Below are 53,343 nucleotides of genomic sequence, written 5' to 3'. Positions count from 1 at the left end.
TCCAGGGCACGCTGCTGGCTCTCGGGGCGGGCGCTCTCGTCATGGCTGCGCACGACCGTCTGTGCCACTGGGAGAGCCGGGTCGCACCAATGGGCGCGCGAGATCGCGTGCGCGCCGGGTTGTTGAGCGACGTCTGGCGCATGGGCGCCATCGGCTTGTTCGGCCCGCTGGTCCTGGCCCTGATGCTGGCCTGGCGGGGCGACGGCTGGGAGCCGGTGTTCAGTGCGTTGGCGGTGCCAGCCACCTGCCTGTGTGGCGGCCTGGTCGCGGCACTGAGCTGGCATGGCCGCGCCCCGCGCCTGCTGCTGGTGCCTGCGCTGGCCGTGCTGGTTGCGCTGCTTGGCCTGCCGGGCGAGGGAACCTTGGACAGCGCCTGGCAGCTGATGGCCGCCGCCGCGGTTGCTGCGCTGCTGTGGCGCTGGCTCGTGTCGCGCCGTGCGCTGGCCGTGCTGGCGCCGCCGCTGCCGCGACCTCGGCCCTTCGCCTGGCTGCGCCGAACGGCGGCCTACCAGAACTGGCGCGTGACCAGTGGCCTCGAACCGACGGCGCCGATCCGCCGTAGCAGCGACCGCTACCGTTCCGTGGGCGTACTGCTGCCGCTGATATGGCTACCGCAGCTGGTTGGCCAGGGTGACCGGCTGCGCTGGCTCAGCTGGGGGCAGGCCTATCAAGGCGCCTATGACGGCGTGATCTACGGCGGCTGCATGCTGCTGGTCACCCTCATCGCCGCCAGTTGCTACGTGGCGCCACCGCTGCATTGGCGCTTGCGCCTCGCGCCTGGTGGTATGAGCCCGCAGCGCTGGGCGGTGCGCATGGTGCTGGGATCCATGAGCGCTGCCGCGGCGCTGTTCACGGTCGCGCTGGGCCTTGTCATGCTGTTCAAGGCGAGCGGTAGCCAGTACCTCAATGCCGGCACCTGGCTCTCGCTGATGGGCGACGTGCTGGTGGGAAGCAGCCTCGTGCACTGGCTGCAGGGCCGGCGCCTGCGGGGTTGGAAGGTCGTGCTCATGATGGCGGCCATTGCTGCAGCGCCCGCCCTGCTGTTGTACGGCTTGCTATGGCTCGGCATGGCGCCGCAGCGGGGCGGCGTGTGGCTGGCAGTCCAGCTGGCGCTGGCCTTGCCGCTGACGCTGGCCGCGATACGCGCCTGGAGCCGTCGTGACCTCAACGAGGTGAGCTGAGTTCATACTGGCACCGTTCGCCCCGGGGAAGTTCACCGATGTCATTGACCACAGAGATCGACGCGGCCGCTCTGGCACTTCAAGACCAGGTCATCGCCTGGCGACGCGACCTGCATGCCCACCCCGAGCTCGGCAACCGCGAGTTCCGCACCGCCGGCATCGTCGCCGAGCACCTGCGTTCGCTGGGCTTTGACGACGTCAAGACCGGCGTGGCCCACACCGGCGTCGTCGGCCTGCTCAAGGGCGGCAAGCCCGGTGGCGTGGTCGCGCTGCGCGCCGACATGGACGGCCTTCCGGTCACCGAGGAAGTCGAGCTGCCCTTCGCCTCCAAGGCCCGCGCGGTCTGGAACGGCGAGGAGGTGGGCGTCATGCACGCCTGCGGGCACGACTGCCATGTCGCCATCCTGCTGGGCGTGGCCACCATCCTGGCCGGCCTTCGCGCCGACATCCCGGGCAGCGTGAAGTTCATCTTCCAGCCCGCCGAGGAGATGCCGCCCGTGGGAGAGGAGGGCGGCGCGGCGCTGATGATCAAGGAGGGCGCGCTGGAGAACCCGACGCCGGGTGCCATCTTCGGCCTGCATGTCACGTCGCGGCAGCACGCCGGCGTCATCGGCTACCGGCCGGGGCCGACCATGGCCAGCAGCGACTACTTCAAGATCACCGTGCTGGGCAAGCAGACGCATGGCGCCGCACCCTGGCTGGGCATCGACCCCATCGTCACATCGGCGCAGATCGTGCTGGGCCTGCAGACCATCGTCAGCCGCACGCTGGACCTGAACCGCGAGCCGGCTGTCGTCACCATCGGCGCCATCAAGGGCGGCGTGCGCGAGAACATCATTCCGGACTCGGTCGAGATGCGCGGCACCATCCGCAGCTTCGACGAAGGCATGCGCGACGCCATCCACGAGCGCATCACGACGTTGGCAGAGGGCATCTCGGCCGCGTCGCGTGCGACCTGCAAGGTCTGCATCACCAAGAACTATCCGGTCACGCGCAACGACCCGGTGCTGACCGAGCAGATGGTGCCGACGCTGACCCGCGTGGCCAGTACGGGTCCGCGCCCCGTGGGCATCGAGGTGGTGCCCAAGGCGACCGGCGCGGAAGACTTTTCCTTCTTCCAGCGCATCATCCCTGGCCTGTTCTTCTTCGTCGGCGTGACGCCGCCGGAGATCGAGCCGAGCAAGGCCTACTCCAACCACTCGCCGCGCTTCATCGTCGACGAGCGCGGCCTGGAGGTGGGCGTGCGGGCGCTGGCCCACCTGGCTGTGGACTACCTCGCCAGCAAGGCCGGCTGATCAGCTCGGCGCGATGTTCAGGAAGAAGCGCGAAAGCCAGCCCACCGAGTGAGCATCGGCCGTGGCGCCGCGGCCGCGTTGCTCGATGCGCACGTTGGCCACCGATGTGGACGGCACCGCATTGCCCTGGGCAATCATGCGCGGATCGACCTGGCCGGAGAAGCGCAGCACGTCGACGTTGCGGTTGACGCCGATCTGCTTCTCGCCGCTGATCATCAGGTGGCCGTTGGGCAGCACGCCGGTGACCACGGCGGTGATGGCGCCGGTGAACTCGTTGGTGTTCTGGTTGCTGCCCTTGCCCTTGTTGTCGTTGGCCGAGCCGGCCGCGGCCGTGGCGCGGCTGAAGGCCTTGGGCGAAATGCCGGGAACGGCGCTGACTTCGGCAGAAAGGCTGCCGGTCTTGCTCAGCTCGCTGGTGCTGGTCTGCGAGGCCGACACGCGCTCGGTGATGTTCACGGTCAGCGTGTCGCCCACGAGGCGAGCGCGGTGGTCCTCGAACAGCGGACGGTAGCTGGCGGCCTGGTAGATGGAGCCGTTGGTGGCGGCGTAAGGCTGCACCGGCGGCAGGTTGACGACGGGCGTGTGCGCCAGCTCCACCTGGGGCTGGGGGTAGGGCGCGGCGCAGCCGGCGAGCAGGGCGGCGGTGGCAAGGAAAGCAAGGAACTTCATGGCGGACTGCCTTAGATCTGAGCGAGCTTCTGCAGCATCTGGTCCGACGTCTGCACGGCCTTGGAATTCAGCTCGTAGGCGCGCTGGGTCTGGATCATCTGCACCAGCTCCTCAACCACGTTGACGTTGGACGTTTCCACGAAGCCCTGCTGCAGTGCGCCTATGCCGTTGTTGTTGGGCGCGCCGGTGTTGGGCGTGCCGCTGGCGGCGGTCTCGGCGAAGAGGTTCTGGCCCTTGGGGTCCAGACCGGCCGGGTTCACGAAGGTGGCGAGCTGCAGCTGGCCGACCGTCTGCGCCGTGGCCTGGCCCGGCAGCGTGACGCTGACGGTGCCGTCGTTGCCGATGGTCAGGCTCTGCGCGTTGGCGGGAATGGTGACGCCGGGCAGCAGCGTGTAGCCGTTGTTCGTCACCATCTGGCCGTTGGCATTCAGCTGGAAGCTGCCGTCCCGCGTGTACGAGGTTGTGCCGTCGGGCATCTGGATCTGGAAGAAGCCGTCGCCCTTGATGGCCAGGTCCAGGTTGTTGCTGGTCTGCTGCAGGTTGCCCTGCGTGTAGATGCGGGCCGTGGCCACCGGGCGCACGCCCAGGCCCACCTGCAGGCCGGTGGGCAGAGTCGTTTGCTCGGTGCTGTTGGCGCCGGCCTGGCGCATGTTCTGGTAGATCAGATCCTCGAAGACGGCATGCGAGCGCTTGTAGCCGTTGGTGGCCACGTTGGCGAGGTTGTGCGAGATGCTGTCCAGCTGGGTCTGCTGGGCTTCCATGCCGGTCTTGGCAATCCAGAGCGAGCGCATCATGGTCAGGTACTCCCTAAAAGTTTGGCGGACTGCTGACCTTGGGTCTGGGCGATCTGCATGAGCTTCATCTGCTGCTCGAATTGACGGCCGGCGGCGATCATGGCGACCATGGTCTCGACCGGGCTGACGTTGGAGCCTTCCAGTGCGCCGTCCTGCAGCCGGGCCGTGGCGTCGGCGGGCAGGTCGCCATCGGCGGCGCGGAAGAGGCCGTCGTCGCCGCGCGTCAGTGGCGTTTCGGACGTGACCAGCTTGAGCCGGCCCACCGTCGTCGGTTTCTGGTTGGGCGACTTGGCGCTGATGGTGCCGTCGCTGCCGATCTCCACCGCGCTGTTGGGCGGGATGTTGATGGGCCCGCCGTCCCCCAGCACCGGCATGCCGTTGCGCATGACGAGCAGGCCTTCGGCGTTCACGTCCAGCGAGCCGGCGCGTGTGTAGGCCTCGGTGCCGTCGTTGCTCTGCACGGCCAGCCAGGCCTTGCCCTGCATGGCGACGTCGAGGTTGCGGCCGGTCGGCGTGAGCGGCCCCTGCGCGTCGTTGTAGCCGATGGTGGTTTCCAGCGCGAAGGCGCGCGTCGAGGCGCCGTCGCCGCGCACCGGCACGGCGCGGAAAGCCTGCAGCTCGGCGCGAAAGCCGTTGGTCGTGACGTTGGCGAGGTTGTGCGAGAGCACGTCCTGCCGCTGCATGGCCGCTTTCGCGCCGGCCATCGAGAGGTAGATCATGCGGTCCATCGCGCGTCCTCAGCCGTGGTGGTGTTCAGCGCAGGTTGACGATGGTCTGCAGGACCTGATCCTGCGTCTTGATCGTCTGCGCATTGGCCTGGTAGGCACGCTGTGCGGTCACCATGTTGACCAGCTCGGCGGTCAGGTCGACGTTGCTCTCCTCCAGCGCGCCGGACTGAAGCGCGCCCATGTTGCCGTCGCCCGGCACGCCGACGACCGCGTCGCCCGAGTTCACCGTGCGGATCCAGACGTTGCCGCCCATGGTCTGCAGGCCCTGCGGGTTGCGGAAGTTGGCCAGCTCGACCTGGCCGGCCGGCTTGCTCTGGCCGTTGGAGTAGCGCGCCTGGATGATGCCGTTGTTGGCCACCGTGATGCCGGTCAGCTGGCCCGGGGCGTAGCCGTCCTGGGACAGGTTGGTCACGGCGAAGCTGCTGCCGTTCTCGGTGGCGCCTGTCATGTCCAGCTGGATGTTGGGAATGGCCAGCGTCGTGTAGCCGCGCGCGCTGGTGCCGGCCGGCACGCTCATGCTGATGGGCGTGGTCGGGATCGTCGGCGAGCCGCCGGTGGACGGGAAGGTCAGGGTGGTGAAGGGCGCCGTCGGGTTGCCAAAGGCGTCCAGCGCGATCGCCCCGCCGGCGGAATCGGTGTCGAAGGGCGTGCCGTTCGCGGTGGCGTAGACGTTCCAGGTGTCGCTGCCGTCGGCGGCGGGCGCGGCCTTCTGGAAGTAGAAGGTCACGGCCACGTCCTGGCCCTTGGCGTCGTAGACGGTCATGGACGTGGCGTTGTTGTAGGTCGTGCTGTCCGACAGGTCCATGCCCGTGCCGGTGCCGCCGCCCGGCGCGGTGGCGACCAGGCGCGAGTCGAGGTTGAACTCCATCTTCACCTCGGAAGAGACCGCCGGCGGGATGCCGCCCGTGGGCAGCTGCAGCGGCTGAGCCGTGCCCGGCTGGATGACGCCGGCACCGTTGGCCGGGTAACCCATCAGCTTGAGCTGGTCGTTGTTGACGATGAAGCCGTCCTTGCTGATCTTGAACTGGCCGTTGCGGGTGTAGCGCGTCGGGTTGGCGCCGTCGCTGACCTGGAAGAAGCCGCCGCCGTTGATGGCGAGGTCCATCGGGTTCTCGGTCGTCGAGATGTTGCCCTGCGTGAACTGCTGGGCAACGGCCTGCAGGCTGGTGCCGATGCCGACCTGGTTGGAACCGGCGCCGTTCAGCGCGGCGGCGTAGACGTCGGAGAACTCGGCCCGCGACCCCTTGGAACCGAAGGTGCCCGAGTTGGCGATGTTGTTGCCGATGACGTCCAGGTTCTTGGAAGCGGCGTTGAGCCCGGAAAGGCCTTGCTGGAAGCTCATGGAGGAGTCCTTGCTGTCGTGCGGGTAGGAGTTCAGTTGACGGCCGAGACGGACGTGTAGTCCACGGGGCCGAGGCGTTCGAGATTCAGCTTGAGGCTGCCGCCCTCGCTGTAGACGGCGTTGACCTTGTCGTAGGCGTAGGTCGTCGACGCCACAGGGGCGGTGCCGTTGGTGGCGGTGATGCGGTACTTGACCTCGGCCCCTTCGGCGGCGAGCGTGCCGGCCTTCCAGGTGAAGGTCTGGCGGCCCGAGCCCTGGGCGCCGAGCTGCTGGGTGTCGATGACGTTGCCGGCCGGGCCGAGGATCTCGAGCTTGACGTTCTTGGCCGCGCCGTCCAGCTCGTAGCTGCCCTCGGCCACGAGGCTGTCTCCGGTCTCGCCCTTGACAACCTCGATCTTGTCGCTCGGCACGCTGACCTCGCGGCCCACCAGCGAGATCGACTGCAGCGCCTGCATCTGGCCGAGCTGGCCGCCCAGGCTCTTGATGCTGGTGTCCAGCGTGGACAGGCTCGTCACCTGCTGGATCTGCGCCATCTGGCTCGTCACCTGGGCGTTGTCCATGGGGTTGAGCGGGTCCTGGTTGTTCATCTGTGCGACGAGCAGCTTCAGGAAACGGTCCTGGGTCTCGGCGGCGTTCTTGGCCGAAACGGTGGGCGTGCTCGTCGAGCTGCCGTTGAGTGCGGTGATGTCCATCAGCTTTGGCCCAGTTGCAGCGTCTTGAGCAGCAGGTTCTTGGCCGTGCCCATGACTTCGATGTTGTTCTGATAGGAGCGCGAGGCGGAGATCATGTTGACCATCTCCTCCACCGGGTTCACGTTGGAATAGGTCACATAGCCCTCGGCATCGGCCTGCGGGTGCTTGGGGTCGTGGATGCGGCGGCCAGGCGTCTGGTCCTCGCTGATGTTGGACACGCGCACGCCCGCGTTGCCGCTGTCGTTGCCCGCGCCCAGCAACTGGGTCTGGAAGACGACCTGGCGCGCCTTGTAGGCCTGGCCGTCCGGGCCGGCCACCGTGTCGGCGTTGGCCAGGTTGCTGGCCACCACGTTGAGGCGCTGGCTCTGCGCGCTGACCGCGCTGCCCGACACATGAAAGATCTGGAACATCGACATGGCTTACCCCTTCAACCCTGGTTGTGCGACTTCATCGCATCCAGCGTCGTGCGCACCGAGCCGCTGATGAAGCGCAGCGTCGCCTCGTACTTCACCGCGTTGTCGGCAAAGCTCGCACGTTCGCGGTCCATGTCGACGCCGTTGCCGTCCAGGCTGGTCTGCGACTGAAGCGCGTACTGCTTGCCGCTCTCGCCGCGAGCGCCGGCCAGCGGGGCCAGGTGTGCGCGCTGCGTGGTGGCCATGGCGCCGGCCGTGCCGACCTCGCCGGTGGCCTCCTTCAGCGCCTGGGCGAAATTGATGTCACGGGCCTGGTAGCCCGGTGTGTCGGCGTTGGCGATGTTGCTGGCGAGCAGGCGCTGGCGCTCCGACCGCAGCGTCAGGGCCTGGGTCTGGAAGTTCAGCGTGTCGGTGAGTCGGTTCAACATCTGGGGCCTCTTTCGAGGAGCGAAGCGGGAAGAGCTCCTTGCACAAATTGTCTGGAGCAGCGCCGAAAACATGAGCGGGATTAGCGGCAGCAAAGCAGCTCAATTCCGACCTAGAGAGCGCCACCCCCATCTCTAGAGTTGCGGCCATGCTGCGTCGAATTGCGTTCCTGTTGTGCTGGGCCCTGGCCGGGCTGCCCGCCCACGCCCAGACCGTCCTGGACCCCGCACTGATCGAGCGCGTGCGCCAGCTCGCCGAGGCCGCCGCCCGCGCCACCGCACCGCCCGGCACGCGCGTCGCCGTCGAGATCGGCGCGCTCGATGCCCGCCTGCGCCTGGCGCCGTGCCAGCAGGTGCAACCCTATCTGCCGCCTGGCGTGTCGGCCTGGGGCAGGAGCCGCATCGGCCTGCGCTGCACCGACGGCGTCGCCCGCTGGAATGTCACGCTGCCCGTGCGCGTGGCGGTCTTCGGCCGTGTCGTCGTCGTGAACGCACCGCTGCCGGCCGGCGTCAATTTGTCTCAAGACCAGCTGGCAATGGCCGATATCGACATCGCAGCCGAATCCGGCGCCGTCTTCACCGACCCGGCCCTGCTGATCGGGCGCACCCTGGCCCGGCCGCTTGCCGCGTCCGATGCCGTGCGCGCGCCGGCGCTGAAGTCCCGCCAGTGGTTTGCCGCCGGCGAGACCGTGCAGGTGCTGGCCGTAGGCCCTGGCTTTTCCGTCGCGTCGGAAGCCCAAGCCATGAGCGCCGGCATCGAGGGCCAGGAGGTCCGAGTGCGTTTCGAGAGCGGACGCGTCGCCAGCGGCCGCGCGGTGGGCGAGCGCAGAGTGGAGCTTCTGCTGTGAGCAAACCACCACGAATCGGGGGAACTGGCGGGAAAAACCCGCCAATTCCCGCTCAAGTTCCTAGGCCGGGGGCCGATACAAGGGGAAACTCCCCCTGCAATGCCCCAGCGGGGTCCGCCCCGCACCCTGGAGAAGCACATGAAGATCGGTAACAGCCCCAGCCCTGAAGGCACCGCCAGCCCGCCCAAGGCCGAGCAGCGCCCCGCCGCGCGCAAGCCCGAGGCCTCGGGCGAAACCGCCCGCGCCGCCGCGCCCGCTCCGGCGCCCAGTGCCCAGGTCGCCATCTCCGATGCCGCCAAGCTGGCCGCCAGCAGCGGGTCCGACGACGGCAGCTTCGACACCGCCAAGGTCCAGCGCATCTCGCAGGCCATCTCCGAGGGCAAGTTCACGATCAATGCCAACGCAATCGCGGACAAGCTGGTCGCGAATGCGCAAGAATTGCTGAGCGCGCGCGCCAACAAGCACTAATCCATGACAGCCATCGCATCGTCCACTCCGCTGAGCCCCGAACTTGAACAGCCCCTGCTGGCCGTCGAGGCGGCGCTGAACCAGCTCGGCGACGCGCTGGCCCGCCGCGATGCGGCCGCCATCGAGCAGCATTCGGCCGAGTTGCACCAGCATCTGGCCCGCGCCGTGCAGAGCTTCACCGAAGCCGCCCGCACCGGCAGCGTGCCCGCCGCGCTGCGCAACCGCCTCGTGCGCGCCGGTGGCCTGCTCGCCGCGCAACGTGAGACGCTGGCGCGCGGCAACGCCTCGCTGGACCGCGCGCTGGACGTGCTCATCCCCAGCGAACCTACTGGCTTGTACGGCGCCGGCGGCAAGGCGGAGCGCCGCAGCGTTGGGGGCGGCAGCTACACGGCCTGAACAAGCCCGCTCATTGAAAAGCCACCTCGCGAGGTGGCTTTTTTGCGTCCGGTCGCCTGACGAGCGGACAAAAAAAAGCGGCCCATCAGGGCCGCCTGTCGTTGCGTGGAACGCTGTTTACCTGGCGGCCAGGGCGGTGGCGCGGCGAGCGACCGGAGCCGGGAAGTCACCCAGCTCGCGGGCAGCGTTCTCGCCGTGGTCGGCAGTCAGCGCGGCAGTCTGCTCGACCTGCAGCTCGGTCGCCTTGACCGTCAGGATGGCTTGGCGGGGCAGCTTGGCGGTCACGATGGCGTTGGAGGCCTTGGCGGCGGCCGGCGTCGTCACTTCGACACCCTTCTCGCCCTGGATGACGGCCAGTTCGCCGCTGTTGCGCGCGGCCACCAGGTCGGCGATGACGGCTTCGCGGGTAGTTTGGGCCGAGGCGGCATCGGCAGCGATCAGCAGGGCGGCGGCGGCAATGGTGTTCAGGGCGGTGGACAGCTTGCTCATGATGAATTCCTTCAAGTTCCTTGGGCGGAGCGTTCCGCCCGGTTTGCTTGGGCATCGCGACCGCGGTGTCCATGGGCCGAACTCTAGGCAAGGGGTCTCAGTAGAAACACCAGGGGCAGAGCAATGCGTCGTTTGTGAAACGGGAACAATTAAGACTTAGGGATTTCCGTTGTGCCGATAAAAGGCGCAATCGTCGGTGCTGTACCGATCCGCCTCGGGGCTGTGCGGTCAGCGAGTCGCTGCCTGTCGCACCTTGTCCAAGTAGGCGTGGCCGTCCGGCGGCAGGCCGCTGCGCTGCGAGGCCCAGATCATTTCGCCCAGAGCCTCCATCGCCGTGTGATGCGCTTCATGGCGCGAATTGCGGCGGGCGCTCAGCAGGTCGACGGCCTGGCGTATGCCCGAGGGCTGGTCGATCGCGTGCTGCTCGGTGATCGTCAGGTGCATGGACAGGTGCAGGAAGGGGTTGGTGCGGCCTTCCTCCACCGTGTAGACCTTCTCCAGCGCGCCGGCCTCGTCCGCCAGGTCGGCGTGGTACTCCGGGTGCTCGGCGATCCAGTCGGCCGCGATGGCCTCCATCGGGATCAGCGGCGCGCCATCGCGCCATTTGCGATAGGTGGCGCAGAAGAAGCGCCGGACTTCGAGCTGGGACGGGGCGAACATGGCCGCAATTGTCGCCGTGGGACCGGAACGGCAAGCCCGTCGCAAGCAACAGCCCCGCGCCCGGCTCGGGCACAGGCCGCCCGCCTGCTCACGCTCACTTGAGGAAGTAGTCGACGAAGACGCCCGTGGCTCGCACACCTGCCGCGTCGGCGGCTGCGGTGATCTTTTCATTGACATCGGAGATCACGACACGTTGCTGTGCGCTCTTGCTCAGTGCCTTGAAGAGCGCCGGCGCAGGCATCTCCCAGCCCTTGCTGCCCTGGTTCTGCGCGGTTGCCTTGTCGAGCGCGATGAAGGCGGTGAGCTTGTCACTCGTCATCAGCGCCAGGCCGCCGACGTCGAGCGTGGCGTTGTGGCTGCAGTGGTGGCCGACCTTGTAGAAGACGGTGCGGCGCAGCAGGTCGTGCGCGGGCAGGGGGCTGCCGTTGCCGGGCAGCTTGAATGAGAGGTCGGCCCACGACAACCAGCTGCCCACCTGGGCGTCGGCCACGAAGAGCAGGACTTCCTCGGTGGCGGTGAACTCGAAGGCCAGCACGAGGCTGGTGTTGTTGGTGTCGTTGTCCAGGTCCAGGCCGAGCTGCCCGAAGGCGCCCAGCCAGTCCTCGTCAACGCAGCGCCAGGCGGCCTGCGGGTCATCGTAGGCAGTGGCCGCGCCGCCCATGAAGGTGTTGAAGAGCGGGTTGGCGGCTGACTGCGCCCCGGCGGTCGCGGGCAGGCGGCGCGGAATGCAGTGCTCATCAGCGAAGGGCCGGCATTTGCGGGCGGCATCGTCGTTGCTGTTGGCAAAGGCAGCGGCCAGGGTTTCCAGGCCCAGGTCTCCGGTCGCGCCGAGGTGGAAGATGGTGTGGTCGCGCTTCATTTTCTCGGTCACCGCGCTGGTCTTGAGCATCAGCGGGTCCAGCGGCGGGCCGAGCACGTAGACGCGCACGCCTTCAACGCCGTCCAGCTCGAAGGGCGCGCCGCCAGGCTTCAGGAAGCGCAGGTCGCCGGCGTCCTTGCCGCGCTGCTTGAGGTAGTCCATGGCCTGGGCCACGGTGCGGTCGCCGACGGAATCGTCATCGGCGCCGAAGGCGAGCAGCTCGTTGAGTCCGGTCAGCGCCGCGGGGCAGGCTGCTGGGTTCGCACCCATGACCTGCAGCAGCGTGTTGCGGGCCTTCTTGCGGGTTTCCTTGATCTTGCGGATGGCGGGCTCCGAGAGGTTCTCGGTCCAGGCCAGCCAGACGGCGCCGAAGTCGAAACCGTCGTTGAAGACCGCGCGTGCCTGGTTGAAGCCGCTGATGTGATCCTTGTGCTCGTGCGTGCCCACCACCACGTCCAGCATGGCCTTGCCGTTGGCGGGCCGGCGCCTGGCCGCCGAGTGGAGGACGCTGCCGCGGATGTGCTCGACGACACGGGTCATGGAGGCCTGGTCGCGCGCCAGCGCGCCGCAGTCGATCAGCATGTTGAAGGGCGCGGCCCCGTTGCGCGGCAGCGTGAGCAGAAAGCAGTCGCCCAGGCCGTGGCGGTACATGCGCACGCGGGCGCGGTAGACCTTGGGGCTGCGGGGAGCGACGAAGGTTGATGCGGCGGCGGCCGTGACCTTGCCCGCCACCTTCTTTGCGGGCGCCTTCTTGGCCGCTACGGGTTTGGTTGCTTTGGGCATGGTGCTTCTCCCGTCAGGCGCCGTGGCAGTGCAGGGCGGCAAAGGGCTCGTCCGCAGCGCCGTAGTAGGTTGCCGCCAGCGACTGGCCCCGCAGCTGCGCTTCGCGGAAGGCCACGATCCGTGCGATCCGCTTCTCGTCGCCAAGGCCTTTGCGGATGGCATATCGGACGACGCCGTCGTCCAGGTCGATCACCAGCGTGCTGCCGCAGTGGATGGGGTGCTGGCGCCCGTCCTCGCCGTCCGCCAGCTCGGTCTGCAGGATGGTGAGGAAGGCCTGGTTGAGCACCTGCCCGTCCTCGGTCTGGCGGCGCGCTTCGCGCAGCGAGTGGACGAAGAACATCGGCGCTGCCCGGCGGTTCTTGCGCACGCTGGGCGGGGTGCTCCCGGGCGACAGGGCCAGGCCGGTGAGCACTTCCAGCAGCCGCGCCTTGGCCATGTAGCCGCGGATGATGCCGTGCAGGCAGCGGCAGGCGGCACGGCTTTCCTGCCAGAGCTCGAAGCGGGTGCGGCAGTGGCGCAGCTTGTCCACGAGGGCCAGCAGATCGGTGTTCCTCATGAAGTCGGCAAAGGCCATCGTGGCCTCCTTGGCGTCCCCCGTCGGGTTCTCGTTGGGGGCCGCCCAGCGCAGGCTGTCCTGCGATAGGGTACGGATGTCCTGCGGATAGATGCCCCGGCGGCGGAACGCCTCGATGAAGGCGACGCGGTAGCCGTGCCGGTCCTCGGGCATCAGGTCGATGTCGGCGGTGATCAGCGCGCGCAGGAACTCGCCGAAGGTGAGGTCCACCGGTGGGCAATAGTCCAGCGCGCGAATGCACATGGTGAGGACATGGCTGGCGGCTTTGCCGGCCTCCTGCGCCAGGCGGTCGACAAGGTCGCCCTGCAGCTCACCCTGGCGCAGCACGCCGCTGCCCTCGCTCGCCAGGCGCATCAGGTCGCTGGTGCGTGATCGGTAGATGGACAGGAAGGCGTCGAACACGGCGGCCACCAGGATGGCGCCGCGCGCATGGACCTCGGTCGCCTCGTCCAGGTCCGTGGGGTCGGGGTCGTGCTTGACCCACTTCTTCAACTCGGGGCTGTAGCGGCCGATTGCATCGCGCAGGGCGCCGTGCAGGCCCTGGGCCTGGCCGAATTGGGTGGCCAACTGGCCCAGCAGGTTCTGTTCGCTCAGATCGCCTCGCGTCTTGGCGATCTGGTGGCGCAACACCTCCGGGAATGTGAAGTGCCTGAACAGCGCCACGATGTCGGCGAAGGCTTCGTGGAAGGCCAGCACATCCGGGTTGGTCGCTTCCATGAATTCGTCGTGGAAGCCGTCGAGCAGCGCATGTGCGGTCTCGTGCGCCACCACGTCGTGGGACAGGCAGGTGAACACCATGCCGCCGGGGAACTGGCCCGACGAGCGCTCCTCGGTGGCCGGAAAGTAGCCGAACAGCAGGGCGCCGCGGTTGCGGCTGTAGTAGGCATTGGCCATGCGCAGGGCATGCGGGTAGATGCGCAGCCGCTGCACGAAGCGCTGCTCGTCCGGGAGCGTCTCGCCTTCGGCCGGCTTGCGCTCGGCCCACAGGGCCTTGCGCCCGAGTGCGCGCTCGAAATGGTGGATCGTGGTCATCGCCGCCGCGTAGACCATCTGCTGGTGGAACTGCGGGTTGCCCTCGGAAGGCGCCAGGCCGTTCTGGGCCAGGATGTGCGGGTGGTCCAGGTGGACGGGCGCGTAGAAGCAGCCACTGGCCGGGTCCACGTCGATCACCTCGACATACTCGCCGCGCGGGCCGGCCTCCAGCGGCTCCCAGGGAACCCGGTAGCGGACCTCGCTGACCAGCGCCGTTTCCAGCCGCGTGGCGAGGCTGGGATCAAAGGCATAGCCGCGCAGCAGCCGGTGCGTGGGCCTGGCAGGCTGCGATGCCGCGTGAATCGGCGCGGGCGCCAGCGTCGGGGCGGGGCGAGTCGGCGTTGTCGATCTTGGCATGCGCCCTCCCAGGGGTTGCGTTCGACGCCGCACGTCGGCAGCGTGCCGCACGATAGTTGCGGCGATGGCCGCCGTCATCATCTGGCCGGCGGATCAGGGCGAGGCTCAGGGGGCCGAGCAGCCGGGCAGTCCGGCCTCCCCGGCCAGTGCACGCGCCGATGCGGCGTCGCTGGCGCAACGGCGGGCGATCAGCGCGGCCAGCGGCTGCTTGAGGAAAGCGGCGCGCAGGCCGGTGCTGCCGCGCAGCAGCTGCAGGGCCAGGGCTTCGTCCTGCGGCGCGTTGACCAGGCTGGCGCGCTGCAACAACTGGCGGGCGTGGTCGCTGGCGATGTAGGGCCGGGCATGGGTGACGTGGTTCAGCGCCCGGTTGACGGCGTCCAGCGCCTCGCCGCGCCGGCCGCCTGACGCCAGCAGCTCGCTCAAGGCCAGCCAGGTCGCGGCGTGGCCGCTGTCGTCGGGCGCGTCCGCGGCATAGCGAGCCAGGGCCTCGCGCAGCAGCGTTTCACGTTCGGCGGCATCGGCGCCCTCTCGTTGGCGCAGGTCGTGGCGAGCCAGCCACCATTCGGCGCGCAGCAGGCCGCGCGCCGGCAGCGCCTTGTCCATCTCCGCCAGCAGCGCGGCGGCGGCGGGCAGATCGGCCTCGGCCAGCAGCGGCCACACCAGGCCCATGCCGGCGTACTGGGTGCGCTCGTGGCTCAGGCCCAGGCGTGCCTTCAGCAGCGCGTAGCGGCGCTCGCTCAGGGCACGGCTGCGCTTGGCCTCGCCCAGATAATCGTGCAGCGTCGCCGTGATGCGCAGCAGTTCGTCGGCCGTGTCGGGGTCGGTGGGCAGCGTGGCCTCGATGCGGGCCATGCGCTCGGCCAGCAGGCGGCGCAGCGCGGCCTCGGGCTGGGCGGCATCGGGCGCGCGGCGGTCCAGGGTCTTGAAGAGATCCAGCAGATAGGCGTTGGCCGCTTCGGCGCGGCGGGCCTCGCGGCGCGCGCTGTCGGCCTGCCAAAGCGCGGCGGCGGTGCCGACCAGCAGCGCTGTCGCGCCCAGCAGCGGCCAGCGCTGGCGGCGCAGGAAGCAGGCGAGGCGGTAGCCGCGCGCCTGTGGCAAGGCGGCCACGGGGCGGTGGTCCAGCAGGCGGTGGATGTCGCTGGCCAGCGCGTCAACGTCGGCATAGCGGTCGGCGGGCTGATGGGCCTGGGCGCGGGCGATGACGGCGGCCAGCGCGCGGTTGCGCTCGGGCAGCGGCACCAACGCGTCCAGCACGCCGCCCAGGCCGTAGACGTCCGCGGCAACGGTCAGCGCCTCGCCGCGCTGCTGCTCGGGCGCGGCCAGGCCGGGCGTGAAGGCGCGCGGGCCGGGCGTGTGCAGCAGGCGGGCGATGCCGAAGTCCAGCAGCTTCACGCGGCCGTCGTCGCCAACGAGGATGTTGCCGGGCTTGAGGTCGGCATGCAGCACGAGGCGGGCATGGGCGTGGCGAACCGCGTCCAGCACCTGCAGGAAGACGATGAGGCGGGTGCGCAGCGGTTTGTGGGCGAGCGCATCGGTGATGGGCTCACCGGCCACCCACTCCAGCGCCAGCCACGGCTGGGCTGCCTCGCCACCCGCGTCGTAGAGCCGCGCGATGTGCGGGTGCTCCAGGCCGATGAGCAGGGCGCGCTCTTCGCCCAGTCGCTCGCTCAGCCGCTGGCCCGGGCGCGGCAGCTTGAGTGCGACGCGGCGGCCGGCCATGGGCCCGTCGACCTGCTCCGCGCCCCAGACCTCGGCCATGCCGCCTTCGCCGATGCGCTCGATCAGGCGGTAAGGACCGATGTGCTGGCCGGGTGCGGCAAGGGCCGTCGCCGCGTCCAGCGCCGGCAGGTCGGCGTCGCTGTCATGCGCCCGCAGCAGCGCGCGCAGCGGCGTTGACAACTCCTCGGGTTGCGTGGCCAGCCAGGCCTCGCGGTCGGCCGCGCCCAGTTTCACCGCCTCATCGAATGCCGCCGACACCTGCGGCCACAGCGAGGCTGGGATGGAATCAGCCATTCAACTGCATCAGCAGGAAGGCGCGCGCTTTCGTCCAGTGGCGGCGCACGGTGCGGTCGCTCAGGCCGAGCGCTTCGGCCGTCTCGACCTCGGTGTAGCCGCCGAAGAAGCGCAGCTCCACGACCTGGGCCAGGGCCGGCTCCAACGCCGTCAGCGCGTCGAGGGCGGCGTCCAGCGCCAGCAGGCGGTCCGCGTCGGCCTCGGGCGCGGCGGCGTCCACCATGGCCGTGTCCCAGCTCAGCGCCTGCCAGTCCCCGCCATGCCGCTGGGCCTGGCGGCGGCGCAGGTGGTCGATGACGATGTGGCGCATCGCCTTGCTGGCCAATGCGTAGAAGTGGTGGCGGTCGGCCAGCGGCGAGGCGGGTGCCTGGGCCAGGCGCAGAAAGCCATCGTGCAGCAGGTCCTCGGTGGCCAGGCTGGGCGCGGCCGGCCCGCGCAGCCGCGCACGGGCGATGCGGCGCAGTTCGGGGTAGACCAGCGGCCAGGCGGCCTGCGCGGCGGCGGCGTCGCCCCGGCGGGCGGCGTCCAGCAACTCGGTCAGCGGCAGGCTCATCCCGGTTTGACGTCCGCAGCGTCCGTGGCCTCGTGCCGGTCCCAGCCGCCGCGCTGGGCGCGGCGTTGCGCCTCCTCGGCTTCGCGCTCCGCAGCCAGCAGCTGCTCGAACTGCTGGCGGCCGAGCTTGGCGGCGGCGATCAGCGCGCCCTCGTCACCCTGCAGCGGCACCATGCGGTCCAGCACCTCGATGTTGTGGCGCCGGAAGCGCATGGCCTGGCGGCGCGCGGCATGCGGCTCCATGCCGTTGAGCTCCAGCACGCTGCGGGCGCTCATCAGCGCGGAGTCGAAGGTCTCGCGCTCGATGTGGCGCACGCCGGCCTCGTGCAGCTGGTAGTAGTGCTGCACATTGCGCGCGCGGGCGACGACGGTGAGCTGCGGGAAATGCTCGCGCGCCAGCTCGGCAATCTCCACGCTCTGGCCGATGTCGTCGATGGCGATGACGAGGATGCGTGCCGTCTGCGCGCCGGCGGTCTTGAGCATGTCCAGCCGCGTGGCGTCGCCGTAGTGCACCGTCCAGCCGAAGCGGCGCAGCGTCTCGATGGCCTCGGCGTCGTGGTCCAGCACGGTGGCTTCGAGGCCGTTGGCGCGCAGCATGCGGGCGACGACCTGGCCGTAGCGGCCGCTGCCGGCAATGATGATGGGCGCGGGCGGCGGCGGGGGCGCCTCGCCGCGTTTCTTGGCACCGCGTCGCGCGAGCTTCTGCGACATCAGCCGGTCGCCGCCGGTCAGCAGCAGCGGCGTCAGCGCCAGCGACAGCGCGACGGAGGCGACCAGCGCGGAGTTCTGCGCCGCATCGATCATGCCGTTGCCCTGCGCGAGCTGGAAGACGACGAAGCCGAACTCACCGCCCTGGGCCAGCAGGATGACGAAGGCCGGTCGCTCGACGAGCGGGATCTTCATCGCCTTCGCCATCACGGCCAGCACGAGGATCTTGCAGCCGAGCAGGGCCGCGACGAGCGCCAGCACGAAGCCCGGCTGGGCGGCCACGGCCTTCAGGTCCAGCCCCATGCCGACGGCGATGAAGAACAGGCCCAGCAGCAGGCCCTTGAAGGGCTCCAGGTCGGTCTCCAGCTCGCGGCGGTATTCGCTTTCAGCCAGCAGCACGCCGGCGAGGAAGGCGCCCAGCGCCATCGACAGGCCGACGACCTGCATCAGCGCCGCCGTGCCGAGCACCAGCAGCAGCGCGGCGGCGGTGAAGATCTCGGGCGTCTTGCTCTGCGCGATCCAGCGCAGTGCCGGCCGCAGCAGCAGCCGGCCGCCGAAGATGATGACGACGATGGCGCCGATGGCCTTGGCCGCCGCCAGCCAGGTCTTGCCATCGCCGTCGTCATGCGCGCCGCTGAGCGCCAGGATGGGCACCAGGGCCAGCACCGGGATGGCGGCAATGTCCTGCAGCAGCGCGACGGACAGGATGCTTTCGCCCGCCGTCGTGCGGCCCAGGTTGCGCTCGGCCATCACCGCCAGTGCGACGGCCGTGGACGACATTGCCAGGCCCAGGCTGACGACGACGGTCAGCCGCCACGGATAGCCGAGCGCCAGGCCCACGGCCGCCAGCACCGCCGCGCAGCCCAGCAACTGCACGCTGCCCCAGCCGAAGATGGGCCGGCGCATGGCCCACAGCCGCTTGGGCTCCAGTTCGAGGCCGACGAGGAAAAGCATCAGCACGACGCCCAGCTCGGCCACCTCGGGGATGGCGGTGGATTCGGGCACGAGGCCGAGCATCGCCGGGCCGATCAGCAGGCCGGCGACAAGATAGCCAAGGATGGAGCCGAGCCGCAGGTAGCGGGCGAGCGGCACCGCCAGCACGGCGGCGGCGAGGAACACCAATGGCAGTTGCAGCCACGCACCATGGCTCATACGGTGCTCCCGTCGATCGCCGAAAACAGCGGCGGTCGCTCATCCAGTTCGACGTCGTCCTCATCGCCCACCGGCGGCTCGGCCAGGTGCTCGCACCACTCGGGGTAGTGCACCAGCCGCTTCACGAACAGCTCGGCATGGGCGTTGATCTCGGCATCCGTCGCGCGGTGGGCGCCGTGCAGGATTTGCGGCGGCAGGTAGTTCATGCCGCAGGTGCGCGCCGACTGGAGGTAGGGCAGCAGGAACTCGCCGATGGCATGGTGGTTGTGGCCGCCCGGTGCATAGGCATCGGCACCGCCGCCGGTGGAAGTGACCAGCCAGAAATCCTTGCCATGCAGGGCCGTGCCGCCCGGGCCGTAGGCCCAGCCCAGATGAGCCACCTCGTCCAGCCAGAGTTTTTGCAGAGCCGGCATGCTGTACCAGTAGATGGGGTGCAGCATGACGACGAGCTTTGCTGCCTCCAGCGCGCGCTGCTCGGCGTCGACGTGGATGTGAAAGTCGGGATAGAGACGGTAGAGGTCGCGCAGCTCCACGCGGCTGGCCACCGGCGAGGCGCGCAGCGCGTCTATCAGCGTGCGGGTGGCATGGGAGCGGCCCAGGTCGGGGTGGGCGGCGAGAACGAGGATGTCGCGGACGGTACTTTCAGGCATAGGGCGCTAGGGTAACTTCGGGGCGCGACCAACCCTTTCCTCGTCAGCCCGAATGCGCATCTTCGAGACCCTCGCCGAACTGCAAGCCCTGATCGGCCAACCCCTGGGTCACAGTGACTGGATCACCGTTGACCAGGCCCGTGTGAACGCCTTCGCCGAGGCGACGGAAGACCGGCAGTGGATCCACGTCGACCCCGAGCGCGCCAAGGCAGGGCCCTTCGGCGGGCCGATTGCCCATGGTTTTCTCACCCTGTCGCTGATCCCTTACTTCTTCGAGACCGGCTTTTCGGTGCGTGAGTCGCGCATGGTCATCAACTACGGCCTCAACAAGGTGCGCTTCACGAAGCCGGTGCCGGTGGGCAGCCGCCTGCGCGGCGCGTTCAAGCTGCTGGCGATGGACAGCGTGGCCGGCGGCGCCGTGCAGCTGACCGTGGAAGTGGCCGTCGAGGCCGAGGGCGCCGCCAAGCCGGTGTGCGTGGCGGAGAGCCTGGCCCGTCACTACCGGTGAAATAGCGGGATAGCATCGCGGCCGTTCCCAACGACCGCACCGCACCATGGCCTCCAGCCTGTTCGTTCTGCTCGACGACATCGCCACCATCCTCGACGACGTGGCGGTGATGACCAAGGTGGCCGCCAAGAAGACGGCCGGCGTGCTGGGCGACGACCTGGCGCTCAACGCGCAGCAGGTCACCGGCGTCAACGCCGACCGGGAACTGCCCGTCGTCTTTGCGGTGGCCAAGGGCTCGCTGATCAACAAGGCCATCCTCGTGCCGGCTGCGCTGGCCATCGCCACGTTCGCGCCCTGGGCCATCACGCCGCTGCTGATGATCGGCGGTGCCTTCCTGTGCTTCGAGGGCTTCGAGAAGCTGGCGCACAAGTACATGCACAGCAAGGACGAGGAGGACGCCCATCATCAGGAACTGGTGCAGGCCGTGGCCGATCCGCAGGTGGACATGGTCAAGTTCGAGCAGGACAAGATCAAGGGCGCCGTGCGCACCGACTTCATCCTCTCGGCGGAAATCATCGTCATCTCGCTGGGCACCGTGGCCACGGTGTCCTTCCAGAGCCAACTGGCCGTGCTGGTGGCCATTTCGCTGGTGATGACGGTGGGCGTCTACGGCCTGGTGGCCGGCATCGTGAAGCTGGACGACGCGGGCCTCTGGCTGTCGCGCAGCGCCAGCGCCGCGTCGCGGGGCGTGGGCCGTGGCCTGCTGGCGATGGCGCCATGGCTGATGAAGACCTTGTCGGTGGTCGGCACGGCGGCGATGTTCCTGGTGGGCGGCGGCATCCTCGTGCATGGCATCCCGGCACTGCATCACATCGTCGAGGGTTGGGTTGCGGGCCAGTCGTGGGGCGTCGCGGCGCTGATCGAGAACGCGGCCAATGGTGTGGCGGGCATAGTCGCCGGCGCCGTGGTGCTGGCCGTGTGGACCGGCATCCAGAAGCTGCGCGGCAAGTAGGCCGGCGGCCGGCTCAGACCGGCGTGTAGGCCAGCCTGACGTAGATCGGCGCGAACGCCTCGGCCTGCGTGATCTCCAGCAGGCATTCCTTGGCCAGTTCCAGCAGCGCGATGAAGGTGACCACCAGCACGGCCTGGCCGCGGGTCACGTCGAACAGCTGCTCGAACTCGACGAAGCGCTGGCCCTGCAGGCGGCGCAGCACGATGCTCATGTGCTCGCGCACCGACAGCTGCTCGCGGCTGATGCGGTGGTGCTGGTTGAGCTTGGCACGCTTGAGGATGTCCAGCCAGGCGTCACGCAGGTCGTTGCTGTTGACGTCGGGAAAGTGCGGCGTCAGTGACTGCTCGATGTGGATCTGGGCGCGCTGGAAGTCCCGGCCCAGCACCGGTAGGCGGTCCAGCCGGGCGGCGGCGAGCTTCATCTGCTCGTACTCCAGCAGCCGGCGCACCAGCTCCGCGCGCGGGTCCTCGACCTCCTTGCCGTCCTCGCTCTTCTTGGGCGGCAGCAGCATGCGCGACTTGATCTCGATCAGCATCGCGGCCATCAGCAGGTATTCGCTGGCCAGCTCCAGGTTGTGGCGGCGGATCTGCTCGACATAGCTCAGGTACTGGCGCGTCACGTCGGCCAGCGGGATGTCGAGGATGTTGAAGTTCTGCTTGCGGATCAGGTAGAGCAGCAGGTCCAGCGGGCCCTGAAAGGCTTCCAGGAAGACCTCCAGCGCATCCGGCGGGATGTAGAGGTCCAGCGGCATCTGGAACAGCGGCTCGCCGTACAGGCGCGCCACTGCGACCGCATCCACCACCTCGGGCATGTCCGAAGCTGCGGCCACCGCCTGGCTGGCTTCGTCAGCCACGGCCATCGTCAGGGCTTACTTGTCGGACGTCTGATAGACGTAGGGCTGCTGCGCGACCTTGGCGTCATCAAAGGCGGCCTGGGCGGCGCGGTCCTGGGGCTTGTCCCACAGGAGTGCGCGGCCGGCGCGTTGTTCGGCTTCGAGCGTGGGGCGCTGGGCCTTCAGTTGCTCGATGAAAGACGTGACTTCGGATTTGTAGGGCTTCCAGAACAGCGGCATGGCGGGTCTCTCAATCGAATCGCGGCATTTTATCGGGCTATCTGGCGCGAAGCCGGCCAAGGTCGTCCAAGGCTGGCACGGCGCCGAGGAGCATCAGAAACAAGGCCAGTGGCAGCGTGGCCGTGTAACCCACCGCCTGAAAGGTCAGTGCCCCGAGAAAGCCGCCGATGGCGAAGGCGAGCAGCAGGCCGCTGAGCAGGCGCAGCTTGGTGGCGCTGGCCTTGGCGCCCGACAGCGCGCGGCCGAGTTCGATGCCCAGGTCGGTGACGATGCCGGTGACATGGGTGGTGCGGATCTCGGCGCGCGAGATCTTGGTGATCAGCGCGTTCTGCAGGCCCATCGTGAAGCACAGTACCGCGACCGCCGCCGGGATGAAGACGGCCTGCACGCCGGTCAGCCAGGCACCCATCAGGCCGAACAGCACAAGGCAGGCGGCCTCCAGGAGCAGCGGCAGCGCGAAGACGCTGTGCGCCTGTCGCTGGCGGCCGAAGTTGACGAGCAGCGAGGTGCTGGCCGCACCGGCCGTGAAGCTCAGCAGGGCACCGACGGCCGTGACCAGGGCCTGCGTCGTGCCCATCGCCAGACCGTCGGCGGCGGCGGAGACCATGCCCGTCATGTGCGAGGTGTATTGCTGCACGGCCAGGAAGCCACCCGCGTTGATGGCGCCGGCGACGAAGGCCAGCATCCAGCCCAGGTGGGCGTTGCCTTGCGGGGTGCGTTGCTCGGCCAGGAGTTGGCGGGCGTAGGCGAACGGGACGGCGGTTGGCATGGCGGGCGGCTCGGCGATGAACTGCGACGCCCCGATTCTGAGGGCGCCGCCCGGCCGGGCCACTACTCGTGCGACGTTCAGCGAACGCGCATGCCGGGTTGGGCACCGGGGTAGGGCTCCAGCACGAAGATGCCCGGCGTGGCCTTTTCGTCAGCGTGGCTGGCGGCCAGCACCATGCCCTCGCTGATGCCGAACTTCATCTTGCGCGGCGCGAGGTTGGCAACCAGCACGGTCAGCTTGCCTTCCAGATCTTCGGGCTTGTAGGCCGACTTGATGCCGCTGAAGACGTTGCGCATGCGGCCCTCGCCGGCGTCCAGCGTCAGGCGCAGCAGCTTGTCTGAGCCTTCGACATGCTCGGCCTTGACGATCCTGGCGATGCGCAGGTCGACCTTGGCGAAGTCGTCGATCTTGATCTCGGCGGCAATGTCTTCGCCGCCCGGCGGGCCGACCGCGATGTCCGACGCCTCCAGGGGCAGGGTGGCGATGTGACCGCCCGCCGCGGGCGGGGCCTCGAACAGCTGCTCGACCTTGGCGAGGTCGACGCGCTGCATCAGGTGCTGGTAGGCGCCGATCTGGTGGGCGCCGAGCGCGCGGGCGCTGTCGCCCCACTGCAGCGGCTCGACCTTCAGGAAGGCCTCGACTTGCAGGCTGAGCGCCGGCAGCACGGGCTTGAGGTAGATCGTCAATAGGCGGAAGGCCTCGATGCAGACGCTGCAGACGTCATGCAGCGCGGCGTCCGCGCCGTCCTTCTTGGCCAACTCCCAGGGCTTGTTCTGGTCGACGAACTCGTTGACCTTGTCGGCCAGCGCCATGATCTCGCGCAGCGCCTTGCCGAATTCACGGGTCTCGTAGAGCTCGGCGATGGCGTCGCTCTGGGCCATGAGGGCTTGCAGCAGCGCCGTGCCTTCCGCGCCGGTGGCTGCACTCAGCTTGCCCTCGAAGCGCTTGGTCAGGAAGCCCGCCGCACGCGAGGCGATGTTGATGAACTTGCCGACCAGGTCGCTGTTGACGCGAGCAGCGAAGTCCTCGGGGTTGAAGTCGATGTCCTCGACCTTGGCGTTGAGCTTGGCGGCGATGTAGTAGCGCAGCCATTCGGCGTTCAGGCCCAGGCCGAGGTACTTGAGCGGGTCCAGGCCGGTGCCGCGGCTCTTGCTCATTTTCTCGCCGCCGTTGACGGTCATGAAGCCGTGCACGTAGACGTGGTTGGGCGTCTTGCGGCCGCTGAAGTGCAGCATGGCCGGCCAGAACAACGTGTGGAAGTAGGTGATGTCCTTGCCGATGAAGTGGATCTGCTCCACGTTGTCGTCGGCCATGAACGAATCAAAGTCCTTGCCCAGCTTGCCGAAGTAGTTCTTCAGCGAGGCGAGGTAGCCGACGGGCGCGTCCAGCCAGACATAGAAATACTTGCCCGGCGCGTCCGGGATCTCGATGCCGAAGTAGGGCGCGTCGCGGCTGATGTCCCAGTCGCTGAGGCGGTTCTTGCCTTCCTCGTCGGGCTCGAACCACTCGCGGATCTTGTTCAGCACCTCGGACTGCAGGCGGCCGGGCTCCTGCGTCCATTGCGTCAGGAAGTCGACGCAGCGCGGGTCGCTGAGTTTGAAGAAATAGTGTTCGCTGGTCTTCAGCACCGGCGTGGCGCCGGACAGCACCGAGTAGGGGTTGACCAGCTCGGTCGGCGCGTAGACAGCGCTGCAGACCTCGCAGGAATCGCCGTACTGGTCCTTCGCACCGCACTTGGGGCACTCGCCCTTGATGAAGCGGTCCGGCAGGAACATCGACTTCTCGGGGTCGAAGAACTGCTCGATGGTCTTGGACGTGATCAGCTCGTTGCGGCGCAGCGCGAGGTAGACGGCCTTGGACAGCTCATGGTTCTCCGGCCCGTCCGTCGAGTGCCAGTTGTCGAAGCTGATGTGGAAGCCGTCGAGGTATTGCTGGCGACCGGCCGCGATGCCGGCGACGAAGTCCTGCGGTGTCTTTCCGGCCTTCTCGGCCGCGATCATGATCGGCGCACCGTGGGCGTCGTCCGCGCAGACGAAGTGCACCTGCGAGCCTGCCATGCGCTGGTAGCGAACCCAGATATCGGCCTGGGTGTACTCCATGATGTGGCCGATGTGGAAACCGGCGTTCGCATAGGGCAGGGCGGTGGTGACGAAGAGCTGGCGGGGCTGACGGGACATGGGGCGCTGGAACTGCAGAAACTGAACGAAAAAACCGGGCGATCTTAGGTTTGCGGTGCGGCGGGGTCGGAGGGAGCAGGCGCGGCTTCGGCGTCGGTCTGCGGTTCCTCGGGGGCGCTGCCATCCTCGGGCTTGCCGCTCAGCTTGCGCTGGCGCTTGTCTTCGGCCTTGCGCTTCTTGGCCAGCTCGCGCTGGCGTTTCTCATAGCTGTAGTTGGGTGAGGCCAAGTGCGTTTCTCCTGGGGGCGCCCGCACGCGCGGGCAGCAGCCAATGTAACCCGCTGACCCGGGAGGGACCGAAGCTCACTTGGCAACGAAAGCTACGAGCCGCCTCAAGGAAGCCGCCTAAGTCACTGATTCGTAACACTTCCAAAAGCTATCCACCGATGCTGTGGAAAACTTTGTGGAGAACTCGCTTCCATCGCCTCCAAGCCCTTGTGTGATGCGGTTCCGCTTAGGTTGCCTTCTTTTTGAGCAGCGGCTAGCGCCTATATGAATCAATAACTTAGCGCGGGTGCTCGGGTGGGCGGCAGGCTAGGGGGACTGAGGGTCCAAAAGACTTGACGCATCTCGGAAGTGGGGATAAGTCAAGCGCCGGTCAACCGATGTCACGGTTCTGGATGACAGCTGGATGTCATTTGTCCCCGGGATCTGTGGACAAGTCTGTGGGCCGACTGACGACATCGCTGCTAAGTGCTTGATCGGCCACCGCCCGGCTTGCGCTGCCCGTTTTTTGGGCGCCGGCGCTGGGGGCAGTCCCTACATGGCCGAACGGGCCTTGCAACGGGCGGCGGCTAAACTCGCGCCCTTTTGAGCGGGGCAGCAGCGGCGCAGATGGTGGAAACGACGAGGGATGGCGGCGGGCGCAAGAGCGTTTCGCGCACCGGCACTTTCGAATTGAAGTCGCGCCGCTTCAGCCTGCTCGGTCTGGTGCTGCACAGCGCCGACATGGCCGAGATCGCGGCCGACTGGGCCGAGCGCGCCGGTGCCGGCGGCTTCGAGCATGAACCCGTCGTCATCGACCTGAGCGCGGTGCCGCGTGCACCTGCCGCCGCCGCTGCGGAAGGCCAGGCGGCGCTGGCGCTGGACGGCCCGGCGCCGGTCGACCTCAGAGCCATCGTGGAGTTGCTGCGCGCCAGCCAGCTGCAGCCCGTGGCCGTGGCCGGGGCCACAGCCGAGGAATTGGCACTGGCGCATGAGCTGGGCCTGGCCGATGCGGCCGACGAGCCTGCTGCCGAGCGAGCCACGGAGCGCACAGTGCCCGTCGAGGCCGTCCGCGAGGTCATCGTCGAGCGCATCGTCGAAAAGCCGGCCGCACCTGTGCCGACCATGATCATCGACAAGCCGCTGCGTTCGGGCCAGCGCATCTATGCCAAGGGCGGCGACCTCGTCGTGCTGGCGCTGGTGAACCACGGCGCCGAGGTCATTGCCGACGGCAGCGTGCATGTCTACGCGCCGCTGCGCGGCAAGGCCATCGCCGGCGCGCGCGGCGACACGACCGCGCGCATCTACGCCCACAGCCTGGAGGCGGAGCTGCTGTCGATCGCCGGCATCTACCGCACCGCCGAGAACCCGCTGCCGGCCGATGTGGCGGGCAAGCCGGCCCAGGTCTTTCTCGATGGCGAGAAGCTGCTGATGCAGCCACTTTCGCTGTAAGGCTCTCTGACCCCCCCGATTGAACTGAACACAACAGGAAAGCTCAGATGACCAAGATCGTCGTCGTCACCTCCGGCAAGGGCGGGGTCGGCAAGACCACCACCAGCGCGAGCTTCGCCACCGGCCTGGCCATGCGCGGCCTCAAGACTTGCGTGATCGACTTCGACGTCGGCCTGCGCAACCTCGACCTCATCATGGGTGTCGAGCGCCGGGTCGTGTACGACCTGATCAACGTCGTCAACGACGAGATCAAGTTGACCCAGGCCCTCATCAAGGACAAGCAGCTGGACAAGCTCTACATCCTGGCTGCGTCCCAGACGCGCGACAAGGATGCGCTGAAGCAGGAAGGCGTGGAGCGCGTGCTCAACGAGCTTAAGGAGATGGAGTTCGACTACATCGTCTGCGACTCGCCGGCCGGCATCGAGACCGGTGCGCTGATGGCCATGCACTACGCCGACGAGGCGCTGGTGGTGACCAACCCCGAGGTGTCGTCAGTGCGCGATTCGGACCGCATCCTCGGCATGCTGAGCAGCAAGACCAAGCGCGCCATCGAGGGCGGCGAGCCGATCAAGGAGCACCTGCTCATCACCCGCTACAACCCGAACCGGGTCGAGGGTGGACAGATGCTGAGCCTGGACGACATCCACGACATCCTGCGCACGCCGCTGATCGGCGTCATCCCCGAGAGCGAGAGCGTGCTGCAGGCGTCCAACCAGGGCACGCCGGCCATCCATCTGGCCGAGACCGACGTGGCCGAGGCCTACAAGGACGTCGTCGCGCGTTTCCTGGGCGAAGACAAGCCGATGCGCTTCACCGAGGCCGTGAAGCCGAGCTGGTTCAAGCGCGTCTTCGGTGGCAAGTGAGGGAGGCCGCACCATGGGATTCCTGAACTTTTTCCTCGGCGAGAAGAAGAACACGGCCAGCGTCGCCAAGGAGCGGCTGCAGCTGATCCTTGCCCACGAACGCAATGGCCGCAGTTCCAGCCCCGACTACCTGCCGCAATTGCAGCGCGAGCTGGTGGCCGTCATCAGCAAATACGTGTCGATCAACCCCGACGACATCAAGGTGCACATGGAGCGCCAGGGCGACTTCGATGTGCTCGAAGTCAAGATTGAGTTGCCCGAGGCCGCTCCCGGACGCTAACGGGGCGGTCGCTCGGCGCGTGCCTGCTCGCGCCGCATGAACAGGTAGAGGCTCTCCACCTTGGCGCGCGCCCACGGCGTCTTGCGCAGGAACTTCAGGCTGGACGCCACGCTCGGGTCGATGCGAAAGCATTTGATCTCGATGCGCTGGCCCAGCTCGGCCCAGCCGAAATGTTCGACCAGCGCGGTCACGATCGCTTCCAGGGTGAGGCCGTGCAGCGGGTCCTTGGACGTCGTGGTCGTGTTCATTCGTGGGTGAACTGGTCTGAGTTTTTGCCCTTGAACTGGGCGTAGTAGCGCTTGATCTCGGCCATGTCGGCGTCCACGTCTCCGGTGGGCCGGAACAGCGGCCCGAGGCCGACGAGCTTGCGCGGATAGTCCATGTGGGCCATGACGATGGGCAGCTCGGCGGTCACGGCAATCCAGTAGAAGCCCGTCTTCCAGTAGATGGTCTTGCTGCGCGTGCCCTCGGGCGGCACGATGAGCTGCACCGGGCCGTCTGCGTTCTTCAAGGCCTCGGCGGACGCGGCAACGAGGTTGCTGGACTTGCTGCGGTCCACCGGGATGCCGCCCAGCCAGCGCATCAGGCCGCCGAACGGGAAGCGGAAGATCGACGACTTGCCGATCCAGTAGGGTGTCAGGCGCAGCGCGAACGACGCGAACAGCGTGTAGGGCAGGTCCCAGTTGCTGGTGTGCGGCGCGGCGATGAAGACGCTCTTGCGCGCCTCTGCGGGCAACTCGCCCTGCACCGTCCAGCCGGCGAGCTTCAGCCAGGCGATGGACAGGCCCCGCAGCAAGGTGCTGACCCCCGGGGTCGTGAAGATGGTGCGGTGCATGCACCGAATTATCCCGGGCGCTACAGCTCATGCCCTCGTTCGTGCAGCCTGTCGCAGTCGCGTTTGTCACGGATCACGACTGCGGCGATGCTGCGCCCTCCCGCAACCCCAGCCCGCCCCCCATGCGCAACCCACAGATCCCCGTCGCCATCCTGCTGTCGCTGTTGCTCGGTGCTGCCCAGGCGGCCACGCCAGCCACGCCCGCCGCGACGTCGGCCTATGCCGACCAGTTGCTCGACGCGCAGAAGATCGCCAGTGACGGCCCGGGCGTCACGGTGCTCGTGGCGCGCGGCAACCAGCTGCTCTACAAGGGCGCGCGCGGCGCGGCCAGCATCGAGCTGGGCGTGCCCATGCAGCCGGACCACCTGCTGCGCATCGGCTCCGTCACCAAGCAGTTCGCCGCCGCCACGCTGCTCAGGCAGATCGACGAGGGCAAGGCGAAGTTCGACGATCCGCTCGCCAAGTTCCTGCCCGACTATCCCAACGCGGCCAACATCACGCTGCTGCAGCTGCTCAACCACACCTCGGGCGTGAAGAGCTACACCGGCATTGCGGGCTACATGGTCAACCCCATCCGGCGCGACCTGACGACGGCCGAGCTGATCAAGGAGTTCAAGGACCTGCCGGCGGACTTCGCGCCGGGCGAGAAGTGGGCCTACAACAACTCCGGCTATGTGCTGCTCGGTGCCGTCGTCGAGGCCATCTCGGGCAAGAGCTGGCACCAGACGCTGGACGAAGCGCTGCTCAAGCCCAGCCAGATCACCACCGTTCGCTTTGAGGCCGGCGACCAGCTCATCAAGGGCATGGCGCGGGGCTACACGCTGAACGGCCAGGGCCAGGTCGCGCCGGCGGGCCTGCTCAGCATGACGCAGCCGCACGCGGCCGGCGCGCTGATCGGCAACGCCGAGGGCCTGTGGCGCTGGAACCATGCCCTGCACGGCGGCAAGCTCATCAGCAAGGCCAGCTACGAGCGCATGACCACGCCCGAAGGCCCGGCCAAGCCGCGCAACTACGGCTTCGGCATCGGCACAGGCAGCTTGCGCGACCAGCCGCAGCTGTCGCATGGCGGAGGCATCCACGGCTTCGCCTCGTTGCTGAACTACCTGCCGACGAGCCAGACCACGGTCGTCATCCTGCGCAACAGCGACGGCCCCGGCCTCAACATGGACCTGGTCGCGCGCAAGCTGGCGGCCTTCGCCATCGGCGAGCCCTTTGCCGAGCCCAAACCCGTGGCGGTGCCCGCCGAGCAGCTCAAGAGCGCCGAGGGCGTCTATGCCCGCGAGGACAAGCAGACCCGCACGCTGCGCGTGAAGGACGGCGTGCTGCAGAGCCAGCGCAGTGGCGGTGGCGTCGCCGCGCTGGTGCCGCTGGGCAAGGACCGCTTCGCCTTCGCGGATTCGCTGTCCGAACTGCAGCTGGAGCGTGGTGCCGACGGCAAGGTGGCGGCCGTGCGCGTCTTCAACAACGGCGAGAGCAAGGGTGAACTGTGGGCGCTCAGCGGTGAGCTGCCGCCCGAGCGCGCCGTCCTGACCCTGAGCGCGGCGCAGATGGAGGCCCTGGTGGGCGAATACAGCGCGCCGCAGTTCTCCATCAAGGTCTTCATCGACGACAAGGGTCGGCTGCTGGGCCAGGCGCCGGGCCAGCCGAGCTTCGAGCTGATGGCCAGCACGCCGCGCCAGGCTCATGTGCCGCAGGTTGGCGCCCAGTTGGACTTCAGCGCCGGGGAGGGCAAGGCCACATCGGTCACGCTGACGCAAGGCGGTCAGACGCTGGTGATGCCGCGCAAGCCGTGAGTTCAGGCGCGGTGCAAGGTGACATCGCTGCGCGGGCAGGCCACGCAAGGCAGCACCCAGCCCTCGACCTTCTCCTCGGCAGAGAGGCCAGGCCAGGGGATGCGGTGCTCGATGCGGCCCTCCGTCAAACGTGACATGCAGGTGCGGCAGGTGCCATTGCGGCAGGACCAGGGCAGGGCGATGCCGGCGGCCAATGCGGCCAGCAGCAGGGGTTGATCCGGCGCACAGTCGAAAATGGCGCCTTGCGGCTCCAGCCGCACCGTGAATCTCTCTGATGACATCGCCCCATCTTGCCAGCCCCAGCACCGCCGCCCGCTATCTCGCTGGCTATGCCCCCGAACTGATCGCCCAGGCCGAAACGCTGCGCAGCGAAGGCCGCCTGGCTGACTACCTCACCCGCCGCTATCCCGAGCGCCACGAGGTGCGCAGTGACTCGGCCTTGTTTGCCTATGTGCAGGACCTGAAGGCCCGCCACCTGCGCAATGCCGAGCCGCTGAACTCGGTCAACTATGACGCCAAGCTGCGTGTGCTCCAGCACGCCCTGGGCACACACACCCGCCGCACCCAGGTGCAGGGCACCAAGCTCAAGATGCGCCGCGAGATTCGCGTGGCCACGCTGTTCAAGGAAGCGCCCGCCGCGCTGCTGCGCATGATCGTCGTGCACGAGCTGGCCCATCTGCGCGAGCTGGAGCACAACAAGCCGTTCTACAAGCTGTGCCAGCACATGGAGCCGGACTACTTCCAGCTCGAGTTTGATTTGCGGCTGTACCTGATGAGCCTCGAGGAATCGAAATGATCCTGCTGGCGCCGATGGAAGGCCTGCTGGACCACATCCTGCGCGACGTGCTGACCCGCGTCGGCGGCGTGGACCGCTGCGTCAGCGAGTTCATCCGCGTGACCGACCAGCTGCTGCCTAACCGCGTCTTCACGCGCATCGTGCCGGAGCTGACGAACGGCGGCCGCACGGCGGCGGGCGTGCCGGTGCACCCGCAGCTGCTGGGGTCGGACGTGACCTGCCTGGCGGAGAACGCCGCGCGGCTGGCGGAGCTGAAGCCCGAGGGCATCGACCTCAACTTCGGCTGCCCCGCCAAGTGCGTGAACCGCCACCGCGGCGGTGCGGTGCTGCTGGACAAACCGGAGCTGATTCACGAGATCGTCGCCGCCGTGCGCCGCGCCGTGCCGGCCGACGTCATGGTGTCGGCCAAGATGCGCCTGGGCTTCATGGACGACAGCAGGACGCTCGACGTCGCCCGCGCCATCCACGCGGCCGGCGCGCAGGAGATCGTCGTCCACGCTCGCACCAAGGCCGATGGCTACAAGCCGCCGGCCTACTGGGAGCGCATCGCCGCTGTGCGCGAGGCGGTGCCCATCACCGTCATTGCCAACGGCGAGATCTGGACGGTCGAGCATGCCGAACTGGCGCGCGAACGCAGTGGTTGCGAGCACCTGATGCTCGGCCGCGGCATGGTGGCCGAGCCCAGCCTGGCGCTGCGTGTGGCGGGCCTGCGCCGCGAGCCCTTGCCCTGGGCCGAGCTGCTGCCGCTGATGCAGCTGTTTTTCAGCCAGGTGCGCTCCACCGTGGCGGCCAAGCACCAGGGCGGCCGGCTCAAGCAGTGGCTGCACTACATGAAGCGGGCCTACCCCGAGGCGGAGCAGGCCTATGCCGAGCTGCGCACGGTCAACGACCCGGACGAGCTGGCCGCGCGATTGTTCGCCGTCGGCTTGCGGTGAAGAATTTGCCGTAAGCCCTTCTGTTGCGTCATTTCGGCCAGATGGCGGCGTTCTGGCCAAGGAGCGGCGTGCCGCGCCTGCGGTGCTCCCTGATTGCCCAGAAAGCGAGCGCCAGGCCGATGATCGCCGCCGTGCGGATCGACGGTCGCGGCAGCCACTTCATGGCGCTGAGGACGAGCGCCGGGGCGGCGGTCCGCTGCGGTGCGGAAGTCGCGCCGCCCGCTTCAGCCGTGTGCTTCTGCCGCAGCGACTGGCGCCCCGAGAAGTGATTCATCATTGCCTTGACGAACGGCGCAATGTCCTGCGGCCCGCGGCTGGTGAGCCAGTTGCGGTCGATCACCACTTCCTGGTCGAGCCACGTTGCTCCGGCATTGACCAGGTCGTCGCGCACGCCGGGCCACGAGGTCATCGTGCGCCCCTGGGTCAGGCCTGCGGACGACAGCAGCCACGGCCCGTGGCAGAGCGTCGCGATCGGCTTGCCGCTGGCGTCGAACTGGCGCACGAACTCGCGCGCGGCCTCGGACTGGCGCAGCAGGTCCGGGTTGATGAAGCCGCCCGGGATGAGCAGGGCGTCGTAGTCTGCGGCGCTCGCCTCCGCCAGCGTGCGGTCGACCGCCACGCGCGAGGCTGGCTCATGCAGGTTGACCCCACGGATGCGGCCCGGGCGCAGGGACACGATGTCGACGTCGGCGCCGCCGGCACGCAACGCAGCGACTGGAACGGCCAACTCGACCTTCTCGAAACCGTCGGCGGCCAGCACCGCAATGCGCCGGCCCTTGACTTGACGACCACTTGGCATGATTGACTCCTTTGCAATTTCGGCCTGCCGGCATGGCAAGCCCAACGACGACGTGGCAACGGGGTCCCCTGACGGCAAGGCCGGTGCCTGGTGCCGGTCAACCGCCGAGGCTTGAAACGCAAACGGCCGGGTGCCGGCATCTGCCAGCACCCGGCCGCAAAGGGCGCGGATGGCGATCAGCTGGGCTGCTTCGTGATGCGCAGATAAGGCTTGGGTGCCTTCCAGCCGCCCGGGAACAAGGTCTTCGCGTCCTCGTCGCTCACCGAGCCGGCAATGATCACGTCGTCGCCCTGCTTCCAGTTCACCGGCGTGGCCACCTTGTGCTTGGCGGTGAGTTGCATGCTGTCGAGCACGCGCAGGATCTCGTCGAAGTTGCGGCCCGTCGTCATCGGGTAGGTCAGCATCAGCTTGATGCGCTTGTCCGGGCCGACGATGAAGACCGAGCGCACGGTGGCGTTGGTGGCGGCCGTGCGGCCTTCGGACGTGCCTTCGATGTCGGCCGGCAGCATGTTGTAGAGCTTGGCCACGGCCAGGTCATGGTCGCCGATCATGGGGTACTTGGGCAGGTGGCCCTGGGTCTCCTCGATGTCCAGCGCCCACTTGTGGTGGTTGTCCACGGGGTCGACGGACAGGCCGATCAGCTTGGCGTTGCGCTTGGTGAACTCGGGCTCGATCTTGGCCATGTAGCCCAGCTCGGTCGTGCACACCGGTGTGAAGTCCTTGGGGTGCGAGAACAGCACGGCCCAGCTGTCGCCGATCCAGTCGTGGAACCTGATCTCGCCCTGGGTGGTCTGGGCGGTGAAGTCGGGGGCGATGTCGTTGATGCGCAGGGACATGGTGATCTCCTTGGGTGGGGGGCAGGGTGGGGGTGAATGATAGGAACGAAGCAAGGGCTTGTTCCGCATGAGCTTGTTCGGTTTCTGGAGAAGGGATGCGCCTCAAGCGGCTTCGAGGCTCGGCACCTCGGCGATGACCGCGGACCAGACCTGCGGCCCTGCGGCGCTGCGCACGACCGGCAGCAGGTGGGCCCACTGGGCCGGCGTGCACACCGTCTGCAGTGAATGCGCGAACACGCGCGTCGCGCCGGCCGGCGAGTTCTTGGTGCTGCCGAAGGCGGCGAGCGAGGCGATGCCGTGGGCGACGAAGGTGTCGAAGCCGCCGTGGGCCATGCCGGCCGACACGCACCACTCGGCGAACAGCGCCGCCCGGCCTTCCTGGGGCAGGCGGGCGACGAGCGGCATCATGACGTCTTCCTCATGCAGCAGATGGGCTTCCGCACAGGTGCGGTAGGCGGTCCACGCATCGCGCAGGGCGCCGGCGCCCTGCGCAATGGCGCGCGTCACGGCCGCCTGCAGCTCGTGCTCGTCGGCATGCTCGGCGCGGAACAGAGCGGCATTGACGGCACCGTCGAAGAGCTGATCGAGCATCGTCGTGATACCGCCGCCGGCGCCTTCCACGCCGTCCTCCATCGCTGCATGCACGTCGATGGCCTGCACATAGCCCTGCCACGCGGTGGCAAAGCCGGCCAGGTCGCCGGCCTCGGCCAGCGGGGCCAGCACCTTGGCGAGGTCGTTGCGCAGCACCTCGTGATAGTTGCGCATCACGGCGGGGATGGAGACTTCGGGTTCGGTCATGGCGGGCTCCTGGGGGGTGTGTTGCTGTGGAACGAATGCTGGCGGCGGGCGGCGTTTGATGGTTGTTCAACGTTGTTAAACCGGCGGCTTTAAAGTGCCCGCCGCAATGACACGGAGCCGCCTTGCCCGCCACTGAATCCGCTCTCCCAGCCAGGCCGCTGCGCTTCGGTGCCGGCGGCCGCTTCGAGCTGCGCCCGGCCGAGTACCGGCTGCTGGTGGACGGCGAGCCGTCCGCCCTGGGCGGCCGCGCGTTGGAGCTGCTGTTCACGCTGGCCGGCCGGCCCGCCGAACTGTTCACCAAGGCCGCGCTGATCGAACGCGTCTGGCCCGGGCTGGTGGTGGAAGAGGGCAACCTGCGCGTGCAGGTCAACGCGCTGCGCCGCCTGCTCGGCGAGGACGCCATTGCCACCGTGCCCGGGCGCGGCTACCGCTTCACGGCCGTGCTGTACGACGAGGCGCGCACCGCTGCCGCGCCACCTCAGGAGCCCGGCACGCCCGCGCTGTTCGGCCGCGATGCCGACCTGGCCCGGTTGCGCCAGGCGCTGGCGGCACCCGGCTGCGTCAGCTTGGTCGGCAGCCCCGGCGTGGGCAAGAGCAGCCTGGCGCGCGAGGCACTGGCGCGCTGGCCGGGCCGCAGTGCCTGGGTCGACCTGGCGCCACTGACGCTGCCGGCGCAACTGCCCGACGGCATCGCCCGTGCCTTCGGCGGCCAGTTGAACCCGGGCGAGGCGCTGCCCCAGCTGCTCGACCTCATCCCGGCTGACGATGACGTGCTGCTGGTGCTGGACAACGCCGAGCACCTCGCCGCCACCTGCGCCGAGTGGGCGGTGCAGGCGGCCGCGCTGCCCCGCCTGCGCCTGCTCGTCACCAGCCAGCTCCCGCTGGGCGTGGCGGGCGAACGGCTGCTGCGCCTGGAGCCGCTTCAGGTGGCCGAAGGCGTCGACGGCCCGGACACCCGCGAGGGGGCGCTGGCGCTGCTGATCGCCCGCATCCGCGCCGTGGACGCGCGCTTCGACGTGTCGGCCAGATCACTCCCTCCGCTGGCCGCGCTGTGCCGCCAGCTCGACGGCCTGCCGCTGGCGCTGGAGCTGGCTGCCGCCCGCGTGCCGCTGATGGGCCTGCAGGCCGTGCACGACGCGCTGGCTGAGCGCTTCGCGCTGCTGTCCCGCGGCCGGCGCGATTCCTCGGCCCGCCACCGCACGCTGCTCGATGCGCTCGACTGGAGCCATGGCCTGCTGGAGCCGGCCGAGCAGCGCCTGTTCCGCACGCTGGGCGTGTTTGCCGGTGGCTTCACGCTGGACCTGGCCATCACGATCAGCAACGACGAGCACACGAGCCGCTGGGACGTCGTCGACGGCCTGGCCACGCTGGTGGAACGTTCCCTCGTCAGCGTCGCCAGCGATGACCCGCCGCGCTACCGCCTGCTGGAGACGATGCGTGCCCATGCGCTGGCGCGGCTCGGCGACGCGGACAGCCATTCCGCCCGCCGCCGGCACGCCGCGGCGGTGCTTGCGCTCATCGCCACCAGCGACGACGCGGCGCTGTGGCTGGCTGACATGGAAAACGCCCGCGAGGCCTTCCTGTGGGCGCGCGAGCACGACCTCGGCACCGCCGCCCAGATCGGCGCGCGCGCCGCGCGGGTGATGGTGTTCACCGTCTGGCGCCACGAGGTGACGGCGTGGATGTTGTCGCTGCTGCCGGCGATGGAGACCCGCGGCGAGGCGGTGCCGCCGCAGGTGCAGGCGCTGTGGTGGTCCATGCTGGGTTACCTGCTGCTCATCCGCACCGACCCGCGCGCCGTGCCGGTCGCACGCAAGGCTGTCGAGCTCTGGCGGCCGCTGGGCAACTCCGCCGAGCTGCTCATCGCCGCGGCCCACTGGGTGCGCGCCTTCACCGAGGACGCACCCGAGCTGGACGAGGCCTGCACGCTGCTGCGCCAGCTGGCGGCGGGCGACGACTCGGCCCCGACACGGCTGCGCCTGAACGGCGCGCTGGCCGTGGTGGCCCGCCTGCGTGGCGACACGGCCGGACTGCTCGCCTGCATGGAACGCGAGCAGCTTGCCGCCCGGGAACTCGGCCAGTCGCAACGCGTGCAGGTGGCCGAGAACAACATCTGCCTGACGCTGGTGCGCCTGGGCCGCTTCGAGGAAGGCGCCACGCGCACCCGCGCGCTGCTGGAGGTGCTGGATGCCGACGGCAGCGGCAGCAACGGCAGCCTGCCCTGGGTGCTGAACGCCCTGGTCGAAGCGCTGGTCGGCCTGGGTCGGCTGGACGCGGCGCAGGCCCTGCTGCCGCGTTCCCTTGCGGCGCAGCGGCGCTTCGGCACCACGGTGGCCTGGCTCGGCATCCTGCCGCTGCTGGTGGCTCAGGGTCGCATCGAAGCCGCCTGCCGCCTCGCCGGCCATGTGCGCAGCCGGTGGACGGCCAACGACACCACGCTGGACCCGCTGGAGCTGCGCGCGCTCGACGGCGCGCTGGATGCCGGCCGGGCCCTGCTGGGCAGCGACATCACCGCTGCGCTGGAGGCCGAGGGCAGGGCGCTGGGGGATGAGGCGGTGGAGGGCTTGGTGTTGCGGCGCTAGCGGGCCGCCGGGGCGATCCAGCAACGGCCCGGTCGAGTCAGCGCGTCGCGCCGAGCTGCAATCGCCCGGTTTGCAGCCCCTGGCTCGTTGCCTCCACGGTGAAGTCTCCCGCCCCGGCTCCGCGAACCAGCGCCACGGCATGCCCGCCGTGGGCCGCGCGGTCGGGCGATGGGAAGGGGTTGTGGTCGACCGAGGATGCGTTGTCCGTCGCCACCAGCTGTGCAGCGCCGCGCACGGAGAAGCGCAGGAGGTTGGTGGCGCTCGGCACGGTGACGCCGTTGGCATCGACGACACGCGCCCGCACAAACGCCAGGTCGTCGAAGGACGACCCGACCTTGGCCTTGTCGGATTGCAGCGCGATGCGCACCGCCGGGCCCGCCGTGCGCAGGCTGCCAGACAGGCCGTTCGCGCCGGCATCGCGGCAGGCGGCGCGAACTTCGCCGGGCTCGTAGGTCACGGTCCAGCGGCGCGGCGAGGCGTCCTCGTTGATCGGCTTCACGCCGAGGGTCTTGCCATTCAGGAAAGCCTCGACCTGCTGGCAATTGCTGTAGACCTCGATGGTCTCCGCATGGGGCGAGGCGTCCTCGGGCGTCCAGTCGGCAAAGAGGGCGACCTTGGGACGTGGCGTCGCGACGGCGATCATCGTTGGCAGCACGGGCTGGTTGGGCCCGCCGGCGCCGTCGGTGGCCGGTCCGGCGGCGGATGGGTCGGCATTGCGAACGACGTGCAGCGTCGGCCGCTCGGACCACCAGCTCTCGCGCTGCATGCCGCTGATCTTCTGGCGGCCGGTGCGGTCCAGCAGGCCGGCGGGATTCTGGACATTGGGCCAGCCCGAGCGGTTGGCTTCGCCGAGATAGTCCACCCCCGTCCACAGGAACATGCCGGAGAACGGCGGGTAGTCGCGCACGGGCACCCAGTTGGCACGGTTGTGGCCGTTCTCGGTGCCGACGATGCTGCGCTTCGGGTTCTGCTTGCTCGCGGCGATCAGCTCGTTCTCGCGGTAGTTCTGGCCGACGACGTCCAGCATGTCGGCGAAGCCGTTGTCATAGTCCTTGGTGACGTTGGGCCGGAACAGGCCCATGGTCACCGGCCGGGTCGGGTCGGCGGCATGGATGATGTCGAGGATGCTGCGCAGGGCCGCCTTGGCCTGCACCGGATACGCCGTGTCGTGGATCTCGTTGCCGGCGCTCCACAGCACGATGCTGGGGTGGTTGCGGTCGCGGCGCACCATGTCCAGCGTGTCGCGCTTGTGCCAGTCGCCGAAGAACAGGTGATAGTCCTCCGGCGTCTTGCCGACGTTCCACTGGTCGAACAGCTCGTCCATCACCAGCAGGCCGAGTTCGTCGGTGAGGTCCAGGAACTCGGGGCTCGGCACGTTGTGCGCGGTGCGGATCGCGTTCACGCCCTGCGCCTTCAACGCGCCCAGGCGCTGCCGCCAGACATCCAGCGGAACGGCCGCGCCCACGGCACCGCCGTCGTGGTGCAGGGCCACGCCCTTGAGCTTGAAGTTGCGGCCGTTCAACCAGAAGCCGGTGGCCGGGTCGAAGCGCGCCTCGCGCAGGCCGAAGGCGACGGTTTCGTCGTCCTGCACCTGGCCGTCGGCACCGAGCACGCGGATCGTGGCGCGGTAGCGTTCTGGGCTGTTGATGTCCCAGCGCTGCGGCTTGGGCAGCTCGACAGTGGCGCGCAGGATGTCTGTGCGTCCGGCCGCAAGCTCGACCGCCGCCGGCGTGATGCGGGCGACCTCTCGCCGGTCCGGGCCGGTGATGACGATCTCAAGGCGCGCCGCAGCCTTCCTGGCCATGTCGTTGCGGACCTCGGTGGCGATGGACAGCGTCGCCTTGTCCGCGTTGATGGCGGTTGCATGCACGAAGGCGCCGCCCTGCGGGATGTGGAGGTCCCCGGTCTCGATCAGGCGGACATGCCGGTAGATGCCGGAACCGTTGTACCAGCGCGAGGACGGCGCTGCGGAGGTGTCGGCCCGCACCGCCAGCACGTTGGCGCCATCGGCGCGCAGGTGCCGCGTGATGTCGTAGCGCTGGCTGACATAACCCATGGGCCGGTGGCCGACGTGATGGCCGTTCAGCCACACACCACTGCGCTCCATGATGCCGTCGAACTCGATGAAGTAGCGGCGCCCAGGGCGCGCTTTGACGTCCAGCGTCCTGCGGTACCAGGCCACGCCAGTGGGCAGAAAGCCGTTCTCGCCGCCCGCCTTGGCGTTGGCATCGAAGGGTCCGGCGATCGCCCAGTCGTGCGGCACGGAGACGACCTTCCACGCGGCGTCATTCATGCCGCGCGTTTCGGCGCCTTGCGGATCGGCCTGGATGAAGCGCCAGTCCTGCGGCAAGGGCGTGACGATCCTTGGCGCGGCCAGAGCGGCCGGCGCCGCCAGGCCCAGCCAGGTGACCCAGGCGAGGGCTCGCCAAAGGCGAGGCGCACTGGAAGATTGAGCCGCTCGAAGTCGCATCACGTCATACCCCCCGTTGGTGGGCGGCATGCTAGGGGCGCGGCTTCAGCGCATTCGATCAACTTGGCGATTGTTGGCCGATGACGTTGATGCGGTGCACGACCGCGCCGCCATCAGGCCGGCACGCCCCGGCGCCGACCTGAAGAGGGCGGGCGGCGGCGCGGATAGCATGCCGCGATGAAGATCCTCATGACCCTCCTGGTCAGTGCCTGCGCCACGAGCGCGGCGCTGGCCCAGACCCCGAATTCGCTGACCCTCGAACGCCTCACCGCCGACCCGCCACTGGCCGGCCGCCTGCCGCGCCAGGCGGAGGTGTCGCCGGGCGGGCAGTGGGTCAGCTTCCTGCGGCCCTCGCAGGCCGACAGCGAGGTGCTGGAGCTGTGGGCCCAGCCCAGCGCCGGCGGTGAGCCGCGCAAGCTCGTGGCTGCGGTCGACCTGCTCGGCGGCGCCGAACAGAAGCTCAGCGAGGCCGAGAAGATGGCACTGGAGCGCCAACGCATCAGCCAGCGCGGCATCACCGGCTACCAATGGTGCGGCAGCGACGACAGCGCGCTGCTTTTTCCGCTGTCGGGCGACCTGTATCTGGTGCGCCTGACCGCCACCGGCCCGCAGGCTCAGAAGCTGGCGCTGGAACCCGGCGCGCCCAGGCTGGAGCCGCGCTGCACGCCCGACGGCGGGAGCCTGGCCTATGTGCAGGGCGGCAACCTCTTCACGCTGCCGCTGGCGGCCGGCGCCAAGCCGCGGCAGCTGACCCAGGACGGCAGCGACACCCTGACCTGGGGCCAGGCGGATTTCATCGCCGCCGAGGAACTGGCGCGCCAGCGCGGCTACTGGTGGAGCAAGGACGGCAAGTCGCTGCTGGCCCTGCGCGTGGACGAGTCCGGCGTGGCGCTCAAGACGCGCGCGCAGATCTTTGCCGACCGCACCGAGATGACCCAGCAGCGCTACCCCGCTGCCGGCGAAGCCAACGCCAAAGTCACGGCCTTCGCCATCGACGTGGCCAGCGGCCAGCGCCGCGAGCTGGCCTTGCCCAGGACCGCCGAGTACATCGCCCGCGCCGGCTGGTTTGCCGACGGCACGCCCTGGCTGCAGTGGTTCACGCGCGACCAGACGCGGCTGACGCTGACCGAGTTCAAGGCGAACTCGGCGCCGCGCGACATCACCATCGAGACCGACACCGCCTGGGTTGAGGCGCATGACGACCTCATCGAAACGCCGCGTGGCCTGCTCTGGTCCAGCGAGGCCTCGGGCCGCCGGCAGTTGCTGCTCATCGACCGCGCCACAGGCACACGCACGCCGCTGACGCAGGCCGCCGAGCCGGTCGCGCATGCCATCTGCGCCAACGCGCAGGACGTCGTCTTTGCGGCCTATGGCGACCGCGGCAAGGGCCAGGAGATCCACGTGATGCCGCTGGCCGGCGGCAGGGCCCAGCCCCTGGCCGGCGCGGGCAACCGCCAGTGGCGCGACGCCAAGGCCGATGCAGGATGCGGCCGCCTGCTCGTCACCCGCTCCGCCTGGGGCGCGCCGCCGCGGCTGGAACTGCGCAGCCCGGGCCAGGGTACCGTCATCGCGCTGCCCGGCGACCCGCCCGACCCCGCGCTGCGCCAGTTCAACAACACGCCGCTGGCGCTGGACCTGAGCGCCGCTGACGGCCGCACGCCGCTGAACGCCTTCTTCTTCTCCGCCCAGGATGGTCGGCCCGGCAAGCACCCGGTCATCGTCATGGCCTATGGCGGGCCGGGCGCGGCGACCGTGCAATGGGGCTGGGGCAGGGACATGCCGCTGATCGCCTACTGGCAGCAGCGGGGCTACGGCGTGCTCATGCTGGACACCCGCGGCATGGCGCACCGCGACCGCGAATTCACGCGCGCCCACCAGGGCGCGTTCGGCAAGGTGGAGGTGGCCGATCTCTTTGCCGCCGTGCGAGAGCTGCCCAGCCGCGTGCCCGGTGTGGACGCCGCGCGCATCGGCTTCTTCGGCTGGAGCTATGGCGGCTACCTGGGCGCACGCGCGGTGCTGGACGGCGCCACGCCCTTTGCCGCCGCTGTGGCCGTGGCGCCAGTGACCGACTGGACGCTCTACGACACCGCCTACACCGAGCGTTATCTCGGGCAGCCCGATGGCGGCAAGGCGGCGACCTACGCCAGCGCCAATCTGCCGTCGCGCGCTGCGCTGCTCGCCAGGCCGCTGCTGCTGGTCCACGGCACCGCCGACGACAACGTGCTGTTCGAGCACACGCTGCGCCTCGTCGAGGCGTTGCAGACCGCCGGCAAGACCTTCGACCTGCAGATCTACCCCGGCAAGGCCCATGGCATTGCCGGCCGTGCGGCGCGCCTGCATCTGTATCGCACGATGGATGCCTTCTTCGAGCGCCACCTCAAACCATGAGCCTCGTCTACTCCACCGATTTCGGCCGCGCCTGCCCGGGTTGCGGCCAGCCCGCCGCGCAATGCACGTGCAAGGCCAAGTCGAGGCCGACGGGCGACGGCATCGTGCGCGTGCGCCGCGAAACCGCGGGCCGCAAAGGCAAGGGCGTCACGGCCATCCACGGCCTGCCGCTGGATGACACGGCGCTGACGGCCCTGGCCAAGCAGCTCAAGGCCGTTTGCGGCAGCGGTGGCACGGCCAAGGACGGCGTCATCGAGATCCAGGGCGACCACCTTGAGAAGGTGATGGCCTGGCTGCAGGCGCGGCCGGAGGGCTGGACGGTGAAACGGGCCGGCGGCTGAGCCCTCCCCCGTGATCGCGGGTCGGTGAAAGTCTGGAGCTGAACGCGACGCGCGACGCACTACATTCCCTGCCGTCAAAAGGGAGAGATAAAAATGAAGACGACATTGCGCGCGCTGCTCGCCAGCGCGCTCATCTGCACGGCTGCGCTCGCCACTGCAGCGGACAACAAGAACCTCGCGCCGGGCTTTGCCAAGCTGCCTCAGGCGGCCAAGCTCGTGCTGATGCCGGTGGACGTCGAGTTGTATTCGCTGTCAGCCGGCGGTGTGCCCGAGCCCAAGGCCGACTGGACGGCCAACGCCCAGAAGCACATGAAGGCCGAGCTGGTGCAACGCACCAAGACGCTGGGCCTGACCACTGAACTGATGGACGACAAGGCCGCCGACGAATTCGCCGAGCCCATGGCCCTGCATGCCGCCGTGGCCCGTTCCATCGCGCTGCACCATTCGACCGGCGGTGCCTGGGCCCTGCCCACCAAGGCCGGCAAGCTCGACTGGAGCTTTGACGACGCGCTGCGCGACCTCAAGACCAGGAGCGGCGCCGACTACGGCCTGTTCATCTGGGTACGCGACAGCTACGCCAGCGCCGAACGCAAGCTGGCGATGTTCGGCCTGGCCCTGCTCGGCGTCGGCATCACGGGCGGCGTGCAGGTCGGCTATGCCTCGCTGGTGGACCTGCAAAGTGGCCAGGTGCTATGGTTCAACCAGCTCGCGCGCGCCACCGGCGACCTGCGCGAGGCCAAGGAGGCGGCCGAGTCCATCGACGTGCTGCTCAGCGGCTTCCCCAAGCCGCAATGAGCCCGGCAACGCCACGGGGACCGGGCCGATGAGGCGCCGCGCGCTGATCGGTTGCGCCCAGTGCCTGGCGCTGTCCAGCCTGCTCGGCCCGGCGGCCAGCCGCGCGCAGAGCAGCTGGCTCGCCCCGCCACGCTTCGAGCGTCCCGACGTGGCCAGCGAGGAGGGCGGGCTGTGGGCCATGATGGACCGCGAGGAGACGCGGCTGCGGCGCAGCCCCTTCATCCTGCGCGATGCCGGCCTGCAGAAGTATCTGCAGGACATGGCCGCCAAGCTGGCCGGCAGCCATGCGCCCGACGTGCGCGTCTATCCGGTGCGCACGCCCTTCTTCAACGCCAGCATGGCGCCCAACGGCATGATGCAGGTCTGGACCGGCCTGCTGCTGCGGGTGGACAACGAGGCCCAGCTGGCCGCCGTGCTCGGCCATGAGATCGGCCACTACATGCAGCGCCACACGCTGGAGCGGCTGCGCGACATCAAGTCCCGTTCCGCCTTCGGCATGTTCATGAGCATGTTCGGCCTTGTCGGGCTGGTGGGGCAGATGGCGGCCATCGCCGGCGCCTTCGGTTTCTCGCGCGACCAGGAGCGCCAGGCCGATCACATCGGCCTCGCGCTGATGCGCCAGGCCGGTTACGACACCCGCGAGGCCGCCAAGGTGTGGGACAACCTGCGCCTGGAGCTGGCCGCCGTGCACGGGGGCGACCCCAGCCAACGCAGCCCGCTGTTTGCCAGCCATCCCGGCTCTGCCGAGCGCAGCGGCATGCTGGCCGAGCTGGCCGCTGGCGACAGTGGCGGCTACCTGGGTGAAGAGGAACACCGCCGGGCCCTGGCAGGCTTGCAGGCGCAGATGCTGGACGACGAGCTCAAGCGCGGCCAGACCAACGAGACCCTGGCCTTGCTGAACCGGCTGATCGAGCGCCAGCCCGAGCGCGCCGACCTGCTGTACAGCCGCGGCGAGGCACGCCGGCTGCGCGCGGCGGTTGGCGATCCGGAGCTCGCCTATGCGGACTTCGAGCGCGCCGTCGCGCTGGGCAGCGAACCCGCCGAATGCCACCGTGCGCTGGGCTATCTGCACCGCAGCCGCGACCAGGCCGACCGTGCCCGCGAAGCCTTTACGCGCTACATCGACAAAGCACCCGCCGCCCCCGATGCGGCATTGATCAAGAGTCTGCTCTGAGGAGGGCATCCCCATGAACCACAAGAACATCCTCGGCCGCCTGGCCGCCCTGGGCCTGGCCCTGCTGCTGACTGCCTGCGCGGCGCCCGTCACGCGGGTCGAGGTGGGCGAGGCGACCATCGGCAAGCGCCTGGCCGTGAAGGTCGACGCCGCCTGGAACCAGTTCGGCGGCGGCCTGACTCAGGGCGTGCCCACCTGGACGATGGAAGGCATCACCATCGACGCGCTGAGCTTCTACACCGACATCAAGGACGGCCAGACTTTCGGCCCGTCCAACCCGCCCAAGGGTCGCCAGCCCGTGATCTTCAAGGCCAGCATGCAGCCGGCCGACATCGTGGCGATGTTCCAGTCCCTGCAGACGCAGGACGGCTCCAGCTTCACGCTGGACAAGCTCGAGCCGGCGCAGTTCCTGGGTGGCCAGGGTTTCCGCTTCGAGTATTCGACGGTGCGCAAGGTCGACGAAGTGCCGCTCCGGGGCGTGGCCTACGGCCGCGTACGCGACGGAGAGCTTTTCCTGGTGAGCTACAGCGCGCCGCGCCTGGTGTTCTTCCCGCGCTACCAGCCGCGGGTGGAGGGCCTGATCAAAAGCGTGAGCCTGCGCAGCTGAACGGCTGCGGCCGGGTCAGTTGGGCGGCAGGCCCTGGCGCATGCGTTCGCGCGCCATGTAGTTGTTGTGCGCCTGATCGCGCTCGCGCTGCACGCGGGCGTCGCGGGTCTCCCAGTCGCCGCAGCTGAAGAACGAGCCGCTGAACAGCCAGCCCGAGATGCTGGAGTCGTCCACCGCGCGGGCATCACCGCCGGTGCAGACCATGGCGGCCTTGGAGCTGCTCTGCTCGGCCAGCGCCTCCTGCACGAGCATGGAGCGCGACATCAGCACCGTGGCCGGCATGGCCACGGCCAGCAGAACGCCACCGATCACGACGCCCTTGGCCCAGCGTGGCAGGCCGTCCTGCTGGGTGGCTGCGCCCTGTGCGCGTGGGCCCGCCGCCGGCCGCGCCCTGACAGCGGCGGGTGCGACCGGGCGCGCTGCCTGCGGCCGTGGCGACCCGCTATCCAGCACCCTTGCCCGCGCCGAGGTCGGCGGGTCGATGGGCTGGGTGGCAGGGAAGGTGCGTGTGACGGTAGGCATGGCGTTAGGAAGGGGTTTTGAGGCCCGGCGCGAATGCTAGTGAGCGAGCTTCGGCGCGCGGGTGTCCAAATGCAAATCCCGGCCGACCGACGGCCGGAAGCGAGGAAGAAGTCACAGCCTCGACAATCGCGGCATGACCGATATCGCTTTTTCCACACTGCCGCTCAGCCCCGCCATGCTGGCCAACCTCGACCAGCTCGGCTACGCGCAGATGACGCCCATCCAGGCCGCCAGCCTGCCGCTGGCCCTCGCGGGCCGCGACGTCATCGGCGAGGCCCAGACAGGCTCCGGCAAGACGGCCGCCTTCGCGCTGGCCTTGCTGCACCGGCTGGACGCCGCCCAGACGCGCGTGCAGGCCCTCGTGCTGTGCCCCACGCGCGAGCTGGCCGACCAGGTCACGCAGGAGATCCGCCGCCTCGCCCGCGCGGCCGACAACATCAAGGTGCTGGCCCTGTGCGGCGGCAGCCCGATGAAGCCGCAGATCGAGAGTCTGTCCTTCGGCGCCCACATTGCCGTCGGCACGCCGGGCCGCCTGATTGACCACCTGGAGCGCGACACGCTGGACCTGTCCGCGCTGAACACGCTGGTGCTGGACGAGGCCGACCGCATGCTGGACATGGGCTTCCTGGACGACATCAAGGCCATCGCCAAGCGCGCGCCGGCCAAGCGCCAGACGCTGCTGTTTTCGGCCACCTTCCCCGAGGGCGTGAGCGAGATTGCGGCCAAGTTCATGCGCGACCCGCAGTCGGTGAAGGTGGCGGGCTCCACGAGCGCCGCTTCGTCGACCATCCGCCAGATCGCCTTCGAGGTGGGCGAGAGCGAGCGCCTGGACGCCGTGCCGCGCCTGCTGCGCGCCTTCCGCCCGGAGTCGACCATCGCCTTCTGCAACACCAAGCAGCAATGCCGCGACCTGGAGGCGGTGCTGGCCGCCCAGGGCTTCATCGCGCTGGCCCTGCATGGCGACCTGGAGCAGCGCGACCGCGACCAGGTGCTCATCCAGTTCGCCAACCGCAGCGCCTCCGTGCTGGTGGCCACCGATGTGGCCGCGCGCGGCCTGGACATCGCCAACCTGGCCTGCGTCATCAACGTTGACATCAGCGCCGACGTGGAGCAGCACGTTCACCGCATCGGCCGCACCGGCCGCGCTGGCGCCGACGGCCTGGCACTCAGCCTGGCCAGCCTGGACGAGATGGGCCGCATCGGCCGCATCGAGCAGCTTCAGGGCGAGGCCTTCGTCTGGCAGCCGCTGAACGGCCTGACCGACGCGCCCGGCGGCCCGCTGCTGCCGGCCATGGACACGCTGCAGATCCTGGGTGGCCGCAAGGAGAAGATCCGCCCCGGCGACATCCTCGGCGCGCTGACCGGTGAAGCCGGTTTTGCCGGCGCGCAGATCGGCAAGATCAATGTCACTGACTTCCACAGTTATGTTGCGGTGCAACGAAACATCGCTGCGGAGGCGGTCAAGCGCCTGTCGGCGGGCAAGCTCAAGGGGCGCAAGGTCAAGGTGAGAAGGCTGGCCGACCTGGCACAGGACTGACCTGCGGAGCGATTCCGCCGGCCGCTTGGGCACGGCACGCCCATAGAATCGGCGCAACAAAGGAGTCCGGGTCTGCGACGGCGGCACCCGGCAACGGCAGTGATCGAGCGACGTCTGCTTCTTGGTGCTGGAGGCTCTCTGCTGTCAGGCGCTTGGCGGCCCGCCCAGGCGCAGGAGCTGGTCGTCACGCTGCGTGCACCGGACAGCGCCGCGGACATGCGCAACGCCTACGTCCGCGACGCCGTGCAGCTGGCGCTGGACAAGACCCGTGGCAGCGACGGCGCCTACCGGCTGGAAAAGTCGGCAGCGATGAACAAGAGCCGCGCGCTGCTGGAGGCGGCCCGGGGCACGGTGCCCAACTACCTCATCGTGACCAGCCCGGAGACGGGCCGCGCGGCCGGGCTGGTGCCCGTGCTGTTCCCCATCCATCTGGGCGTCAACCGCTACCGGGTCTGCTTCGTGCATGCGCCCCGACAGGCGGCCGTGCGCGCGGCCGACAGCCTGGCCGCCGTGGCCGCGCTGCGCCATGTGCAAGGGCGCAACTGGGCCGACGTGGCTGTCATGCGCGCCAACGGCTTCAAGGTGACCGAGGCGAGTACCTACGAGGCCATGTTCGAGCTGGTGGCCGTGGGCCGGGCCGACCTGTTCTGCCGCAGCGTGCAGGAGATAGGCCATGAGATCCAGGCGCATGCGGGCGTCAAGGGCCTGGCTTTGGACGACAGCCTGCTGTTGTCCTACGACCTGCCGCAATATCTCTATACCCACCCCGGCAACCGCTTGGCCATCGACCGGGTCGAGCGCGGCCTGCGCCTGGCCTTTGCCGACGGTTCGTTGCAGGCCCTGCTGCGCCGCTATCTGCAGCCTTCGCTGACCCGGCTGGACCTGCCGCGTCGCAAACTCTTCACGCTGGAGACGCCCAGGCCCGAACGGGTCGAGATGAACGACCGGCCCTTCCAGATCGACCTGCTTCGGCCAGCGGGTCGTTAAGGTCGTGACATCTTGGCGCGTGGCCCGCCCACTGCGGGGGGCTGAGGTGCAGGCTGCGACCTTTTCACGCGCAAGCGGCCAGGGCGGCGCCTAGTCTGCAATCAAGACGAGGTGCCCCATGAACTCACGCCCGATGCCCCTGATGACCGACGACTTCGAGCTGCGCTTCGAGTCCCTGTTCCAGACCGGCCGCGCCCTGGCCTTCCCCTGCGACTCTCAGGGCGGCGTGCGGCTGGACTCGCTGAGCGAGACGGCGTTGCAGAACTACCTGTTCGCGCGCGCCGTCGTCGGCCGCGACTACGCCAGCCCGACAGTCCGTCGCGTCTGACTACTTCGTGAAGCCGTCCTTCAACCCGGTGATCTTGTTGAATACCGGTCTGTCAGCCCTGTGGTCTTCCCGGTCGGTGACGAAGTAGCCATGGCGTTCGAACTGCCAGCGCTGGTCTGCCGCCGCGCCGGCCAGTGAAGGCTCGACGAAGGCCTGCACGACCCGCAGCGAGTTGGGGTTGAGGAACTCGATGAAGTCGCGGCCGCCGGCATCGGGCTGGGCCTCGGCGAACAGGCGCTCGTAAAGGCGCACTTCGGCGGCGACAGCCTCGTGCGCGCCGACCCAGCCAATCGTGCCCTTGACCTTGACCGCATCGGCGCCCGGCGTGCCGCTCTTGGTGTCGGGGATGACGTTGGCCAGAGCGGCGGTGACCTTGCCGTCGGCATCCTTCTCGGCGCCCGTGCATTCGATGATGTAGCCAGCCTTCAGCCGCACCTTGTTGCCCGGGAACAGGCGGAAATAGCCCTTGGGCGGCGTTTCGACGAAGTCCTCGGCCTCGATCCACAACTCCGGACCGAGCGAGAACTTGCGCAGACCGAGCTCGGGCTTGTGCGGGTGGGCGGCGGTCTCGCAAGGCTCGCGGTGCTCGGCGCTGCCGAAGACTTCGGCGTAGTTCGTCAGCTTGAGCTTGAGCGGCTGCAGCACGGCAAAGGCGCGCGGCGCCTGCGGCTCCAGGTCGGCGCGCAAGGCCTGGTCGAGCACGGTGTCGTCGATCCAGGCGTTCTGCTTGCTGGCGCCGGTGGCTTCCACCATCGCACGCACGCTGGCCGGCGTGAAGCCGCGGCGGCGCAGGCCCACCAGCGTCGGCATGCGCGGGTCGTCCCAACCGCTGACGTGGTTCTCCTCCACCAGCTGGCGCAGCTTGCGCTTGCTGGTGACGACGTAGTTCAGGTTCAGGCGGCCGAACTCGATCTGCTGCGGCAGCGGGCGGGCCAGCAGGCCGAGGTCGGCGAGCTGGTTCAGCAGCCAGTCATAGAAGGGCCGCTGGTCCTCGAACTCCAGCGTGCAGATGCTGTGCGTGATGCGCTCCAGCGCGTCCTCGATGGGGTGGGCATAGGTGTACATCGGGTAGATGCACCACTTGCTGCCCGTCGCGTGATGCTCCGCATGCTTGATGCGGTAGAGCGTCGGGTCGCGCAGGTTGATGTTGGGCGAGGCCATGTCGATCCTCGCGCGCAGCACCATGGCGCCGTCGGCATGCTGGCCATCGCGCATCTCGCGGAATCGCGCCAAGTTCTCTTCGGCTGAGCGGCTGCGGAAGGGGCTGTCAACGCCCGGCCGGCCGAAGTCGCCGCGGTTGCCGCGCATGTCGTCGGCGCTCTGCTCGTCCACATAGGCATGGCCGGCGTTGATGAGCGCCTCGGCGGCGGCGTACATGAAGTCGAAGTAGCTGCTGGCCTCGAACAGGTTGCTGCCCCAGCTCCAGCCCAGCCACTGCACCATCTCCTTGATGGCGTTGACGTACTCCAACTCCTCCTTCTCGGGGTTGGTGTCGTCGAAGCGCAGGTGGCAGGCGCCGCCGTAGTCGCGCGCCAGGCCAAAGTTCAGGCAGATGCTCTTGGCGTGGCCGATGTGCAGATAGCCGTTGGGCTCGGGCGGGAAGCGGGTGCGGATGCGCGCCTCGTCCAGCGGGCCGGCGGCGTGGTGGGCGGCGTCGCCCGGCGTGCCGCCGAAGTGGCGGCCCGCGAACGTGCCGGTCTCGAGGTCGTGCTCGATGCGCTGGCGCAGGAAGTTGCTCGCGGGGGCCGTGGGTGAAGCGGGTGCAGCAGGGTTGCTCATCGTCGGCTCTGGAAATGGAAGCGGGCCGTGTTGCAGGCCCGCGATGCCGTCGATTCTAAGGACGACGCTCCACCCTCAGCGGCAGCCGCACATGCGCCAGGCCAATGCTGATCCAGACCGCGACGCTGAAGTAGAGCGTCATCCACACCACCTCGCTGCGCCAGTGCGCCCAGTCGTGCGAAACGGTCCAGCGGCTGGACGCATCGGCAACGCCCGCCGCAACGCTGGTGTAGGCCCGACCGGCAGCCTCGTCGGCCAGCCAGCGTGCCCAGTACATGGGCACGTCGACAAGGAACATATAGGCCGCATAGAGCGTGCCGGCCACGATGACGACGCCCAGCCAGCGCCGCCCACGTGCCGTCGCCTGCGGCCACATCAGCAGCATCGCCACCACGCTGAGCACGGCGGCCGTGCCCCACAGCGTTTCTTCCACGACGTGGCCGATGTTGCGCGTCGTCAGCACGGCGTACCAGGAGTGCAGCTCCGCGATGGCGATCATCGGCAAGATGGCCTGCGCCACCCAGCCGCTGAATCTGTGCCCGGTCGTCAGCGCCGCGCCGCGCAGCAGCAGCGCCCATTGCGCGGCAAAGCTCAGCTCGGCGATGGTGGCCACCGTGCGGCCGACGATGACGCTGGAGGCCCAGGAATCGACCATGACGACGCGCGGCACGTCGAACACCGGCAGAAAGGAGCGGTAGCCACAGCCCAGCACGTACAGCGCCGACAGCAGCAGCTGCAGGCGCTGGTGCGGCCAGGTCGAACCATCCGGCCGGTGGCGGTGCAGCCAGGCGGTGGAGGCCGTCCAGGCGATCAGGTTGAGGCCGGCAATGGCGCAGAGCAGGGTCCACCAATGCAGCGTGGTCGTGTCATTCATGGTGCTTCGGTCTTCTTCGGTGGGCGGCCGGTCTTCACTGGCGCCAGCCGGTCCAGCGCGGCGGCCAGGTCCTTGGGCGTCAGCAGGGCCAGGGCTTGCAGGCCGGCGCGCAGCAGCTCGCTCTTCTTGGCCTCGCGGTGCGCGGCATGCAGGCGGTGCTTGAGTTGAGCTATCAAGGCGTAGTCCGCCTCGGGCATGGTGAAGCCGTCGCGCACAAGCTTCAGGCGTTCCTCGGGAGCGGGTTTGGGTTTGCGGTTCATAACGATGAAAACCGTTTATACGGTTTGCATCGTTTCCCTGCTACCGCGAGTCAGAGTGCTTTGAAACGATTTGCGTGCACTCTGCTCACCGTCAGCTTCTCTGGCCGCTCGCGCAGCTCGAGGAGCACGGTGCCGTTCTCCAGCCGCTGGGCGCGGGCGACGGCGTCGATGTGGACGATGGTGCTGCGGTGCACCTGCCAGAAGCGCGCGGGGTCGAGCTGCGGGGCCAGCTCGCGCAGCGACATGCGCACCCAGTAATCGCGCTCGGCGGTCACGGCGCGCACGTACTTGTCGGCGGCTTCCAGGTAGACGATGTGGTCCACCGGCACAAGTTCGATGGTGTCGCCGACGGCGGCCTGCAGGTGGCGCAGCCGCGGCGCGGGTGCAGTCTGGGCCAGCAACTGGCGCAGCGTGGCCAGCGTGGCGTCGCCCGTCGCTGGTTGAGCCAGGCGGGCCTGCAGCCGGGTCACGCTCTGCGCCAGCCGCTCTGGCGTGACGGGCTTGAGCAGGTAGTCGGCGGCGGCCGCATCGAAGGCCTGCAGCGCGTACTGGTCGTAGGCCGTCACGAAGACGAACAAGGGCAGGGCGCCCCCGTCTTCTGGCCAGTCCTCGCCGATGGCTTGCGCTGCCTCCAGGCCGGTCATGCCCGGCATGCGAATGTCCAGAAAGCAGACCTGCGGCCGGTGGCGCAGCGCCAGCTCCACAGCCGCCGTGCCGCTGCCGGCCTGGGCCACGACCTGCAGCGCGGGCCAGGCGGTGGCCAGCTCGGCACGCAGGTTGTCGGCGAGCAGGGGTTCGTCTTCGGCGATGAGGGCGGTCGTCATGACGGGATCTCGATGCGGGCGACGCTGCCGCCTTCGGTTTGGGGTTTCAGCGCAAAGCTGGCCGCGTCGCCGTAACGATGGGCCAGGCGCTCGCGGACCTGGTTCAAACCAAAGCCGGTGCCAATGCCACTCAGCGCGTTCGCAGTTGCCAGCCCGGCGCCGTTGTCCGCCACCTCCAGCACCAACCGCCCGCCCGCGCGCGAGGCCGACACGCGCAGCTCGCCGCCGGCCACATGCGGCTCCAGCCCGTGCTTGATGGCGTTCTCCACCAGCGGCTGCAGCAGCAGCGGCGGGATGGCGATGCCGCTCAGTTCGGCCGGCAGGTCCAGCTGCACGCTCAGCCGCTCGCCCATGCGCAGCTGCATCAGCGCGAGGTAGTCGGACAGGCGCTCGAACTCGTCGGCCAGGGCGTGTTCGGTCGCACGGCTGGCCTGCAGCGTGGCGCGCAGGAAGTCGATGAGCCGGTCCAGCATGCGCTGGGCTTCGTCGGGCTCCAGCTTGATCAGCACGCGCAGATGCGCCAGCGTGTTGAACAGCATGTGCGGCTCCAGCTGGCTCTGCAGCAGCGTCAGCCGCGCCTCAGCGGCCTGGCGCTGGGCCTCGGCCCGGTCCAGCCTCAGCGCGTTCAGCTTGAACATCCAGAAGAAGACGATCGAACCCAGCACCGACGCCAGCAACGTGAAGGCGATGGACAGCGTGACGCGCCGGTCGCCGACGTTCCAGGGCGCCAGGGAACGCTGGCCGCTCACCAGATCGGCCAGCCACATGCCGCCCGTGTAGCCGGCCATCGAGCCGATCAACACGCAGGGCAGCATCAGGCCCCAGCTGACCCAGGCGCGGCGCAGCACGGCGGCGTCGCCGAAGCGGCGGATCAGTGCGAAGGCCAGTGCGGACTGCAGCAGGGCCACGCAGATGGAGATCTGCACGCCGATGCAGAACGAATAGAGCATGCCCATCCAGAAGCCGTCGCCCCGGAACAGGTAGTTCAGCAGGCCGATGACGACGCAGATGGCGACCGTGCCGCCGAGATGGGTGCGCCAGTCGTACTTGGGCAGTTCAGGCTTCATCGCGCCAGCATCAGGCCGTCATTGCGCAGGCGCCAGTCGGCCGCGACGAACGGGGCCGGCCGCGCGCCAGTGGCGCCAGTTCAGCGCCGGCGGCTGCCACCGCCGCCCAGGATGCTGCCCAGCACACCGCGGATGATCTCGCGGCCCACGGCAGATCCCATGCTGCGCACGGCGGACTGGGCCGCCTTCTCGGCCAGGCCCGGATGCCGCCCACCGCGCGGGCCGGTCGTGCCGAACAGCACGCCCTTGAGGCTGTCCATCAGGCCGCCGCCTTCCTCGGCCGGCGCCGGTGCCGCCGGGCCGCCCTTGAAGACCTGCCCGGCCTCGGCCGCCATACCGCCGCCCGCCGGCGCCGCCGCCTTGCCGCTCAACTTTTCATAGGCGGATTCGCGGTCCAGATGCTTTTCGTAGACGCCCGCCACCAAGGAGTTGGCGATCAGCTGCTGGCGCTGCGCCGGTGTGATCGGCCCGATCTGGCTGCCCGGCGGCAGCACGAAGACGCGCTCCGTCACGCTGGGCCGGCCCTTCTCGTCGAGCAGGCTCACCAGCGCCTCGCCGACCGCCAGCTCCGTGATGGCCGTGGCGATGTCCAGCCCGGGCTTGGCGCGCATCGTGTCGGCGGCGCTCTTGACGGCTTTTTGGTCGCGCGGCGTGAAGGCG

56 protein-coding genes (2 of these 56 cut by a window edge) are annotated in these 53,343 nt (G+C 69.0%); 22 read left to right on the top strand and 34 right to left on the bottom strand.

What is annotated here, in order from left to right; all coding sequences use genetic code 11:
* A protein-coding gene (locus AC0IZJ_RS06550; RefSeq protein ID WP_471847873.1) for a hypothetical protein crosses the window boundary here: on the top strand, positions 1-1,181 show its 3' portion. The gene continues 166 nt to the left of window position 1, outside the view; 1,181 of the gene's 1,347 nt are visible here — the last part of the coding sequence; its start codon lies beyond the left edge, outside the window; it ends in the stop codon at positions 1,179-1,181.
* A 38-nt stretch (positions 1,182-1,219) separates the two neighbouring features.
* Positions 1,220-2,476: an amidohydrolase gene (locus AC0IZJ_RS06545; protein ID WP_471847871.1), complete on the top strand. Its 1,257-nt coding sequence runs from the start codon at positions 1,220-1,222 to the stop codon at positions 2,474-2,476.
* Here the strand turns inward: AC0IZJ_RS06545 and AC0IZJ_RS06540 are convergent, their stop codons facing one another.
* Genes AC0IZJ_RS06540 through flgB form a run of 7 tightly spaced genes read right to left on the bottom strand, consistent with a single transcriptional unit; the run spans position 2,477 to position 7,542 of the window.
* Complete coding sequence (locus AC0IZJ_RS06540) at positions 2,477-3,145, bottom strand: flagellar basal body L-ring protein FlgH (protein ID WP_471847869.1); 669 nt, start codon at positions 3,143-3,145, stop codon at positions 2,477-2,479. It abuts the gene before it with no gap.
* A gap of 11 nt (positions 3,146-3,156) precedes the next feature.
* A complete protein-coding gene (gene flgG / locus AC0IZJ_RS06535; RefSeq protein WP_471847867.1) occupies positions 3,157-3,939 on the bottom strand; it encodes a flagellar basal-body rod protein FlgG in 783 nt (260 codons plus the stop codon).
* Positions 3,940-3,941: 2 nt separating this feature from the next.
* The gene (gene flgF / locus AC0IZJ_RS06530) at positions 3,942-4,667 is read right to left on the bottom strand and encodes a flagellar basal-body rod protein FlgF (RefSeq protein WP_471847865.1); all 726 of its coding nucleotides are present in this window, start codon (positions 4,665-4,667) and stop codon (positions 3,942-3,944) included.
* Positions 4,668-4,692: 25 nt separating this feature from the next.
* Positions 4,693-6,009 (bottom strand): flagellar hook protein FlgE, encoded by a 1,317-nt coding sequence (gene flgE / locus AC0IZJ_RS06525; RefSeq protein ID WP_471847863.1) that lies wholly within the window; start codon positions 6,007-6,009, stop codon positions 4,693-4,695.
* Positions 6,010-6,041: 32 nt separating this feature from the next.
* The gene (locus AC0IZJ_RS06520; protein ID WP_471847861.1) at positions 6,042-6,701 is read right to left on the bottom strand and encodes a flagellar hook assembly protein FlgD; all 660 of its coding nucleotides are present in this window, start codon (positions 6,699-6,701) and stop codon (positions 6,042-6,044) included.
* Positions 6,701-7,117, bottom strand: a complete 417-nt coding sequence (gene flgC, locus AC0IZJ_RS06515) for a flagellar basal body rod protein FlgC (RefSeq protein WP_471847859.1) — start codon at positions 7,115-7,117, stop codon at positions 6,701-6,703. Before flgC ends, AC0IZJ_RS06520 begins: the two co-directional genes overlap by 1 nt.
* Before the next feature lie 11 nt (positions 7,118-7,128).
* A complete protein-coding gene (flgB, locus tag AC0IZJ_RS06510) occupies positions 7,129-7,542 on the bottom strand; it encodes a flagellar basal body rod protein FlgB (protein WP_471847857.1) in 414 nt (137 codons plus the stop codon).
* A 146-nt stretch (positions 7,543-7,688) separates the two neighbouring features.
* Between flgB and flgA the strand changes: the two genes are divergently transcribed.
* The 3 genes from flgA (at position 7,689) to AC0IZJ_RS06495 (ending at position 9,251) form a co-directional block, all read left to right on the top strand.
* Positions 7,689-8,387 carry a flagellar basal body P-ring formation chaperone FlgA gene (gene flgA / locus AC0IZJ_RS06505; protein WP_471847855.1) on the top strand — a complete coding sequence of 233 codons (699 nt, stop codon included), beginning with the start codon at positions 7,689-7,691 and terminating at the stop codon, positions 8,385-8,387.
* A gap of 138 nt (positions 8,388-8,525) precedes the next feature.
* The gene (flgM, locus tag AC0IZJ_RS06500; RefSeq protein WP_471847853.1) at positions 8,526-8,855 is read left to right on the top strand and encodes a flagellar biosynthesis anti-sigma factor FlgM; all 330 of its coding nucleotides are present in this window, start codon (positions 8,526-8,528) and stop codon (positions 8,853-8,855) included.
* Positions 8,856-8,858: 3 nt separating this feature from the next.
* The gene (locus AC0IZJ_RS06495) at positions 8,859-9,251 is read left to right on the top strand and encodes a hypothetical protein (protein ID WP_471847851.1); all 393 of its coding nucleotides are present in this window, start codon (positions 8,859-8,861) and stop codon (positions 9,249-9,251) included.
* A gap of 117 nt (positions 9,252-9,368) precedes the next feature.
* On the opposite strand, the gene AC0IZJ_RS06490 is transcribed toward AC0IZJ_RS06495, so the two are convergent.
* The 8 genes from AC0IZJ_RS06490 to kefF form a co-directional block, all read right to left on the bottom strand.
* On the bottom strand, positions 9,369-9,740 hold the full coding sequence (locus tag AC0IZJ_RS06490) for a hypothetical protein (RefSeq protein ID WP_471847849.1): 372 nt from the start codon (positions 9,738-9,740) through the stop codon (positions 9,369-9,371).
* A gap of 228 nt (positions 9,741-9,968) precedes the next feature.
* Positions 9,969-10,400: a DUF1841 family protein gene (locus AC0IZJ_RS06485; RefSeq protein WP_471847847.1), complete on the bottom strand. Its 432-nt coding sequence runs from the start codon at positions 10,398-10,400 to the stop codon at positions 9,969-9,971.
* A 94-nt stretch (positions 10,401-10,494) separates the two neighbouring features.
* Positions 10,495-12,042, bottom strand: a complete 1,548-nt coding sequence (locus AC0IZJ_RS06480; RefSeq protein ID WP_471847845.1) for a ComEC/Rec2 family competence protein — start codon at positions 12,040-12,042, stop codon at positions 10,495-10,497.
* A 13-nt stretch (positions 12,043-12,055) separates the two neighbouring features.
* Positions 12,056-14,005 carry a hypothetical protein gene (locus tag AC0IZJ_RS06475; protein WP_471847843.1) on the bottom strand — a complete coding sequence of 650 codons (1,950 nt, stop codon included), beginning with the start codon at positions 14,003-14,005 and terminating at the stop codon, positions 12,056-12,058.
* Positions 14,006-14,110: 105 nt separating this feature from the next.
* Positions 14,111-16,018 (bottom strand): serine/threonine-protein kinase, encoded by a 1,908-nt coding sequence (locus AC0IZJ_RS06470; RefSeq protein WP_471847841.1) that lies wholly within the window; start codon positions 16,016-16,018, stop codon positions 14,111-14,113.
* Entirely contained in the window at positions 16,011-16,571 is a 561-nt protein-coding gene (locus AC0IZJ_RS06465; protein WP_471847839.1) for an ECF-type sigma factor, read from the bottom strand. Before AC0IZJ_RS06465 ends, AC0IZJ_RS06470 begins: the two co-directional genes overlap by 8 nt.
* A complete protein-coding gene (gene kefC, locus AC0IZJ_RS06460; RefSeq protein ID WP_471847837.1) occupies positions 16,568-18,430 on the bottom strand; it encodes a glutathione-regulated potassium-efflux system protein KefC in 1,863 nt (620 codons plus the stop codon). The genes AC0IZJ_RS06465 and kefC overlap by 4 nt, the downstream gene beginning before the upstream one ends.
* Positions 18,427-19,080: a glutathione-regulated potassium-efflux system oxidoreductase KefF gene (gene kefF / locus AC0IZJ_RS06455; protein WP_471847835.1), complete on the bottom strand. Its 654-nt coding sequence runs from the start codon at positions 19,078-19,080 to the stop codon at positions 18,427-18,429. Before kefF ends, kefC begins: the two co-directional genes overlap by 4 nt.
* Positions 19,081-19,132: 52 nt before the next feature.
* Here kefF and AC0IZJ_RS06450 point away from each other — a divergent pair, with 52 nt between their 5' ends.
* Together AC0IZJ_RS06450 and AC0IZJ_RS06445 are read left to right on the top strand one after the other, a co-directional pair.
* Positions 19,133-19,588 (top strand): MaoC family dehydratase, encoded by a 456-nt coding sequence (locus AC0IZJ_RS06450; RefSeq protein ID WP_471847833.1) that lies wholly within the window; start codon positions 19,133-19,135, stop codon positions 19,586-19,588.
* Positions 19,589-19,634: 46 nt separating this feature from the next.
* Positions 19,635-20,540 carry a DUF808 domain-containing protein gene (locus tag AC0IZJ_RS06445; protein ID WP_471847831.1) on the top strand — a complete coding sequence of 302 codons (906 nt, stop codon included), beginning with the start codon at positions 19,635-19,637 and terminating at the stop codon, positions 20,538-20,540.
* Positions 20,541-20,553: 13 nt separating this feature from the next.
* On the opposite strand, the gene AC0IZJ_RS06440 is transcribed toward AC0IZJ_RS06445, so the two are convergent.
* The 5 genes from AC0IZJ_RS06440 to AC0IZJ_RS06420 all read right to left on the bottom strand — a co-directional run bounded on the left by AC0IZJ_RS06440 (position 20,554) and on the right by AC0IZJ_RS06420 (position 24,785).
* Positions 20,554-21,399, bottom strand: a complete 846-nt coding sequence (locus tag AC0IZJ_RS06440; RefSeq protein WP_471847829.1) for a segregation and condensation protein A — start codon at positions 21,397-21,399, stop codon at positions 20,554-20,556.
* Positions 21,400-21,408: 9 nt separating this feature from the next.
* Positions 21,409-21,612, bottom strand: coding sequence for a DUF3460 family protein (locus AC0IZJ_RS06435; protein ID WP_471847827.1), 204 nt, complete (start codon positions 21,610-21,612; stop codon positions 21,409-21,411).
* A gap of 37 nt (positions 21,613-21,649) precedes the next feature.
* Positions 21,650-22,381 (bottom strand): YoaK family protein, encoded by a 732-nt coding sequence (locus AC0IZJ_RS06430; protein WP_471847825.1) that lies wholly within the window; start codon positions 22,379-22,381, stop codon positions 21,650-21,652.
* 77 nt (positions 22,382-22,458) lie between these two features.
* The gene (gene metG, locus AC0IZJ_RS06425; protein WP_471847823.1) at positions 22,459-24,558 is read right to left on the bottom strand and encodes a methionine--tRNA ligase; all 2,100 of its coding nucleotides are present in this window, start codon (positions 24,556-24,558) and stop codon (positions 22,459-22,461) included.
* A gap of 44 nt (positions 24,559-24,602) precedes the next feature.
* Positions 24,603-24,785 (bottom strand): hypothetical protein, encoded by a 183-nt coding sequence (locus tag AC0IZJ_RS06420; RefSeq protein WP_471847821.1) that lies wholly within the window; start codon positions 24,783-24,785, stop codon positions 24,603-24,605.
* Between the two features lie 606 nt (positions 24,786-25,391).
* Here AC0IZJ_RS06420 and minC point away from each other — a divergent pair.
* Genes minC through minE form a run of 3 tightly spaced genes read left to right on the top strand, consistent with a single transcriptional unit; the run spans position 25,392 to position 27,356 of the window.
* Positions 25,392-26,213: a septum site-determining protein MinC gene (gene minC, locus AC0IZJ_RS06415; protein ID WP_471847819.1), complete on the top strand. Its 822-nt coding sequence runs from the start codon at positions 25,392-25,394 to the stop codon at positions 26,211-26,213.
* Between the two features lie 47 nt (positions 26,214-26,260).
* Entirely contained in the window at positions 26,261-27,076 is an 816-nt protein-coding gene (gene minD / locus AC0IZJ_RS06410) for a septum site-determining protein MinD (RefSeq protein ID WP_471847817.1), read from the top strand.
* 13 nt (positions 27,077-27,089) lie between these two features.
* Complete coding sequence (gene minE, locus AC0IZJ_RS06405; RefSeq protein ID WP_471847815.1) at positions 27,090-27,356, top strand: cell division topological specificity factor MinE; 267 nt, start codon at positions 27,090-27,092, stop codon at positions 27,354-27,356.
* Here the strand turns inward: minE and AC0IZJ_RS06400 are convergent.
* Positions 27,353-27,604 (bottom strand): VF530 family protein, encoded by a 252-nt coding sequence (locus AC0IZJ_RS06400; protein WP_471847813.1) that lies wholly within the window; start codon positions 27,602-27,604, stop codon positions 27,353-27,355. The genes minE and AC0IZJ_RS06400 overlap by 4 nt on opposite strands.
* Positions 27,601-28,191, bottom strand: a complete 591-nt coding sequence (locus AC0IZJ_RS06395; RefSeq protein ID WP_471847811.1) for a lysophospholipid acyltransferase family protein — start codon at positions 28,189-28,191, stop codon at positions 27,601-27,603. Before AC0IZJ_RS06395 ends, AC0IZJ_RS06400 begins: the two co-directional genes overlap by 4 nt.
* Positions 28,192-28,313: 122 nt before the next feature.
* On the opposite strand from AC0IZJ_RS06395, the gene AC0IZJ_RS06390 reads away from it, so the two are divergent.
* On the top strand, positions 28,314-29,984 hold the full coding sequence (locus tag AC0IZJ_RS06390) for a serine hydrolase domain-containing protein (RefSeq protein WP_471847809.1): 1,671 nt from the start codon (positions 28,314-28,316) through the stop codon (positions 29,982-29,984).
* 2 nt (positions 29,985-29,986) lie between these two features.
* Here the strand turns inward: AC0IZJ_RS06390 and AC0IZJ_RS06385 are convergent, their stop codons facing one another.
* Positions 29,987-30,265 (bottom strand): 2Fe-2S iron-sulfur cluster-binding protein, encoded by a 279-nt coding sequence (locus AC0IZJ_RS06385; protein ID WP_471847807.1) that lies wholly within the window; start codon positions 30,263-30,265, stop codon positions 29,987-29,989.
* Between AC0IZJ_RS06385 and AC0IZJ_RS06380 the strand changes: the two genes are divergently transcribed.
* Both AC0IZJ_RS06380 and AC0IZJ_RS06375 read left to right on the top strand, forming a co-directional pair.
* Entirely contained in the window at positions 30,259-30,780 is a 522-nt protein-coding gene (locus AC0IZJ_RS06380; RefSeq protein WP_471847805.1) for a YgjP-like metallopeptidase domain-containing protein, read from the top strand. The two genes, AC0IZJ_RS06385 and AC0IZJ_RS06380, sit on opposite strands and share 7 nt — an antisense overlap.
* A complete protein-coding gene (locus AC0IZJ_RS06375; RefSeq protein WP_471847803.1) occupies positions 30,777-31,715 on the top strand; it encodes a tRNA dihydrouridine synthase in 939 nt (312 codons plus the stop codon). Before AC0IZJ_RS06380 ends, AC0IZJ_RS06375 begins: the two co-directional genes overlap by 4 nt.
* A gap of 28 nt (positions 31,716-31,743) precedes the next feature.
* On the opposite strand, the gene AC0IZJ_RS06370 is transcribed toward AC0IZJ_RS06375, so the two are convergent.
* The 3 genes from AC0IZJ_RS06370 to AC0IZJ_RS06360 form a co-directional block, all read right to left on the bottom strand.
* On the bottom strand, positions 31,744-32,475 hold the full coding sequence (locus AC0IZJ_RS06370) for a type 1 glutamine amidotransferase domain-containing protein (protein WP_471847801.1): 732 nt from the start codon (positions 32,473-32,475) through the stop codon (positions 31,744-31,746).
* Between the two features lie 215 nt (positions 32,476-32,690).
* Positions 32,691-33,350 (bottom strand): peroxiredoxin, encoded by a 660-nt coding sequence (locus tag AC0IZJ_RS06365; RefSeq protein ID WP_471847799.1) that lies wholly within the window; start codon positions 33,348-33,350, stop codon positions 32,691-32,693.
* 102 nt (positions 33,351-33,452) lie between these two features.
* A complete protein-coding gene (locus AC0IZJ_RS06360; protein WP_471847797.1) occupies positions 33,453-34,148 on the bottom strand; it encodes a hemerythrin domain-containing protein in 696 nt (231 codons plus the stop codon).
* 122 nt (positions 34,149-34,270) lie between these two features.
* On the opposite strand from AC0IZJ_RS06360, the gene AC0IZJ_RS06355 reads away from it, so the two are divergent.
* Positions 34,271-36,730 carry an ATP-binding protein gene (locus AC0IZJ_RS06355; protein ID WP_471847795.1) on the top strand — a complete coding sequence of 820 codons (2,460 nt, stop codon included), beginning with the start codon at positions 34,271-34,273 and terminating at the stop codon, positions 36,728-36,730.
* Between the two features lie 37 nt (positions 36,731-36,767).
* Here the strand turns inward: AC0IZJ_RS06355 and AC0IZJ_RS06350 are convergent, their stop codons facing one another.
* The gene (locus AC0IZJ_RS06350; protein ID WP_471847793.1) at positions 36,768-39,230 is read right to left on the bottom strand and encodes a glycoside hydrolase family 2 TIM barrel-domain containing protein; all 2,463 of its coding nucleotides are present in this window, start codon (positions 39,228-39,230) and stop codon (positions 36,768-36,770) included.
* A 159-nt stretch (positions 39,231-39,389) separates the two neighbouring features.
* Here AC0IZJ_RS06350 and AC0IZJ_RS06345 point away from each other — a divergent pair, with 159 nt between their 5' ends.
* The 5 genes from AC0IZJ_RS06345 to AC0IZJ_RS06325 all read left to right on the top strand — a co-directional run bounded on the left by AC0IZJ_RS06345 (position 39,390) and on the right by AC0IZJ_RS06325 (position 44,505).
* Positions 39,390-41,588 (top strand): S9 family peptidase, encoded by a 2,199-nt coding sequence (locus AC0IZJ_RS06345; RefSeq protein WP_471847791.1) that lies wholly within the window; start codon positions 39,390-39,392, stop codon positions 41,586-41,588.
* The gene (locus tag AC0IZJ_RS06340) at positions 41,585-41,929 is read left to right on the top strand and encodes a translation initiation factor Sui1 (RefSeq protein ID WP_471847789.1); all 345 of its coding nucleotides are present in this window, start codon (positions 41,585-41,587) and stop codon (positions 41,927-41,929) included. Before AC0IZJ_RS06345 ends, AC0IZJ_RS06340 begins: the two co-directional genes overlap by 4 nt.
* 93 nt (positions 41,930-42,022) lie before the next feature.
* Positions 42,023-42,724: a hypothetical protein gene (locus AC0IZJ_RS06335; RefSeq protein ID WP_471847787.1), complete on the top strand. Its 702-nt coding sequence runs from the start codon at positions 42,023-42,025 to the stop codon at positions 42,722-42,724.
* A gap of 28 nt (positions 42,725-42,752) precedes the next feature.
* Positions 42,753-43,898, top strand: a complete 1,146-nt coding sequence (locus AC0IZJ_RS06330) for a M48 family metalloprotease (RefSeq protein WP_471847786.1) — start codon at positions 42,753-42,755, stop codon at positions 43,896-43,898.
* A 13-nt stretch (positions 43,899-43,911) separates the two neighbouring features.
* Complete coding sequence (locus tag AC0IZJ_RS06325) at positions 43,912-44,505, top strand: hypothetical protein (protein ID WP_471847784.1); 594 nt, start codon at positions 43,912-43,914, stop codon at positions 44,503-44,505.
* A gap of 15 nt (positions 44,506-44,520) precedes the next feature.
* On the opposite strand, the gene AC0IZJ_RS06320 is transcribed toward AC0IZJ_RS06325, so the two are convergent.
* Positions 44,521-45,027, bottom strand: a complete 507-nt coding sequence (locus AC0IZJ_RS06320) for a hypothetical protein (RefSeq protein ID WP_471847782.1) — start codon at positions 45,025-45,027, stop codon at positions 44,521-44,523.
* A gap of 133 nt (positions 45,028-45,160) precedes the next feature.
* Between AC0IZJ_RS06320 and dbpA the strand changes: the two genes are divergently transcribed.
* The 3 genes from dbpA to AC0IZJ_RS06305 all read left to right on the top strand — a co-directional run bounded on the left by dbpA (position 45,161) and on the right by AC0IZJ_RS06305 (position 47,879).
* Complete coding sequence (dbpA, locus tag AC0IZJ_RS06315; RefSeq protein WP_471847780.1) at positions 45,161-46,564, top strand: ATP-dependent RNA helicase DbpA; 1,404 nt, start codon at positions 45,161-45,163, stop codon at positions 46,562-46,564.
* A gap of 99 nt (positions 46,565-46,663) precedes the next feature.
* Entirely contained in the window at positions 46,664-47,551 is an 888-nt protein-coding gene (locus tag AC0IZJ_RS06310; RefSeq protein ID WP_471847778.1) for a hypothetical protein, read from the top strand.
* 118 nt (positions 47,552-47,669) lie between these two features.
* Positions 47,670-47,879, top strand: a complete 210-nt coding sequence (locus tag AC0IZJ_RS06305; RefSeq protein ID WP_471847776.1) for a hypothetical protein — start codon at positions 47,670-47,672, stop codon at positions 47,877-47,879.
* Here the strand turns inward: AC0IZJ_RS06305 and AC0IZJ_RS06300 are convergent, their stop codons facing one another.
* The 6 genes from AC0IZJ_RS06300 to AC0IZJ_RS06275 all read right to left on the bottom strand — a co-directional run.
* Complete coding sequence (locus AC0IZJ_RS06300; protein WP_471847774.1) at positions 47,880-49,658, bottom strand: glutamine--tRNA ligase/YqeY domain fusion protein; 1,779 nt, start codon at positions 49,656-49,658, stop codon at positions 47,880-47,882.
* Between the two features lie 55 nt (positions 49,659-49,713).
* On the bottom strand, positions 49,714-50,532 hold the full coding sequence (locus AC0IZJ_RS06295) for a hypothetical protein (protein WP_471847772.1): 819 nt from the start codon (positions 50,530-50,532) through the stop codon (positions 49,714-49,716).
* Positions 50,529-50,792 (bottom strand): hypothetical protein, encoded by a 264-nt coding sequence (locus AC0IZJ_RS06290; RefSeq protein WP_471847770.1) that lies wholly within the window; start codon positions 50,790-50,792, stop codon positions 50,529-50,531. The genes AC0IZJ_RS06295 and AC0IZJ_RS06290 overlap by 4 nt, the downstream gene beginning before the upstream one ends.
* 50 nt (positions 50,793-50,842) lie before the next feature.
* Positions 50,843-51,616 (bottom strand): LytR/AlgR family response regulator transcription factor, encoded by a 774-nt coding sequence (locus AC0IZJ_RS06285; RefSeq protein WP_471847768.1) that lies wholly within the window; start codon positions 51,614-51,616, stop codon positions 50,843-50,845.
* Positions 51,613-52,683, bottom strand: coding sequence for a sensor histidine kinase (locus AC0IZJ_RS06280; protein ID WP_471847766.1), 1,071 nt, complete (start codon positions 52,681-52,683; stop codon positions 51,613-51,615). Before AC0IZJ_RS06280 ends, AC0IZJ_RS06285 begins: the two co-directional genes overlap by 4 nt.
* Before the next feature lie 80 nt (positions 52,684-52,763).
* A protein-coding gene (locus tag AC0IZJ_RS06275) for a helicase HerA-like domain-containing protein (protein WP_471847764.1) crosses the window boundary here: on the bottom strand, positions 52,764-53,343 show its 3' portion. It continues 971 nt past the right edge of the window; only the last 580 of its 1,551 coding nucleotides appear in the window; its start codon lies off the right edge, out of view; it ends in the stop codon at positions 52,764-52,766.

The sequence above is a fragment of the Roseateles sp. AC306 genome, from assembly GCF_979253795.1.
The sequence above is the reverse complement of the archived record's forward strand: the minus strand, read 5'-3'. Positions and strand labels throughout refer to the sequence as shown.

Bases quoted from the DNA above. Each gene is read 5' to 3' on its own strand.
- AC0IZJ_RS06485 (WP_471847847.1), bottom strand. From the start codon at position 10,400: ATGTTCGCCCCGTCCCAGCTCGAAGTCCGGCGCTTCTTCTGCGCCACC.
- AC0IZJ_RS06435 (WP_471847827.1), bottom strand. From the start codon at position 21,612: ATGCCGCTGTTCTGGAAGCCCTACAAATCCGAAGTCACGTCTTTCATC.
- kefF (WP_471847835.1), bottom strand. From the start codon at position 19,080: ATGCCTGAAAGTACCGTCCGCGACATCCTCGTTCTCGCCGCCCACCCC.
- AC0IZJ_RS06400 (WP_471847813.1), bottom strand. From the start codon at position 27,604: ATGAACACGACCACGACGTCCAAGGACCCGCTGCACGGCCTCACCCTG.
- metG (WP_471847823.1), bottom strand. From the start codon at position 24,558: ATGTCCCGTCAGCCCCGCCAGCTCTTCGTCACCACCGCCCTGCCCTAT.
- AC0IZJ_RS06470 (WP_471847841.1), bottom strand. From the start codon at position 16,018: ATGGCTGATTCCATCCCAGCCTCGCTGTGGCCGCAGGTGTCGGCGGCA.
- AC0IZJ_RS06285 (WP_471847768.1), bottom strand. From the start codon at position 51,616: ATGACGACCGCCCTCATCGCCGAAGACGAACCCCTGCTCGCCGACAAC.
- AC0IZJ_RS06360 (WP_471847797.1), bottom strand. From the start codon at position 34,148: ATGACCGAACCCGAAGTCTCCATCCCCGCCGTGATGCGCAACTATCAC.
- AC0IZJ_RS06345 (WP_471847791.1), top strand. From the start codon at position 39,390: ATGACCCTCCTGGTCAGTGCCTGCGCCACGAGCGCGGCGCTGGCCCAG.
- AC0IZJ_RS06495 (WP_471847851.1), top strand. From the start codon at position 8,859: ATGACAGCCATCGCATCGTCCACTCCGCTGAGCCCCGAACTTGAACAG.
- flgF (WP_471847865.1), bottom strand. From the start codon at position 4,667: ATGGACCGCATGATCTACCTCTCGATGGCCGGCGCGAAAGCGGCCATG.
- flgC (WP_471847859.1), bottom strand. From the start codon at position 7,117: ATGTCGATGTTCCAGATCTTTCATGTGTCGGGCAGCGCGGTCAGCGCG.
- AC0IZJ_RS06490 (WP_471847849.1), bottom strand. From the start codon at position 9,740: ATGAGCAAGCTGTCCACCGCCCTGAACACCATTGCCGCCGCCGCCCTG.
- AC0IZJ_RS06545 (WP_471847871.1), top strand. From the start codon at position 1,220: ATGTCATTGACCACAGAGATCGACGCGGCCGCTCTGGCACTTCAAGAC.
- AC0IZJ_RS06375 (WP_471847803.1), top strand. From the start codon at position 30,777: ATGATCCTGCTGGCGCCGATGGAAGGCCTGCTGGACCACATCCTGCGC.
- AC0IZJ_RS06480 (WP_471847845.1), bottom strand. From the start codon at position 12,042: ATGCCCAAAGCAACCAAACCCGTAGCGGCCAAGAAGGCGCCCGCAAAG.
- AC0IZJ_RS06380 (WP_471847805.1), top strand. From the start codon at position 30,259: ATGACATCGCCCCATCTTGCCAGCCCCAGCACCGCCGCCCGCTATCTC.
- flgG (WP_471847867.1), bottom strand. From the start codon at position 3,939: ATGATGCGCTCGCTCTGGATTGCCAAGACCGGCATGGAAGCCCAGCAG.
- flgE (WP_471847863.1), bottom strand. From the start codon at position 6,009: ATGAGCTTCCAGCAAGGCCTTTCCGGGCTCAACGCCGCTTCCAAGAAC.
- AC0IZJ_RS06340 (WP_471847789.1), top strand. From the start codon at position 41,585: ATGAGCCTCGTCTACTCCACCGATTTCGGCCGCGCCTGCCCGGGTTGC.
- AC0IZJ_RS06295 (WP_471847772.1), bottom strand. From the start codon at position 50,532: ATGAATGACACGACCACGCTGCATTGGTGGACCCTGCTCTGCGCCATT.
- AC0IZJ_RS06305 (WP_471847776.1), top strand. From the start codon at position 47,670: ATGAACTCACGCCCGATGCCCCTGATGACCGACGACTTCGAGCTGCGC.
- AC0IZJ_RS06330 (WP_471847786.1), top strand. From the start codon at position 42,753: ATGAGGCGCCGCGCGCTGATCGGTTGCGCCCAGTGCCTGGCGCTGTCC.
- AC0IZJ_RS06280 (WP_471847766.1), bottom strand. From the start codon at position 52,683: ATGAAGCCTGAACTGCCCAAGTACGACTGGCGCACCCATCTCGGCGGC.
- AC0IZJ_RS06325 (WP_471847784.1), top strand. From the start codon at position 43,912: ATGAACCACAAGAACATCCTCGGCCGCCTGGCCGCCCTGGGCCTGGCC.
- minD (WP_471847817.1), top strand. From the start codon at position 26,261: ATGACCAAGATCGTCGTCGTCACCTCCGGCAAGGGCGGGGTCGGCAAG.
- AC0IZJ_RS06465 (WP_471847839.1), bottom strand. From the start codon at position 16,571: ATGAGCCTGCCGCTGACCGAGTTGCTGGACGCCGCCCGCCGGGGCGAC.
- kefC (WP_471847837.1), bottom strand. From the start codon at position 18,430: ATGAGCCATGGTGCGTGGCTGCAACTGCCATTGGTGTTCCTCGCCGCC.
- AC0IZJ_RS06395 (WP_471847811.1), bottom strand. From the start codon at position 28,191: ATGCACCGCACCATCTTCACGACCCCGGGGGTCAGCACCTTGCTGCGG.
- AC0IZJ_RS06390 (WP_471847809.1), top strand. From the start codon at position 28,314: ATGCGCAACCCACAGATCCCCGTCGCCATCCTGCTGTCGCTGTTGCTC.
- minE (WP_471847815.1), top strand. From the start codon at position 27,090: ATGGGATTCCTGAACTTTTTCCTCGGCGAGAAGAAGAACACGGCCAGC.
- flgA (WP_471847855.1), top strand. From the start codon at position 7,689: ATGCTGCGTCGAATTGCGTTCCTGTTGTGCTGGGCCCTGGCCGGGCTG.
- dbpA (WP_471847780.1), top strand. From the start codon at position 45,161: ATGACCGATATCGCTTTTTCCACACTGCCGCTCAGCCCCGCCATGCTG.
- AC0IZJ_RS06335 (WP_471847787.1), top strand. From the start codon at position 42,023: ATGAAGACGACATTGCGCGCGCTGCTCGCCAGCGCGCTCATCTGCACG.
- AC0IZJ_RS06450 (WP_471847833.1), top strand. From the start codon at position 19,133: ATGCGCATCTTCGAGACCCTCGCCGAACTGCAAGCCCTGATCGGCCAA.
- flgB (WP_471847857.1), bottom strand. From the start codon at position 7,542: ATGTTGAACCGACTCACCGACACGCTGAACTTCCAGACCCAGGCCCTG.
- AC0IZJ_RS06430 (WP_471847825.1), bottom strand. From the start codon at position 22,381: ATGCCAACCGCCGTCCCGTTCGCCTACGCCCGCCAACTCCTGGCCGAG.
- AC0IZJ_RS06540 (WP_471847869.1), bottom strand. From the start codon at position 3,145: ATGAAGTTCCTTGCTTTCCTTGCCACCGCCGCCCTGCTCGCCGGCTGC.
- AC0IZJ_RS06475 (WP_471847843.1), bottom strand. From the start codon at position 14,005: ATGCCAAGATCGACAACGCCGACTCGCCCCGCCCCGACGCTGGCGCCC.
- AC0IZJ_RS06440 (WP_471847829.1), bottom strand. From the start codon at position 21,399: ATGGCCGTGGCTGACGAAGCCAGCCAGGCGGTGGCCGCAGCTTCGGAC.
- AC0IZJ_RS06350 (WP_471847793.1), bottom strand. From the start codon at position 39,230: ATGCCGCCCACCAACGGGGGGTATGACGTGATGCGACTTCGAGCGGCT.
- AC0IZJ_RS06320 (WP_471847782.1), bottom strand. From the start codon at position 45,027: ATGCCTACCGTCACACGCACCTTCCCTGCCACCCAGCCCATCGACCCG.
- AC0IZJ_RS06290 (WP_471847770.1), bottom strand. From the start codon at position 50,792: ATGAACCGCAAACCCAAACCCGCTCCCGAGGAACGCCTGAAGCTTGTG.
- AC0IZJ_RS06445 (WP_471847831.1), top strand. From the start codon at position 19,635: ATGGCCTCCAGCCTGTTCGTTCTGCTCGACGACATCGCCACCATCCTC.
- AC0IZJ_RS06300 (WP_471847774.1), bottom strand. From the start codon at position 49,658: ATGAGCAACCCTGCTGCACCCGCTTCACCCACGGCCCCCGCGAGCAAC.
- AC0IZJ_RS06365 (WP_471847799.1), bottom strand. From the start codon at position 33,350: ATGTCCCTGCGCATCAACGACATCGCCCCCGACTTCACCGCCCAGACC.
- flgM (WP_471847853.1), top strand. From the start codon at position 8,526: ATGAAGATCGGTAACAGCCCCAGCCCTGAAGGCACCGCCAGCCCGCCC.
- AC0IZJ_RS06385 (WP_471847807.1), bottom strand. From the start codon at position 30,265: ATGTCATCAGAGAGATTCACGGTGCGGCTGGAGCCGCAAGGCGCCATT.
- minC (WP_471847819.1), top strand. From the start codon at position 25,392: ATGGTGGAAACGACGAGGGATGGCGGCGGGCGCAAGAGCGTTTCGCGC.
- AC0IZJ_RS06520 (WP_471847861.1), bottom strand. From the start codon at position 6,701: ATGGACATCACCGCACTCAACGGCAGCTCGACGAGCACGCCCACCGTT.